58 protein-coding genes, 1 tRNA gene and 2 pseudogenes (1 of these 61 running past the window's edge) are annotated in these 55220 nt (G+C 59.9%); 47 read left to right on the top strand and 14 right to left on the bottom strand.

Features of this window, described 5'->3' with window-relative positions:
• The 8 genes from FBY02_RS17460 to araH form a co-directional block, all read left to right on the top strand.
• Positions 1–451 carry the 3' portion of a DUF4823 domain-containing protein gene (locus FBY02_RS17460; protein WP_041020461.1) on the top strand. 155 nt of this gene lie to the left of the window's left edge, so 451 of the gene's 606 nt are visible here — the last part of the coding sequence; its start codon lies beyond the left edge, outside the window; it ends in the stop codon at positions 449–451.
• A 15-nt stretch (positions 452–466) separates the two neighbouring features.
• Positions 467–1027, top strand: a complete 561-nt coding sequence (locus tag FBY02_RS17455; protein ID WP_144929512.1) for a DUF1285 domain-containing protein — start codon at positions 467–469, stop codon at positions 1025–1027.
• A 175-nt stretch (positions 1028–1202) separates the two neighbouring features.
• Positions 1203–1949 (top strand): FadR/GntR family transcriptional regulator, encoded by a 747-nt coding sequence (locus FBY02_RS17450; protein WP_144929511.1) that lies wholly within the window; start codon positions 1203–1205, stop codon positions 1947–1949.
• The gene (locus tag FBY02_RS17445; protein ID WP_144929510.1) at positions 1946–2821 is read left to right on the top strand and encodes an SMP-30/gluconolactonase/LRE family protein; all 876 of its coding nucleotides are present in this window, start codon (positions 1946–1948) and stop codon (positions 2819–2821) included. The genes FBY02_RS17450 and FBY02_RS17445 overlap by 4 nt, the downstream gene beginning before the upstream one ends.
• Positions 2822–3057: 236 nt before the next feature.
• The gene (locus tag FBY02_RS17440) at positions 3058–3876 is read left to right on the top strand and encodes an SDR family oxidoreductase (protein WP_144929509.1); all 819 of its coding nucleotides are present in this window, start codon (positions 3058–3060) and stop codon (positions 3874–3876) included.
• Positions 3877–4048: 172 nt separating this feature from the next.
• A complete protein-coding gene (locus FBY02_RS17435) occupies positions 4049–5053 on the top strand; it encodes a substrate-binding domain-containing protein (protein ID WP_144929508.1) in 1005 nt (334 codons plus the stop codon).
• A 68-nt stretch (positions 5054–5121) separates the two neighbouring features.
• A complete protein-coding gene (gene araG / locus FBY02_RS17430; RefSeq protein WP_144929507.1) occupies positions 5122–6666 on the top strand; it encodes an L-arabinose ABC transporter ATP-binding protein AraG in 1545 nt (514 codons plus the stop codon).
• A gap of 10 nt (positions 6667–6676) precedes the next feature.
• Complete coding sequence (araH, locus tag FBY02_RS17425) at positions 6677–7645, top strand: L-arabinose ABC transporter permease AraH (protein ID WP_144929506.1); 969 nt, start codon at positions 6677–6679, stop codon at positions 7643–7645.
• A gap of 102 nt (positions 7646–7747) precedes the next feature.
• Here araH and FBY02_RS17420 read toward each other — a convergent pair whose 3' ends face one another.
• Together FBY02_RS17420 and FBY02_RS17415 are read right to left on the bottom strand one after the other, a co-directional pair.
• Positions 7748–8128: a Rho termination factor N-terminal domain-containing protein gene (locus FBY02_RS17420; RefSeq protein WP_144929505.1), complete on the bottom strand. Its 381-nt coding sequence runs from the start codon at positions 8126–8128 to the stop codon at positions 7748–7750.
• Positions 8129–8160: 32 nt separating this feature from the next.
• Positions 8161–8505: a hypothetical protein gene (locus tag FBY02_RS17415; RefSeq protein ID WP_144929504.1), complete on the bottom strand. Its 345-nt coding sequence runs from the start codon at positions 8503–8505 to the stop codon at positions 8161–8163.
• Between the two features lie 176 nt (positions 8506–8681).
• Between FBY02_RS17415 and FBY02_RS17410 the strand changes: the two genes are divergently transcribed.
• Positions 8682–9164 (top strand): GNAT family N-acetyltransferase, encoded by a 483-nt coding sequence (locus tag FBY02_RS17410; RefSeq protein WP_003179435.1) that lies wholly within the window; start codon positions 8682–8684, stop codon positions 9162–9164.
• A gap of 4 nt (positions 9165–9168) precedes the next feature.
• On the opposite strand, the gene FBY02_RS17405 is transcribed toward FBY02_RS17410, so the two are convergent.
• Positions 9169–9801, bottom strand: coding sequence for a glutathione S-transferase family protein (locus tag FBY02_RS17405; RefSeq protein ID WP_144929503.1), 633 nt, complete (start codon positions 9799–9801; stop codon positions 9169–9171).
• A 188-nt stretch (positions 9802–9989) separates the two neighbouring features.
• Here FBY02_RS17405 and FBY02_RS17400 point away from each other — a divergent pair, with 188 nt between their 5' ends.
• The 5 genes from FBY02_RS17400 to FBY02_RS17380 all read left to right on the top strand — a co-directional run bounded on the left by FBY02_RS17400 (position 9990) and on the right by FBY02_RS17380 (position 15170).
• On the top strand, positions 9990–10973 hold the full coding sequence (locus tag FBY02_RS17400; RefSeq protein WP_144929502.1) for a 2-dehydro-3-deoxygalactonokinase: 984 nt from the start codon (positions 9990–9992) through the stop codon (positions 10971–10973).
• Between the two features lie 19 nt (positions 10974–10992).
• Entirely contained in the window at positions 10993–11613 is a 621-nt protein-coding gene (locus tag FBY02_RS17395) for a 2-dehydro-3-deoxy-6-phosphogalactonate aldolase (RefSeq protein WP_144929501.1), read from the top strand.
• Positions 11614–11661: 48 nt separating this feature from the next.
• Positions 11662–12810: a galactonate dehydratase gene (dgoD, locus tag FBY02_RS17390; RefSeq protein WP_041020447.1), complete on the top strand. Its 1149-nt coding sequence runs from the start codon at positions 11662–11664 to the stop codon at positions 12808–12810.
• Between the two features lie 186 nt (positions 12811–12996).
• On the top strand, positions 12997–14307 hold the full coding sequence (locus tag FBY02_RS17385; RefSeq protein ID WP_144929500.1) for an MFS transporter: 1311 nt from the start codon (positions 12997–12999) through the stop codon (positions 14305–14307).
• 59 nt (positions 14308–14366) lie between these two features.
• On the top strand, positions 14367–15170 hold the full coding sequence (locus FBY02_RS17380; RefSeq protein ID WP_144929499.1) for an IclR family transcriptional regulator: 804 nt from the start codon (positions 14367–14369) through the stop codon (positions 15168–15170).
• Positions 15171–15192: 22 nt separating this feature from the next.
• Here the strand turns inward: FBY02_RS17380 and FBY02_RS17375 are convergent, their stop codons facing one another.
• Positions 15193–16245: an NAD(P)-dependent alcohol dehydrogenase gene (locus tag FBY02_RS17375; RefSeq protein WP_144929498.1), complete on the bottom strand. Its 1053-nt coding sequence runs from the start codon at positions 16243–16245 to the stop codon at positions 15193–15195.
• Between the two features lie 179 nt (positions 16246–16424).
• Between FBY02_RS17375 and FBY02_RS17370 the strand changes: the two genes are divergently transcribed.
• Entirely contained in the window at positions 16425–17315 is an 891-nt protein-coding gene (locus FBY02_RS17370; protein ID WP_144929497.1) for an AraC family transcriptional regulator, read from the top strand.
• A gap of 179 nt (positions 17316–17494) precedes the next feature.
• On the opposite strand, the gene FBY02_RS17365 is transcribed toward FBY02_RS17370, so the two are convergent.
• On the bottom strand, positions 17495–19159 hold the full coding sequence (locus tag FBY02_RS17365; RefSeq protein WP_144929496.1) for an electron transfer flavoprotein-ubiquinone oxidoreductase: 1665 nt from the start codon (positions 19157–19159) through the stop codon (positions 17495–17497).
• 544 nt (positions 19160–19703) lie between these two features.
• On the opposite strand from FBY02_RS17365, the gene FBY02_RS17355 reads away from it, so the two are divergent.
• The 12 genes and pseudogenes from FBY02_RS17355 to FBY02_RS28440 all read left to right on the top strand — a co-directional run.
• Complete coding sequence (locus FBY02_RS17355) at positions 19704–20453, top strand: electron transfer flavoprotein subunit beta/FixA family protein (RefSeq protein WP_024776877.1); 750 nt, start codon at positions 19704–19706, stop codon at positions 20451–20453.
• Between the two features lie 2 nt (positions 20454–20455).
• Positions 20456–21385, top strand: a complete 930-nt coding sequence (locus tag FBY02_RS17350; protein WP_144929494.1) for an electron transfer flavoprotein subunit alpha/FixB family protein — start codon at positions 20456–20458, stop codon at positions 21383–21385.
• Between the two features lie 138 nt (positions 21386–21523).
• A complete protein-coding gene (locus FBY02_RS17345) occupies positions 21524–22348 on the top strand; it encodes an ABC transporter substrate-binding protein (protein ID WP_144929493.1) in 825 nt (274 codons plus the stop codon).
• Positions 22349–22357: 9 nt separating this feature from the next.
• Complete coding sequence (locus FBY02_RS17340) at positions 22358–22717, top strand: DUF4398 domain-containing protein (protein WP_144929492.1); 360 nt, start codon at positions 22358–22360, stop codon at positions 22715–22717.
• Complete coding sequence (locus FBY02_RS17335) at positions 22714–23523, top strand: OmpA family protein (protein WP_144929491.1); 810 nt, start codon at positions 22714–22716, stop codon at positions 23521–23523. Before FBY02_RS17340 ends, FBY02_RS17335 begins: the two co-directional genes overlap by 4 nt.
• A gap of 197 nt (positions 23524–23720) precedes the next feature.
• Positions 23721–25163, top strand: coding sequence for a PLP-dependent aminotransferase family protein (locus FBY02_RS17330; protein ID WP_024776873.1), 1443 nt, complete (start codon positions 23721–23723; stop codon positions 25161–25163).
• A 72-nt stretch (positions 25164–25235) separates the two neighbouring features.
• The gene (locus FBY02_RS17325; protein ID WP_144929564.1) at positions 25236–25721 is read left to right on the top strand and encodes a translation initiation factor 2; all 486 of its coding nucleotides are present in this window, start codon (positions 25236–25238) and stop codon (positions 25719–25721) included.
• 147 nt (positions 25722–25868) lie between these two features.
• Positions 25869–26123: a YkgJ family cysteine cluster protein gene (locus FBY02_RS17320; RefSeq protein ID WP_047699159.1), complete on the top strand. Its 255-nt coding sequence runs from the start codon at positions 25869–25871 to the stop codon at positions 26121–26123.
• Positions 26124–26202: 79 nt separating this feature from the next.
• Complete coding sequence (locus FBY02_RS17315; protein ID WP_144929490.1) at positions 26203–26811, top strand: START domain-containing protein; 609 nt, start codon at positions 26203–26205, stop codon at positions 26809–26811.
• Between the two features lie 147 nt (positions 26812–26958).
• Positions 26959–27195 (top strand): hypothetical protein, encoded by a 237-nt coding sequence (locus FBY02_RS17310; protein WP_144929489.1) that lies wholly within the window; start codon positions 26959–26961, stop codon positions 27193–27195.
• A 202-nt stretch (positions 27196–27397) separates the two neighbouring features.
• The gene (locus tag FBY02_RS17305; protein ID WP_053150289.1) at positions 27398–27739 is read left to right on the top strand and encodes a ribonuclease E inhibitor RraB; all 342 of its coding nucleotides are present in this window, start codon (positions 27398–27400) and stop codon (positions 27737–27739) included.
• 84 nt (positions 27740–27823) lie between these two features.
• A pseudogene (locus FBY02_RS28440) lies at positions 27824–27925 on the top strand (transglutaminase domain-containing protein); the annotation flags it as partial.
• A 6-nt stretch (positions 27926–27931) separates the two neighbouring features.
• On the opposite strand, the gene FBY02_RS17295 reads toward FBY02_RS28440, so the two are convergent.
• A complete protein-coding gene (locus tag FBY02_RS17295; protein WP_178115369.1) occupies positions 27932–28759 on the bottom strand; it encodes a cytochrome c in 828 nt (275 codons plus the stop codon).
• A gap of 609 nt (positions 28760–29368) precedes the next feature.
• Here FBY02_RS17295 and FBY02_RS17290 point away from each other — a divergent pair.
• The 3 genes from FBY02_RS17290 (at position 29369) to FBY02_RS17280 (ending at position 33531) form a co-directional block, all read left to right on the top strand.
• Positions 29369–30574 (top strand): acetyl-CoA C-acetyltransferase, encoded by a 1206-nt coding sequence (locus FBY02_RS17290; protein WP_144929487.1) that lies wholly within the window; start codon positions 29369–29371, stop codon positions 30572–30574.
• Between the two features lie 12 nt (positions 30575–30586).
• Entirely contained in the window at positions 30587–32731 is a 2145-nt protein-coding gene (locus FBY02_RS17285; RefSeq protein WP_144929486.1) for a 3-hydroxyacyl-CoA dehydrogenase NAD-binding domain-containing protein, read from the top strand.
• A gap of 83 nt (positions 32732–32814) precedes the next feature.
• Positions 32815–33531, top strand: a complete 717-nt coding sequence (locus FBY02_RS17280) for an amidotransferase (RefSeq protein WP_144929485.1) — start codon at positions 32815–32817, stop codon at positions 33529–33531.
• 55 nt (positions 33532–33586) lie between these two features.
• Here FBY02_RS17280 and FBY02_RS17275 read toward each other — a convergent pair whose 3' ends face one another.
• The 3 genes from FBY02_RS17275 to FBY02_RS17265 all read right to left on the bottom strand — a co-directional run bounded on the left by FBY02_RS17275 (position 33587) and on the right by FBY02_RS17265 (position 36297).
• On the bottom strand, positions 33587–34558 hold the full coding sequence (locus FBY02_RS17275) for a magnesium and cobalt transport protein CorA (protein ID WP_144929484.1): 972 nt from the start codon (positions 34556–34558) through the stop codon (positions 33587–33589).
• 132 nt (positions 34559–34690) lie between these two features.
• Positions 34691–35413: a 1-acylglycerol-3-phosphate O-acyltransferase gene (locus FBY02_RS17270; RefSeq protein ID WP_144929483.1), complete on the bottom strand. Its 723-nt coding sequence runs from the start codon at positions 35411–35413 to the stop codon at positions 34691–34693.
• Between the two features lie 194 nt (positions 35414–35607).
• A complete protein-coding gene (locus FBY02_RS17265; protein WP_144929482.1) occupies positions 35608–36297 on the bottom strand; it encodes a crotonase/enoyl-CoA hydratase family protein in 690 nt (229 codons plus the stop codon).
• A gap of 305 nt (positions 36298–36602) precedes the next feature.
• On the opposite strand from FBY02_RS17265, the gene FBY02_RS17260 reads away from it, so the two are divergent.
• The 4 genes from FBY02_RS17260 to FBY02_RS17245 all read left to right on the top strand — a co-directional run bounded on the left by FBY02_RS17260 (position 36603) and on the right by FBY02_RS17245 (position 38420).
• Positions 36603–36692, top strand: a tRNA-Ser gene (locus FBY02_RS17260).
• Positions 36693–36973: 281 nt separating this feature from the next.
• Positions 36974–37450 carry a hypothetical protein gene (locus FBY02_RS17255; RefSeq protein ID WP_144929481.1) on the top strand — a complete coding sequence of 159 codons (477 nt, stop codon included), beginning with the start codon at positions 36974–36976 and terminating at the stop codon, positions 37448–37450.
• A gap of 149 nt (positions 37451–37599) precedes the next feature.
• Positions 37600–38100, top strand: coding sequence for a nuclear transport factor 2 family protein (locus tag FBY02_RS17250; RefSeq protein ID WP_256662530.1), 501 nt, complete (start codon positions 37600–37602; stop codon positions 38098–38100).
• Positions 38101–38192: 92 nt separating this feature from the next.
• On the top strand, positions 38193–38420 hold the full coding sequence (locus tag FBY02_RS17245) for a hypothetical protein (RefSeq protein WP_047699184.1): 228 nt from the start codon (positions 38193–38195) through the stop codon (positions 38418–38420).
• A gap of 99 nt (positions 38421–38519) precedes the next feature.
• Here the strand turns inward: FBY02_RS17245 and FBY02_RS28805 are convergent, their stop codons facing one another.
• Positions 38520–38675 carry a cupin domain-containing protein gene (locus FBY02_RS28805; protein WP_144929480.1) on the bottom strand — a complete coding sequence of 52 codons (156 nt, stop codon included), beginning with the start codon at positions 38673–38675 and terminating at the stop codon, positions 38520–38522.
• A 26-nt stretch (positions 38676–38701) separates the two neighbouring features.
• Here FBY02_RS28805 and FBY02_RS17235 point away from each other — a divergent pair.
• Positions 38702–39025 (top strand): annotated as a pseudogene (locus tag FBY02_RS17235) (alpha/beta hydrolase); the annotation flags it as partial.
• 19 nt (positions 39026–39044) lie between these two features.
• Here FBY02_RS17235 and FBY02_RS17230 read toward each other — a convergent pair.
• On the bottom strand, positions 39045–39977 hold the full coding sequence (locus FBY02_RS17230) for an AraC family transcriptional regulator (RefSeq protein WP_144929479.1): 933 nt from the start codon (positions 39975–39977) through the stop codon (positions 39045–39047).
• A gap of 404 nt (positions 39978–40381) precedes the next feature.
• Between FBY02_RS17230 and FBY02_RS17225 the strand changes: the two genes are divergently transcribed.
• The 4 genes from FBY02_RS17225 to FBY02_RS17210 all read left to right on the top strand — a co-directional run bounded on the left by FBY02_RS17225 (position 40382) and on the right by FBY02_RS17210 (position 44308).
• Positions 40382–41734, top strand: a complete 1353-nt coding sequence (locus FBY02_RS17225) for an MFS transporter (RefSeq protein ID WP_144929478.1) — start codon at positions 40382–40384, stop codon at positions 41732–41734.
• A 92-nt stretch (positions 41735–41826) separates the two neighbouring features.
• Positions 41827–42519, top strand: coding sequence for a fumarylacetoacetate hydrolase family protein (locus FBY02_RS17220; protein ID WP_144929477.1), 693 nt, complete (start codon positions 41827–41829; stop codon positions 42517–42519).
• A 42-nt stretch (positions 42520–42561) separates the two neighbouring features.
• Positions 42562–43320: an SDR family oxidoreductase gene (locus FBY02_RS17215; protein WP_144929476.1), complete on the top strand. Its 759-nt coding sequence runs from the start codon at positions 42562–42564 to the stop codon at positions 43318–43320.
• A 31-nt stretch (positions 43321–43351) separates the two neighbouring features.
• Positions 43352–44308, top strand: a complete 957-nt coding sequence (locus FBY02_RS17210) for a 2-hydroxyacid dehydrogenase (RefSeq protein ID WP_144929475.1) — start codon at positions 43352–43354, stop codon at positions 44306–44308.
• 291 nt (positions 44309–44599) lie between these two features.
• Here FBY02_RS17210 and FBY02_RS17205 read toward each other — a convergent pair whose 3' ends face one another.
• Positions 44600–45418 carry a DUF1206 domain-containing protein gene (locus tag FBY02_RS17205; protein WP_144929474.1) on the bottom strand — a complete coding sequence of 273 codons (819 nt, stop codon included), beginning with the start codon at positions 45416–45418 and terminating at the stop codon, positions 44600–44602.
• 257 nt (positions 45419–45675) lie between these two features.
• On the opposite strand from FBY02_RS17205, the gene FBY02_RS17200 reads away from it, so the two are divergent.
• On the top strand, positions 45676–46704 hold the full coding sequence (locus FBY02_RS17200) for a sterol desaturase family protein (protein ID WP_144929473.1): 1029 nt from the start codon (positions 45676–45678) through the stop codon (positions 46702–46704).
• A gap of 159 nt (positions 46705–46863) precedes the next feature.
• Positions 46864–47037 carry a hypothetical protein gene (locus FBY02_RS28140; protein ID WP_178111924.1) on the top strand — a complete coding sequence of 58 codons (174 nt, stop codon included), beginning with the start codon at positions 46864–46866 and terminating at the stop codon, positions 47035–47037.
• A 57-nt stretch (positions 47038–47094) separates the two neighbouring features.
• Here FBY02_RS28140 and FBY02_RS17195 read toward each other — a convergent pair whose 3' ends face one another.
• Complete coding sequence (locus tag FBY02_RS17195; RefSeq protein WP_144929472.1) at positions 47095–47373, bottom strand: short-chain dehydrogenase; 279 nt, start codon at positions 47371–47373, stop codon at positions 47095–47097.
• Between the two features lie 549 nt (positions 47374–47922).
• On the opposite strand from FBY02_RS17195, the gene FBY02_RS17190 reads away from it, so the two are divergent.
• The 5 genes from FBY02_RS17190 to FBY02_RS17165 all read left to right on the top strand — a co-directional run bounded on the left by FBY02_RS17190 (position 47923) and on the right by FBY02_RS17165 (position 53174).
• Complete coding sequence (locus tag FBY02_RS17190) at positions 47923–50112, top strand: response regulator (RefSeq protein WP_144929471.1); 2190 nt, start codon at positions 47923–47925, stop codon at positions 50110–50112.
• 758 nt (positions 50113–50870) lie between these two features.
• Positions 50871–51278 carry a glycine zipper domain-containing protein gene (locus FBY02_RS17180; protein ID WP_144929469.1) on the top strand — a complete coding sequence of 136 codons (408 nt, stop codon included), beginning with the start codon at positions 50871–50873 and terminating at the stop codon, positions 51276–51278.
• 223 nt (positions 51279–51501) lie between these two features.
• Positions 51502–51801: a hypothetical protein gene (locus tag FBY02_RS28800; protein ID WP_144929468.1), complete on the top strand. Its 300-nt coding sequence runs from the start codon at positions 51502–51504 to the stop codon at positions 51799–51801.
• A gap of 86 nt (positions 51802–51887) precedes the next feature.
• Positions 51888–52244 carry a hypothetical protein gene (locus tag FBY02_RS17170; RefSeq protein WP_144929467.1) on the top strand — a complete coding sequence of 119 codons (357 nt, stop codon included), beginning with the start codon at positions 51888–51890 and terminating at the stop codon, positions 52242–52244.
• A 234-nt stretch (positions 52245–52478) separates the two neighbouring features.
• Positions 52479–53174 carry an HAD-IA family hydrolase gene (locus tag FBY02_RS17165; RefSeq protein ID WP_144929466.1) on the top strand — a complete coding sequence of 232 codons (696 nt, stop codon included), beginning with the start codon at positions 52479–52481 and terminating at the stop codon, positions 53172–53174.
• A 66-nt stretch (positions 53175–53240) separates the two neighbouring features.
• On the opposite strand, the gene FBY02_RS17160 is transcribed toward FBY02_RS17165, so the two are convergent.
• Positions 53241–53987, bottom strand: a complete 747-nt coding sequence (locus FBY02_RS17160) for a 3-oxoacyl-ACP reductase family protein (RefSeq protein ID WP_144929465.1) — start codon at positions 53985–53987, stop codon at positions 53241–53243.
• Between the two features lie 125 nt (positions 53988–54112).
• Here FBY02_RS17160 and FBY02_RS17155 point away from each other — a divergent pair, with 125 nt between their 5' ends.
• Positions 54113–55036 carry a LysR family transcriptional regulator gene (locus tag FBY02_RS17155; protein WP_144929464.1) on the top strand — a complete coding sequence of 308 codons (924 nt, stop codon included), beginning with the start codon at positions 54113–54115 and terminating at the stop codon, positions 55034–55036.
• Positions 55037–55220 lie beyond the last annotated feature (184 nt).

Genomic DNA, 55220 nt, shown 5'->3' with positions numbered 1-55220 from the left:
TTCGTTCATCTACATTGCCCAGGGCGCGTTCGCACCGCCGGGCGGCGCCTACCCGCGTCCCAATGTCGTGGCCGAAGAAGCCTTCAACGGATTCATCGAATATTTCCCGATGGTCCGTCGTGCCCGTGTTCCCGAAGGGCTGGACCAGGCCATGGGCGAAGCCCGTGCCGCGGGGGCTCATTACTTGCTGTACACCCGGTTCGCCAAGGCTGACAACCGCATCGGCAATTCTGACGAATGGCTGGACGAAGAAGCCGTGGATCGCCTGGGGGTCGATACCAGCGTCATCCAGATCATGTTGATCGAGACCAGCACCCAGTATTTGATTGATACTGCACGTATCAAGAGTCGTGGCGGTTTACTGACGTTGCACGACAAGCAGCCACAAGACCTCATCGCCACGCCGTTGCGTGAATATGCCCGCAGCCTGCTGGGGATGAGCGACGAGTAAATACAAGGAGTCACCATGAGCGGACCGCAAAAAGCCAATGACCTGCTGGGGCAGATCCCCAAGACCAAAGGCCTGCCGCCGGTCCACTTATGGAACCCCGACTTCTGCGGCAACATCGACATGCGCATCGCCCGCGATGGCACCTGGTACTACTTGGGCACGCCCATCGGACGCAAGCCGATGGTCAAGCTGTTCTCCACCATCATCCGCCGCGACGGCGATGATTATTTCCTGATTACCCCCGTGGAAAAAGTCGGCATCCAGGTCGACGATGCGCCGTTCGTGGCCGTGACCCTGGAGGTCGAGGGCCATGGCGAAGGGCAGTTATTGCGCTTCACCACTCACGTCGATGAAACCACCGAGGCCGGCCCCGACCATCCGCTACGGGTGGTGATCGATCCCCACACCCAGGAGCCGGCGCCCTACGTGCATGTGCGCAGCAACCTCGAAGCCCTGATTCACCGAAATGTGTTCTACCAGTTGGTGGAGCTGGCGGTGAGCCGTGAGATTGACGGGCAGCGGTGGCTGGGGGTGTGGAGTGGGGGCGAGTTTTTTCCGATAGGCCTGGAACCGTAAATCCTGTGGGAGAGGGCTTGCTCGCGAAGGCGGTAGATCAGCAAACATTGATTTGACTGACCCACCGTCTTCGCGAGCAAGCCCGCTCCCACATTGTTTGTGCAAGATTCCAATTGACAGCCAATCATATGATGATTAGCGTGAGCCACCAATAAGAGTGGCCCGCGGGGTTTTCATGTCCAGCAGTTTTCACGCATCGACCGTCGATTGGCTCGGCGGTTGGATCGCCGCCGGCCAGGTCAAACCTGGACAGACCATCAAGGTCGAGGCAGACCTGGGGGAGCAGTTGGGGGTCAGTCGCACGGTGATTCGCGAGGCGATCAAGACCCTGGTGGCCAAAGGCATGCTTGAGGTCGGACCGAAGGTGGGGACGCGGGTGTTGCCGGTACGGCGTTGGAATCTGTTCGACCCACAAGTGGTCGGCTGGCTGTCACGCAGCGGTTTGCCAGAGAACTTTGTCGATGACCTGTTGGACCTGCGTCGTACCATCGAGCCCATGGCGGTGCGCTGGGCCTGCGAGCGGGCGACGGTCGAGCAGGTACAGGCGATCCGCCTGGCCTACCATGCGCTGGAGCGGGCGGTGGACAGCGGCGCCGACTACAACCGGGCTGACCAGTTTTTCCACGAGTGCATCCTCGCCGCCAGCCACAATCAATTCATAGAACAAATGGTCCCGGCCCTGGGGGCGTTGCTGGCGGTGTCGTTCGAGGTATCGGCCGCCGATCCGGATGAGCTGCGCCGTACCTTGCCCATCCACAAGGACATCGCTGAAGCCATCGCGTCCCGTGACGCGACACGGGGCGTCTGGGCCTGCATGACCCTGATCGACAACGCTGACCTGGCCATCAAGCGCTTCTACCCTGACATGATGGCCGGTCGTACAGACACTGCCGGGCAAGCCGGAAACGGGAGGTTTCAATGATGTGGAAGGCGGTAACGGAGCACCGGGCGAAACTGGGTGAGGGGCCCTTCTGGGACGCGCCGACCCAAGCGCTGTATTGGGTCGACATCGCCGGCAAACAGGCCCTGCGGTTGATCGGTGCCAATGTGCAGATCTGGCAGATGCCCGAGCATGTGTCCGCCTTCATCCCGACGCAGAGGGGGGATGCGCTGGTGACACTGAGCAGCGGTGTCTACCGGCTGGATCTGGATTCGCCGGGCCTGGAGCCCCGTCTGACGCTGCTGTGCATGGCCGATCCCCAACCCGGCAACCGTGCTAACGAAGCCCGTTGCGATGGCCTGGGCCAGCTCTGGCTCGGGACCATGCAGAACAACATCGGTGAAAACGGTGAGGACCTGCCCCTGGAACACCGCTCGGGGGGGCTGTTTCGCGTGGGCGCCGATGGCCGGGTCATGCCGTTGCTGCGCGGGCGGGGCATTCCCAACACGTTGTTGTGGAGCCCTGACGGTACCACGGTGTATTTCGGTGAAAGCCTCGATGGCACGTTGTACCGGCATTTCATTCATCCCGACGGCAGCCTGGCGCCCGCCGAAGTCTGGTTCGGCCCTCATTCGCGTGGCGGGCCGGACGGATCGGCGATGGACGCCCGCGGCTATGTCTGGAACGCCCGTTGGGATGGCAGTTGCCTGCTGCGAATCAGCCCTGATGGCCAGGTCGACCGGGTGATCGAGTTGCCGGTCAGTCGCCCCACCAGTTGCGTGTTCGGGGGAGAGGATCTCAAGACCCTGTACATCACCAGTGCGGCCAGTCCGTTGGCGCATCCGCTGGATGGCGCGGTGCTGTCCATGCGGGTCGATGTGCCAGGTGTGAGCTGTACGCGGTTTGCGGGTTAAATCCCATAATATGGGATGTAAATATATATATTGAGATTGTTGGTGGGGCGGGTTTATAGTCGGCTCCATCAGCAACATGCATTCACACTAAAAAAACAAAACAGGTGAAGCGATGCAACGATCCATTCCCGTACGCCCCGGCGACGTACGTGACCCACTGTCCTCCCAGTGCCTTCGGCCGGTCATTCCTGGATGCCCGGTTTTTGTCGTGGCTCTGGGCAGGGGAGTCCTGAGCCATGGCTGAGGCGCTTTCCTTGCCGCCAGTGCCCGAGCCACCGAGGGGCGAGCGGCTGAAGAACAAAGTGGTGCTGCTGACTGGCGCCGCCCAAGGCATCGGCGAGGCCATCGTCGCCGCGTTCGCTGCACAACAGGCGCGACTGGTGATCAGCGACATCCAGGCCAGTAAGGTCGAACAGGTTGCCGCTTCCTGGCGTGAACGCGGGGTGGACGTGCAAGCGCTGCGAGCCGATGTGTCGAACCCGCAGGACCTGCAGGCCATGGCCCGCCGTGCGGTAGAATTGCACGGCCGCATCGATGTATTGGTGAACTGCGCCGGCGTCAATGTGTTTCGCGATCCCTTGGAAATGACCGAAGAAGACTGGCGCCGTTGCTTCGCCATTGATCTGGACGGTGCCTGGTACGGCTGCAAGGCTGTGCTGCCGCAGATGATCGAGCAGGGCGTGGGCAGCATCATCAACATTGCTTCGACCCATTCGTCCCACATCATTCCCGGCTGTTTCCCTTACCCGGTGGCCAAGCATGGCTTGCTTGGCCTGACTCGTGCCCTGGGCATCGAATACGCCCCCAAGGGCATACGCGTCAACGCCATCGCACCGGGCTATATCGAAACCCAACTGAACGTCGACTACTGGAACGGCTTCGCCGATCCTCATGCCGAACGCCAGCGTGCGCTGGATCTGCACCCGCCACGGCGCATCGGGCAACCGATCGAAGTGGCAATGACGGCCGTGTTCCTGGCCAGTGATGAAGCACCTTTCATCAACGCTTCATGCATCACCATTGATGGTGGACGTTCGGTCATGTACCACGACTGAACATTCCGGGATTGCAGTCTGAAACTTTGCCTGTAATTCAATCATCATACGATATGACTATTTGGATCTATGCTGTAGCAACTTGCTGTGACCGCCCAGCCTGCGCTTTGCCACCGATGGTGGAGCAGACCCTGGACGTTTGGCTTTCAATAAAAAAAACAAGGAGTCAACTATGAATCATCGTCGTGGGATCCGTTCCCTGTGCCGCGTTGCCCTGGCAGTTGCCGCGGTTGGTCTCAGCAGTACCTTGCTGGCGGCTGAAGAAGTGAAGATCGGTTTTCTGGTCAAGCAGGCCGAGGAGCCCTGGTTCCAGACCGAATGGGCGTTCGCTGAAAAAGCGGGCAAGGACAAGGGTTTCAAAGTCATCAAGATCGCCGTGCCCGATGGCGAGAAGACCCTCTCGGCTATCGATAGCCTCGCGGCCAACGGCGCCAAAGGCTTCGTGATCTGCCCGCCGGACGTGTCCCTGGGCCCTGCCATCATGGCCAAGGCCAAGCTCAACGACATGAAAGTCATCGCTGTCGATGACCGTTTCGTCGATGCCAGTGGCAAGTTCATGGAAGACGTGCCGTACCTCGGCATGGCCGCGTTCGAAGTGGGCCAGAAGCAGGGTGCCGCCATGGCCGCGGAAGCCAAGAAGCGTGGCTGGGACTGGAAAGACACCTACGCTGTGATCAACACCTTCAACGAGTTGGACACCGGCAAGAAACGCACCGACGGTTCGATGGACGCCCTGAAGAAAGCCGGTATGCCGGATGATCACATTCTCACCACGGCGCTCAAGACCCTCGACGTACCGGGGAGCATGGACTCCACCAACTCCGCCCTGGTGAAACTGCCCAGCGGCGCGAAGAACCTGATCATCGGCGGCATGAACGACAACACCGTGCTGGGTGGCGTGCGTGCGACTGAAAGCGCCGGCTTCAAGGCGGACAATGTGATCGGGATCGGCATCAACGGCACCGACGCCATCGGCGAGCTGAAGAAACCTCATAGTGGTTTCTTCGGTTCGATGCTGCCTAGCCCGCACATCGAAGGTTACAAGACTGCCGAGATGATGTTCGAGTGGGTCACCACCGGCAAGGAACCACCGAAGTACACCGCGATGGACGAAGTGACGCTGATCACTCGGGAGAACTTCAAGCAGGAGCTGGAAAAGATCGGCCTGTGGAATTGACGGCCGGTTGATTCAAAAGCGGCCCTGGTGTCTTGGGGCCGCTTGATCTCTGTGAGTTCGAGGTGGTTATGCAAGCGCAAACAGCGACACAACAACACAACACCGGCACCAGCTTGCGGTTCAACGGAATCGGCAAGGTCTTTCCTGGCGTACAGGCGTTGGCCAATATCAGTTTTGTTGCCCATCCAGGCCAGGTTCATGCCTTGATGGGGGAAAACGGCGCGGGCAAGTCCACGTTGCTGAAGATTCTGGGTGGGGCCTACATTCCGAGCAGCGGCGAGCTGCAGATCGGCGAGCAGGTGATGGCTTTCAAATGCACGGCCGACAGCATTGCCAGCGGCGTGGCGGTGATTCACCAGGAGCTGCACCTGGTGCCGGAAATGACGGTGGCTGAAAATCTGTTCCTGGGCCACCTGCCGGCCCGTTTCGGCCTGGTCAATCGTGGCGTGTTGCGCCAGCAGGCGCTGGCGCTGCTCAAGGGCCTGGCCGACGAAATCGATCCCCAGGAAAAAGTCGGTCGCTTGTCCCTCGGCCAGCGTCAACTGGTGGAAATCGCCAAGGCCTTGTCCCGAGGCGCCCATGTGATCGCTTTCGATGAACCCACCAGCAGCCTTTCTGCACGGGAAATCGATCGCTTGATGGCGATCATCGCCCGCCTGCGGGACGAGGGCAAAGTGGTGCTGTATGTGAGTCACCGTATGGAAGAGGTGTTCCGCATCTGCGACGCGGTGACGGTGTTCAAGGACGGCCGCTACGTGCGCACCTTCGAAAACATGAGCGAGTTGACCCACGATCAGTTGGTCACCTGCATGGTCGGTCGCGATATCCAGGACATCTACGATTACCGTGCCCGCGAGCGCGGTGAAGTGGCGCTTAAGGTCGATCGCCTGCTCGGCCCGGGGCTGCGTGAGCCGGTGAGTTTCCAGGTGCACAAAGGTGAAATCCTCGGGTTGTTCGGGCTGGTGGGGGCCGGACGTACCGAGTTGCTGCGATTGCTCAGCGGCCTGGAACGCCAGACCGAAGGCAGCATGGTCCTGCATGGTGAGGCGCTGAAACTGCGTTCGCCTCGGGATGCCATCGCCGCCGGTGTACTGCTTTGCCCGGAAGACCGCAAGAAAGAAGGCATCATCCCACTGGGCAGCGTCGGCGAGAACATCAACATCAGTGCCCGCAGTGCCCATTCCACCCTCGGCTGCCTGTTGCGCGGCGATTGGGAAAAAGGCAACGCCGACAAGCAGATCAAGGCGTTGAAAGTGAAGACGCCGACGGCTGGGCAGAAAATCATGTTTCTGTCCGGGGGCAACCAGCAGAAGGCGATCCTCGGTCGCTGGCTATCGATGCCGATGAAAGTCCTGTTGCTGGATGAGCCGACCCGCGGCATCGACATCGGTGCCAAGGCTGAGATCTACCAGATCATCCACAACCTGGCGGCCGAGGGCATCGCGGTGATTGTGGTGTCCAGCGACCTGATGGAAGTGATGGGCATTTCCGACCGGATCCTGGTGCTGTGCGAAGGGGCCATGCGCGGCGAGCTGCCGCGTGCCGAGGCCAACGAATCCAACCTGCTGCAACTGGCGCTGCCACGCCAACGCGTTGCCGACGCGGCGAACTGAGAGGTAAATCATGACCATTCAAAACAATGCACTGCCAACGGCACGCAAACCCCTGGACATGCGTCGATTCCTCGACGATTGGGTCATGCTGCTGGCGGCCATCGGCATCTTCGTGCTCTGCACGCTGCTGATCGATAACTTCCTCTCGCCATTGAACATGCGAGGCCTGGGCCTGGCGATTTCAACCACCGGCATCGCGGCTTGCACCATGTTGTATTGCCTGGCGTCCGGGCATTTCGACCTGTCGGTCGGCTCGGTGATCGCCTGCGCCGGCGTGGTCGCGGCGGTGGTGATGCGTGATACCAACAGCGTGTTCCTGGGTGTCAGCGCGGCGCTGGTGATGGGGCTGATCGTTGGTCTGATCAACGGCATCGTGATTGCCAAGCTGCGGGTCAATGCGTTGATCACCACGCTGGCGACCATGCAGATCGTTCGCGGCCTGGCCTACATCTTCGCCAACGGCAAGGCGGTGGGCGTGTCCCAGGAGTCGTTCTTCGTGTACGGCAACGGCCAGTTGTTCGGTGTGCCGGTGCCGATCCTGATCACTGTCGTCTGCTTTTTGTTTTTTGGTTGGTTGTTGAACTACACCACCTATGGGCGCAACACCATGGCCATCGGTGGTAACCAGGAAGCCGCGTTGCTGGCGGGGGTGAACGTCGATCGCACCAAGATCATCATCTTCGCCGTGCATGGCGTGATCGGTGCGTTGGCGGGGGTGATCCTGGCCTCGCGCATGACCTCCGGCCAACCGATGATCGGCCAGGGCTTCGAACTGACAGTGATCTCGGCCTGCGTGCTGGGTGGGGTCTCGTTGAGCGGTGGGATCGGCATGATCCGTCATGTGATTGCCGGGGTGCTGATTCTGGCGATCATCGAGAATGCGATGAACCTGAAGAACATCGACACCTTCTACCAATACGTCATCCGCGGTTCGATCCTGCTGCTGGCGGTGGTCATCGACCGGATGAAACAGCGCTGAGTTCTGCCGTGAATCAATGTGGGAGCGGGCTTGCCCGCGAAAGCGGCGGTACATTCGACATCTTTGTTGGCTGACCCACCGCTTTCGTCGGATCGCCGCCAATCAAGCTGCCTTGCGCAACGCCTCGATCAACTCCTGCTTGCGCATCTTCGAACGCCCGGGAATGTTTTTAGCCCGGGCTTCTTTCATCAGGCTGTCGACCGTCTGGGTTTCATGGGAAGCCTTGCTGCTGCGCGGATGACCTTGCCGGGTCTTGGCTGCACGGCGGGCCGATTCCTTGCGGTCGGTTTTCTTTTCCGCGGCCGGTTTATGTTTCCCCGAACCGCCGGAACGTTCGCCGCCGCCGGACTGTTTGTTCACCGTCGCCCAAGCCCGTGCTTCGGCCGTCTCCTCGGACAGGCCTTTCTTCTCGTAGCTTTTTTCGATGTGCTCGGCTTTGCGCTTTTGCTCGGCGGTGTATTTGTCTTTGCTTCCACGAGGCATGGGAAGTTCCTCCTGAAGTGTGTGAGCAGGGGCTACTGGCTGGCGCCACCTTCGGAGCCCGAACCACCGGTGGTGGTTTTCGAGCCCACGCCGGTACCGGCGTTATCGGGTGCTGTGGAGTCGGGTGTATTCATGCCACCCTGACGACCCATATCATTACCCTGCACGCGGGGATCGGTGCCAGTGGCGGGTGGCTGGCCATTGTTCAAGGCGCCGCCGCCGGTGCCGTCGGTGTTCAACTTGGGCATGCCCTGGGTAGCCGGCGAATTGGGTGCCTCCACCGGGTCGGTCGGCCCGGTACCCGAGGTGGACGCCGCGAAGGCCACGGAAGACAGCAGTGCAGCAAGTGTGAACGCAGTCAGCCTTGAAGTGATCATGGTGTCGCCTCCATTTTTCAGATGCTTGCCTGATCTTGGGCCGCGCTGGATCGGGGTTGGTGCCTTGTTTGCGACGAATGGTGCTTTCGCAGGAGCAGTCATCATGTGGATTGAAATGTGACGAGCGCCGCGTAGCGGCTTAGTATGGCGCTTTCAATTGGCTACAAGGCCCGTTCATGTCGATCGAGATCCGTCCTGCGCAACCCAGCGATGCGCCTCAAATCCTTGCCTTCATCACCGAGCTGGCCGACTACGAAAAGGCCCGTCACGAAGTCATCGCCAGTGTGGCCGACATCGAGCGCAGCCTGTTCAGCGAAGGCGCGACCGCCCATGGGCTGATCTGCCTTCGCGATGGCGTACCGATTGGTTTCGCCGTGTTTTTCTTCAGCTACTCCACTTGGTTGGGCAGCAACTGCCTGTACCTCGAAGACCTGTACATCACGCCCGAACAGCGTGGCGGCGGAGCGGGCAAGACGTTGTTGCGCCATCTGGCCAAGGTCGCCTGCGACAACGATTGCGGTCGTTTCGAATGGAGCGTCCTGGACTGGAACACGCCGGCGATCGAGTTCTACAAATCCCTCGGTGCGCAACCCCAGGAAGAATGGGTGCGCTACCGGATGGACGGCAAGGTGCTACGGGATTTCGCCCAAGGCAACTGATGGCTCAGACGTGTTCGGCGCAGGCCCATTCGGCAAATCCGGGCCGCTGTTCCAGGCGCTTGCAGTACGCCGCCACGGCTGGGTAGTCCGGCCGTTCCATGGGCGTCTGGCGCCAGCGGTGCACGGACAGGCCGATGAGCACGTCCGCCAGAGAGAAATCCGCACCCGCAACGTAGGCGCCGGTGCGATTCAATTGCAGCTCCAGCAACCCCATCTTTTCGTTCCAGCCTTTGATGCCGGCGGCGATGGATTGGGGGTCCTGCATATCCGGATTCTTGCGCACCAGCGCGTGAAACGCATAGCCCCATGACGGGTTGAGTTCTGTCGCCTGCCAATCCATCCATTGTTCGATCCGGGCCCGTGCGGCAGGTTCGACGGCAAGCAGGTCACTGCGTTCATGCTTGCCCACCAGGTAACGGCAGATGGTGTTCGACTCCCAGAGCACACCGTTCTCATCGATGATCACCGGTACCTGGGCATTGGGGTTAAGCGCCAGGAACGCTGGATCCCGGGTTGAATGGAAGCCGATGCCCCAGTCTTCGCGTTCGTAGGAAATGTCCAGTTCCCGGCAAGTCCACAGCACTTTTCTGACGTTGATCGAGGAAGTGCGGCCGAGGATTTTCAGCAGTTGTGCCATGTCGTTGTCCTTGAGAGTTAAGACGTCCGGACAGGAAACGTAGCAGGGTCGTGGGTGGATGGCGATGGTTTCGGAAGTCTTTGTAAATGTCCCAATATGTGGGAGTGATATTTATATATTGAGATTTAACTGCGCTCAGGTTTATAGTCCGTGCCACTCACTGCCAAAAAACAGAACAGGTGAAGCGGATGCAGGCGCAATTGATCGCGCTCGATTGGGGGACTACCTCACTACGGGCTTACAAACTCGCCGCGGGAGGCGAGGTGCTCGAACAGCGCTCGCTGTCGTCGGGGATCATGCAATTGCCCTCTGGGCCGCGGACCGTGGCTGGTCGGGAATGTACCGACGGCTTCGAGCTGGCGTTCGACGAGGCCTGCGGTGATTGGCTGGACGCGCAGCCGGGCCTGCCCGTCATTGCCTGCGGCATGGTCGGCAGCGCCCAGGGTTGGTGCGAAGCGCCTTACTGCGATACACCGGCGAACGTCGCCAATCTCGGACATTCCCTACAAACCGTTCGAAGCCTTCGCGGTGTCGATGTGCATATCGTGCCAGGGGTGATCCAGCGCTCGCGGTTACCCAATGTCATGCGCGGCGAAGAAACCCAGGTACTCGGCGCCTTGCACAGCTTGCCGAACGAAGCGGTGCTGATCGGCTTGCCCGGCAGTCACTCGAAGTGGGTGGAAGTGGCCGACGGCTGCATCGTGCATTTCGACACCTTCATGACCGGCGAAATCTTCGCCGTGCTCAGCGACCACAGCATTCTCGGCCGTACCCAACAGCGCGGTGCCGCGTTCGACGGCGTGGCCTTCGAACGGGGTGTGCAGGTGGCGCTGTCGACGGACGGACAGGTTGGCCCACTGTCCACCGTGTTCAGCGCTCGCAGCCTGGGGTTGACCGGTGAGCTCGGCGCCAGCGCCCAAGCCGACTATCTCTCTGGTGTGTTGATCGGCCATGAGCTGACGGCACTGGCCGCCGCACAACGGCATCGGCGCAACAGCGTGCATTTGCCGACGGTGGTGTTGATTGGCAATTCCCAGCTCTGCGCCCGTTATCAACGGGCCCTCGACGCCTGCGGCTTTGCCCGGGTGACCCTGGCCGAACAGGCCACCGAACGAGGTTTGTGGCAACTGGCCGTGGCGGCCGGGCTGCTCGAATCCAGCGCATCGCGTTAAACCTGACTGGAGGTCTGACATGCTCACACAAGCACTGGCGCACAACGGGCTGATCGCGATCCTGCGCGGTCTGCGTCCCGAAGAGGCGGCAGCCATCGGCGAAGTCCTGTATAGCGCCGGATTTCGCGTCATCGAAGTACCGCTCAATTCCCCCGAGCCGTACGAAAGTATCCGCATCCTGCGCAATACCTTGCCCGCCGACTGCCTGATCGGTGCCGGCACCGTGCTGACGCCGGAGCAGGTGGAGCAGGTGAAAGCCGCCGGCGGCCAGGTGATCGTCATGCCCCACAGCGACCCGAAGGTGTTGCGGGCGGCAAAAGCGGCGGGGCTCTACCTCTCGCCGGGCGTCGCCACGCCGACCGAAGCATTTGCCGCGCTGGCCGAAGGCGCCCATGTGTTGAAGCTGTTTCCTGCCGAGCAAATGGGCCCGGCGGTGGTCAAGGCCTGGCTTGCGGTATTGCCGGCCGGGACCGTGCTGGTGCCGGTGGGTGGGATCACCCCGGACAATATGGCGGTGTTCCTCGAGGCGGGCGTCAAGGGATTCGGCCTGGGCTCCGGCTTGTTCAAGCCGGGCCTGACGGCTGACGAAGTCGCGGTGCGCGCCAAGGCTTACGTGGCCGCATGGAATGCCTTGAACTGAAGACTTTTCCAGCGCCCGTGCGCTGCATCTGACAAGAGAGACAACAAGATGAAAATCACCAAACTGACCACCTTTATCGTTCCACCGCGCTGGTGCTTCCTCAAGGTCGAAACCGACGAGGGCGTGACCGGCTGGGGCGAGCCGGTGGTCGAGGGCCGTGCCCATACGGTGGCGGCCGCGGTCGAAGAGTTGTCCGACTACCTGATCGGCAAAGACCCACGCAACATTGAAGACATCTGGACCGTGCTGTATCGCGGCGGCTTCTATCGCGGTGGCGCCGTGCACATGAGCGCCCTGGCCGGTATCGACCAGGCGCTGTGGGACATCAAGGGCAAGGCCTTGGGCGTGTCGGTCAGCGACCTGCTAGGCGGCCAGGTGCGCGACAAGATTCGTGTCTACTCCTGGATCGGCGGCGACCGGCCGGCGGACACCGCTCGCGCAGCGAAAGAAGCCGTAGGACGGGGCTTCACGGCAGTGAAAATGAACGGCACTGAAGAGCTGCAATTTCTCGACACCTTCGAAAAAGTCGACCTGGCCCTCGCCAATGTGGCAGCGGTGCGGGACGCGGTAGGGCCGAACGTCGGCATCGGCGTGGACTTTCATGGTCGGGTTCACAAACCGATGGCCAAGGTGCTGATGAAGGAACTCGACCCGTACAAACTGATGTTCATCGAAGAGCCGGTGCTCAGCGAAAACTACGAAGCCCTCAAGGAGTTGGCACCGCTGACCAGCACGCCGATTGCCCTGGGCGAGCGTCTGTTTTCCCGCTGGGATTTCAAGCGTGTGCTCAGCGAAGGCTATGTGGACATCATCCAGCCGGATGCGTCCCACGCCGGTGGCATCACTGAAACCCGCAAGATCGCGAACATGGCCGAGGCCTATGATGTGGCGCTGGCGCTGCACTGCCCGCTGGGCCCGATCGCCCTGGCGGCGTGCCTGCAACTGGATGCGGCTTGCTACAACGCGTTCATCCAGGAGCAGAGCCTGGGCATCCATTACAACGAGAGCAACGACCTGCTGGATTACGTCAAGGATGCGCGGGTGTTCGACTACGACCAAGGCTTCGTGAAGATCCCCAACGGCCCGGGCCTGGGCATCGAGATCAACGAGGAGTACGTCATCGAACGCGCCGCCGTCGGCCACCGCTGGCGCAATCCGATCTGGCGCCATGCCGATGGCAGTTTTGCCGAGTGGTAACTGCCTGACACTCCGCTAATCCCTGTGGGAGCGGGCTTGCTCGCGAAGAGGGAGTGTCAGCTGATGAATGTGTGGCTGACACACCGCCTTCGCGAGCAAGCCCGCTCCCACAGCTTGATCTTCGTAGGTCAGGAGATCTTGATCACGCGTCAGTTTCCTCCATAAACATAAGAAGAGGCACCGCACATGCAAGCGCACACCCTGAGCGCGCAAGCGTCGTTGGTGACGCCCAGCCGCAAGCGTTTTTTCATCATGATCCTGCTGTTCATCACCGTGGTGATCAACTACCTGGACCGTAGCAACCTGTCGATTGCCGCGCCCGCGCTGACCAGTGAATTGGGCATCGACCCCATCCATGTCGGGCTGATCTTCTCGGCGTTCGGCTGGACCTATGCGGCCATGCAGATTCCCGGCGGCTGGCTGGTGGACCGCGTGCCGCCACGGATTCTGTACAGTGTCGCGTTGCTGTTGTGGTCGGCGGCCACGGTGATGCTCGGTTTCGCCGCCAGCTTCATCGCCTTGTTCGTGCTGCGCATGGCGGTCGGGACCCTGGAAGCGCCGGCCTATCCTATCAACAGCCGCGTGGTCACTACTTGGTTCCCCGAGCGTGAGCGGGCCACGGCCATTGGTTTCTACACCTCCGGGCAGTTCGTTGGCCTGGCTTTCCTGACGCCGGTGCTGGCCTGGTTGCAGCACAGGTTCGGCTGGCACATGGTGTTCGTAGTGACGGGTGCGGTTGGCATCATTTGGGCGGGGATCTGGTACGCGGTGTATCGCGAGCCGCGGGATTTCAAAGGCGCCAACGCCGCTGAAATCGATCTGATTCGCGAGGGCGGCGGTTTGGTGGATATCCAGGCCGAGGCGGCCAAGGCCAAGGCAAAGTTCAGCTGGACCGACCTGGGGATCGTCCTGACCCGGCGCAAGCTGTGGGGCATCTACCTGGGCCAGTTCTGCCTGAACTCCACGCTGTGGTTTTTCCTGACCTGGTTCCCGACCTATCTGGTGAAATATCGCGGCATGGACTTCATCAAGTCCGGACTGCTGGCGTCGTTGCCGTTTCTCGCGGCGTTCGTCGGCGTGTTGTGTTCCGGTTTCTTTTCCGACTGGCTGATCCGTCGCGGCGCCACGGTCGGGTTCGCCCGAAAGCTGCCGATCATTGGCGGGTTGCTGATCTCGACCTCGATCATTGGCGCCAACTTCGTTGAATCGACGCCACTGGTGATCGCGTTCCTGGCGCTGGCGTTCTTCGGCAATGGCCTGGCGTCGATCACCTGGTCGCTGGTGTCGACCCTGGCGCCGGCGCGGTTGCTCGGGCTGACGGGTGGGGTGTTCAACTTCATCGGCAATCTGGCGGCCATCGCCACGCCGATTGTCATTGGTTTCCTCGCCAGCGGCGATTCGTTTGCCCCGGCCATCACCTATATCGCCGTGCTGGCACTGGTGGGCGCGCTGTCCTACATCCTGCTGGTCGGGAAGGTCGAGCGCATCGAGTTGTAGTCCGACGGGGCGGGCGACCATAATGCCGCCCGTTCTCCGCTCACTGTTAAAGGCCGGCTATGCAGCAAGACGATCCAAAAAACACCAAGGACGCAGCGCCTACAGGCACCCAGACGTTGCTGCGCGGCCTGGGTGTAGTGCAGGCGGTTGCCAGCGGCGCCCGTGACCTGAAGGAAATCGCCCGGCTGATCGGCACGACCCGTAGCACCACGCATCGCCTGGCCAGTTGCCTGGTGGACGAGCGTTATCTGCGCGTGGTGCCACAGGTGGGCTATCTGCTGGGGCCGAAGTTGATCGAACTGGGTTTCCAGGCCCGGGAAGAACTGCCACTGGTGAGCCTGGCGGGGCCCTATCTGGATGAGCTGTCGGCACTGACCGGCGACACGGTGCACCTGGCGATTCGTGAGGGCGACGAGGTTCTGTACCTGCTGAAGAATCCGGGGCGCAATGGCCCGGAAATGCGCTCGCGGGTGGGCCATCGCATGCCATTGGCGCGTACCGGTATCGGCAAGGCGCTGATGCTCGATGATCCCGAGGAAAATTGGCGGCGGTTGTACGAAATCAGTCTGCCGGCCGCTGGGAAGAATCAATTCTGGCCCCAGCACCAGGAGCAATCCTGGGAACAGTTCCAGCAGCGGATGGTGGAGTATGTGGCGGGAGGCTATGCCTTCGACCTGGAGGACAACGAACCGTCGATCCGTTGCGTGGCGGCGCCGATCCGCGATGCGGGCAAACGCATCGTTGCCGGCATCAGCATCGCCAGCACCGTGCCGTACATGCCGCTGGAAAAAATGGCCGAGCTGATTCCCCTGGTTAAAGGGGTCACAGCCCGGCTGTCGGCGGAGTTGGGCGCCAAGGTCTGATTAGTGGCCTGTGTGGCTGGCGTCAGGCCTTGAGGGTCGCCATGTCGATGACGAAGCGGTACTTGACGTCGCCGGCGATCATGCGGCTGTAGGCCTCGTTGATCTGGCGGATGTCGAGCATTTCAATGTCGCAGTTGATGTTGTGCTCGGCGCAGAAATCCAGCACCTCCTGGGTTTCGGCGATCCCGCCAATCAACGAGCCAGCCAGGACCCGACGGCCCATGATCAAATTGGCCGCGTGGACCGGTGGATCGATCGGCTCGACCAGGCCCACCAGAATGTGCACACCGTCGAACCGCAGGGTGCTGAGGTATGGGTTCAGGTCGTGCTGCACTGGAATGGTGTCCAGCAGGAAGTGGAAGCGTCCGGCCGCGGCGGCCATCTGCTCGGGGTCGGTGGACACGATCACGTGGTCGGCGCCCTGGCGACGGGCCTCTTCAGCCTTGCTGGCCGAACGGGTGAACAGCGTGACTTCCGCGCCCATGGCCTTGGCGAACTTGATGCCCATGTGGCCGAGGCCGCCCATGCCGAGCACGCCGACGTTGTCACCGGCCTTCACGCCATAATGCTTGAGGGGCGAGTAGGTGGTGATGCCGGCGCAGAGAATCGGTGCGGCGCTGGCCGGGTCGAGTGCGGCGGGGATGCGCAGCACGAAATGTTCGTTGACCACGATGCTGTCGGAGTAGCCACCCATGGTATGGCCGCCGCTGATACGATCGGGGCTGGCATAGGTCTGGGTCATGCCCTGGTAGCAGTATTGCTCCAGGTCGGCATGGCAGGCTTCGCACTCACGGCAGGAGTCGACCATGCAGCCAACGCCTACCAGGTCACCGATCTTATAGCGGGTGACATTTGCACCGACGGCGGTAACCTTGCCTACGATCTCGTGGCCGGGCATCAGCGGGTAGACGGCGATGCCCCATTCGTTGCGAGCCTGGTGGATATCGGAGTGGCAGACGCCACAGTAAAGAATGTCGATTGCCACGTCGTCGGCCTGTGGGCTGCGCCGCTCGAACTTCATGGGGGCGAGGGGCGCGGTGGGCGATTGAGCAGCGTATCCGATGGCAGTGTACATAGAGAACCTCGCTAAGCAATGAACAGTCAGGCGATCTATTCTGGGAGCCATGGCCGCATCCCGCGATGGCGATTCCTACGGGTGTCATGCCTAATCCTCCGACCTTGGCCGTAGATTGATCCTATGGAACGCCAGACCTGCGATGATGTTTCCATCCCTTTTTCCGTGAAGTTTTCCCCATGTTGCTGACCCGCTATCTCGATGCCAACGCGGCGCTGGTTTCGCTGATTGAACCCCTGGCGACCCGTGACGGCTTTATTCCTACACAGCTGCCTGGCGTGCAAGTGCTGCGATGCAGCCAGGACATCGCCCGTGGCCCGCAGCTCTACGAGCCAAGCCTGGTGATCATTGCCCAGGGCAGCAAACTGGCTTACCTGGGACCGCGCACGCTGGAGTACGGCGCCGGGCATTACCTGATCCAGGCGCTGCCGGTGCCGTTCGAATGCGAAACCTACGCCATGCCCGATGCTCCGCTGCTCGGGATTTCCGTGGCGATCGATCGGGCGCTGCTGGGTGAGTTGGTGCTGGCCATGGGATTGACGCCGGGACGGAACCTGCCGCCGCAGACACCGGAATCCATGACCAGCGCGGTGCTCGATGACGCCATGCGAGGGTGTGTCGAACGGTTACTGCACTGCCTGCACGATCCACTGGAATGCCAGGTGATGGGCCAGGCGCGGTTGCGGGAATTGCTCTTCGCGGCGTTGCGCGGGCCCCAGGCCGATGTGTTGCGGGCGTTGGTGGAGCAGCATGGGCAGTTCGCCCGGATCGCTGCCGCGTTGTGTCATTTGCACGCGCACTTCACCGAACCGCTGAACGTCGAGACGCTGGCCAACTGCGCGAACATGAGTGCCTCGACCTTTCATGAACATTTCAAGCGCAGCACCTTGCTATCGCCGGTTCAATATCTCAAGCGATTGCGCCTGCTCAAGGCGCAGCGGCTGTTGCTCAGCGAGGGCATGGGTGTGGCCCAGGTCGCACATCAGGTGGGTTACCAGAGCTCGTCGCAGTTCAGCCGGGAGTACAAGCGCTACTTCGAGCGCAACCCAGGGGAGGAGCGCGCCGCCTGATCCAGCGCCAATCCCTGTGGGAGCGAGCCTGCTCGCGATAGCGGTATGTCAGCCGACGTAGATGTTGAATGATCAAACGCTATCGCGAGCAGGCTCCCACATCGGTTTTAGGTGGTTGTTAGAACCGCACGCAACAAAAAGGCCCCCATTGCGGGGGCCTTGATGTTCAGCGAATCGGCTTACATGTTCGGGTAAGTCGGCCCACCGGCGCCCTCCGGCGAGACCCAGGTGATGTTCTGGGCCGGGTCCTTGATATCGCAGGTCTTGCAGTGGACGCAGTTCTGGGCGTTGATCTGAAAGCGCTTCTCGCCGTCTTCCTTGGTCACCACCTCATACACGCCGGCCGGGCAGTAGCGCTGGGCCGGTTCGTCGTACAAGGGCAGGTTCTTGCCGAGGGGGATGCTCGGGTCGGTCAGCTTCAGGTGGCAGGGTTGTTCTTCTTCATGGTTGGTACCGGAGATGAACACCGAGCTGAGTTTGTCGAAGCTGATCTTGCCGTCCGGTTTCGGGTAGTCGATCTTCTTGCAATCGGCCGCCAGCTTCAGGCAAGCGTAGTCGGGCTTGTTGTCATGCAGGGTGAACGGCAGCTTGCCGCCGAAGATGTTCTGGTCGAGCCAGTTGAAACCGCCACCGACGATAGCGCCGTACTTGTGGATCGCTGCGCCGAAGTTGCGGCTGGCGAACAGCTCTTCGTACAGCCAGCTGTTCTTGAAGCTGTCGACATAAGCGGTCAGTTCATCACCGCCTTCGGACTCGGCGAACAGGCGATCAGCCACGGCATCGGCGGCGAGCATGCCGGATTTCATGGCGGTGTGACTGCCTTTGATCTTGGCGAAGTTCAGCGTGCCGAGGTCGCAACCGATCAGCGCACCGCCCTTGAAAACCATTTTCGGCAGGGAGTTCAGGCCGCCCTTGCAGATGGCGCGGGCGCCGTAGCTGACGCGCTTGCCACCTTCCAGGTACTGCTTGAGCACCGGGTGATGCTTGAGGCGCTGGAATTCGTCGAATGGCGACAGGTAGGTGTTGCTGTAGGACAGGTCGACGATCAGACCTACGACCACTTGGTTGTTTTCCAGGTGATAGAGGAAGGAACCGCCGGTGTTCTCGGTACCCATGATGTCCAGCGGCCAACCGGCGGTGTGCACCACCAGGCCAGGTTGATGCTTGGCCGGGTCGATTTCCCAGATTTCCTTCAGGCCGATGCCGTAGTGCTGGGCGTCGGCATCGCTGTCCAGGTTGAAACGCTTGATCAACTGCTTGCCGATGTGACCACGGCAGCCTTCGGCGAACAGCGTGTACTTGCCGCGCAGTTCCATGCCAGGCGTGTAGAGGCCTTCCTTCGGGTGGCCTTCACGGTCGACACCCAGGTCGCCGGTGATGATCCCGCGAACCACGCCGTTTTCGTCGAACAGCGCTTCCTGGGCGGCGAAACCCGGGTAGATTTCCACGCCCAGGTTCTCGGCCTGCTGGGCCAGCCAACGGCAAAGATTGCCGAGGGAAATAATATAGTTGCCTTCGTTGTGCATGGTCTTGGGCACGAAGAAGTCAGGGATTTTGTTCGCAGTGTCGGCATTCCTCAGGACATAAATGTCATCGCGCTTGACTGGCGTGTTCAACGGTGCGCCGAGTTCTTTCCAGTCCGGGAACAGTTCATTCAGGGCGCGGGGTTCGAACACCGCGCCGGAAAGGATGTGTGCACCGACTTCGGAGCCTTTTTCCACCACGCAGACGCTGATTTCCTTACCGGCTTCGGCGGCCTTCTGCTTCAGGCGGCAGGCGGCAGACAGGCCAGCGGGGCCGGCACCGACGATGACCACGTCGAATTCCATGTATTCGCGTTCCACAGGCTATCTCCTACTCTCAAGGCTCACGGTTTTTCTAATTGGAGGTTGGGCGTTGCATCCATTGTTTCCTTCGGGAAAACGACGAAAGCGACAATGGATGACCCACGCTTCTCTCTTGGGGGCGCATTATATCTACACCACTCTCAGGGTCCAATACAAACGTTTGTTTGAAATAGCCGCAGCCCAGATAAATCACCGACGTGCGGCTTATGACTGGCCATTTTGCCGTATTGACCGGAATAGGCGTTCCGGTCAAGATACGGGCGGTTTTGCGCTCGCCGTAGGCTGACTGTTGGTTTCAAGAGCACCTCTAAAGACAGGGCGAAGGCAGCACAAAGTGACGTACTGCGTGTTAGGACGCGCAGTTTACACGCCGCGATAATGAATGACTCATCGGTCCCCATCGACGAAAGGTCTTCACTCCGTGAGCAAGAGTCATGTGTGGTTCATGCCGGCGTTTTTAGAGGTGCCCTTGCGCCCATGAGCATCAACCGCCAGGTTCGCCTAGGCGACTTTCTTTTCACCGGAGAGTAACGAGGAATCCATGAAGGTTCTTGTAGCTGTCAAACGAGTGGTCGACTATAACGTCAAGGTTCGCGTCAAGGCGGACAACTCCGGCGTCGACCTCGCCAACGTCAAGATGTCGATGAACCCTTTCTGCGAAATCGCCGTGGAAGAAGCCGTACGCCTGAAAGAAAAAGGCGTGGCGACTGAAATCGTCGTCGTCTCCATCGGCCCGACCACCGCCCAGGAGCAACTGCGCACGGCGCTGGCGCTGGGTGCCGATCGCGCCATCCTCGTCGAATCCGCCGAAGAGCTGACTTCCCTGGCCGTGGCCAAGCTGCTCAAGGCCGTTGTCGACAAGGAACAGCCACAGCTGGTGATCCTCGGCAAACAAGCCATCGACAGCGATAACAACCAGACCGGCCAGATGCTCGCAGCATTGAGCGGCTACGGTCAGGGCACCTTTGCGTCGAAAGTCGAAGTGTCCGGCGACAGCGTTGCCGTGACCCGCGAAATCGACGGCGGCGCGCAGACCGTTTCCCTGAAACTGCCGGCCATCGTCACCACCGACCTGCGTTTGAACGAGCCGCGCTACGCGTCCCTGCCAAACATCATGAAAGCCAAGAAGAAGCCGCTTGAAGTGCTGACTCCTGACGCTTTGGGCGTTTCCACCGCCTCCACCAACAAGACCCTGAAAGTCGAAGCGCCGGCTGCACGCAGCGCGGGCATCAAGGTCAAGTCGGTGGCTGAACTGGTCGAGAAACTGAAAAACGAAGCGAAGGTAATCTAACTATGACTATCTTGGTAATCGCTGAACACGACAACAATGCGCTGGCCCCGGCCACGCTGAACACCGTTGCTGCTGCTGCCAAAATCGGCGGCGACATCCACGTTCTGGTAGCCGGGCAGGGCGCTGGCGCCGTTGCCGAAGCCGCCGCGAAAATCGCCGGCGTGGCAAAAGTGCTGTCGGCCGATAACGCCGCCTATGCGCACCAGTTGCCGGAAAACGTTGCGCCATTGGTAGCCGAGCTGGGCAAGGGCTACAGCCACATCCTGGCTGCCGCTACTTCCAACGGCAAGAACATCCTGCCGCGCGTTGCCGCGGCCCTGGACGTCGATCAAATCTCCGAGATCATCTCGGTGGAAAGCGCCGACACCTTCCAGCGTCCGATCTATGCCGGTAACGCCATTGCCACGGTGCAGTCGACCGCTGCGATCAAGGTCATCACCGTCCGCGCCACCGGTTTCGACCCGGTTGCTGCCGAAGGTGGTTCCGCCGCTGTCGAAGCCGTCAGCGCGGCCCACGACGCCGGCATTTCCAGCTTCGTCAACGAAGAACTGGCCAAGTCCGATCGTCCTGAGCTGACCGCTGCCAAGATCGTCGTTTCCGGCGGCCGCGGCATGCAGAACGGCGACAACTTCAAGCACCTGTACGCCCTGGCCGACAAGCTGGGCGCTGCCGTCGGCGCTTCTCGCGCTGCGGTCGACGCAGGTTTCGTACCCAACGACATGCAGGTCGGCCAGACCGGCAAGATCGTTGCGCCGCAGCTGTACATCGCCGTCGGTATCTCCGGGGCGATCCAGCATCTGGCCGGTATGAAGGACTCCAAGGTGATCGTCGCGATCAACAAGGACGAAGAAGCACCGATCTTCCAGGTGGCCGATTACGGCCTGGTAGCGGACCTGTTCGAAGCAGTCCCTGAGTTGGAGAAGCTGGTCTAATCCGGCCTCTTCACTTATAAAGAGCCCGGCTTTGACCGTAGTGCCGTTCATTCAAGGTGCCCCTGAATCCTTGAATGACCGCAATACGGTTCAGGCCGGGCTTTTTATTGTCTGCATTTTCAAGGGGGGCGTAACGCCATGGATCTTCGCCGTTTGGCTGGCTGGTCATTGCTGTGGGCGTTGGCGGGTGTCCCGGGCCTGTCTGTCGCCGCCGGCAAGTGTGAACGGCTGATTGCCACCGGCAGCCCTGATGCGCCGCCTTACCTCTGGCAAGACCCCCAGGATCCCAAGCACTTGATCGGTGCCAGTGCCGACCTGCTGGTCCAAGTGGCGGGAGAGTTGGGCATCAAGGTCGACGTGCTCTATGCCGGCAAGCGCGCCCAGGCGCTGGAGGAAGTGCGCAGCGGGCGCATTGACCTGCTCGCCGATGCTTCGCTGACGCCCACCTGGCTCGATTTCCTGGATTATGTTCATCCTCCGGTGCTGGAGAACGATTACCTGGTCTGGACCCGCAAGGATTCTCCACTGGTCATCAATCGGCCCGAGGACCTGCACGATCATCCCGGTGCCTTGTCGGAAAAGGCTCGTATGACCCAGGAATTCGGTCTTTTTGCCGAGCAGAAATTGACCCTGGTCCGCACCTCCAACCTGACCCAGGCCTTTCAGAAATTGCTGCTGGGGGACGTGGAATATGTTCTCGCCGGGCGCTACTCGGGCTTGGCAATGGCGCAGACGCTGGGCATGGCGAACGACCTGCAAGCGGCTCCGCAACCGGTGGATAAACCGGGGCTGTACGTCGCGGTTTCCCATGACTCCGCCTGCAACGACCCATGGTTGCGCGGACAGCTGGCGCAAAAGATGACAGAATTGGCCGCGTCCGGCCTGACGGAGGCTGTGTTGCAGCGCAATCTCGAGCGTTGGAACACACAGTTGCAGCCACCTGTCGGCGCCCCAAAACAGTAGGGAATATTAGTGACTATTCGACCTCTTTTCGCTGCCCTGGCCGTTCTGGCTCTGGCGGGCTGCGCAGCCGATCCGGCGCCGAATGAACAGATCCGCCTGACTGAACAGGCCTTGGAACAAGCCCGGGCCGTGGGCGCCAACGCCGACGAAGTACCTGAATTGAAGCTGGCGGAAGAAAAGTTCGCCCGCGCAAAATCCAATCTGATCGATGAGTCGTACAAAAAGGCACGCATGCGTGCCGAGCAGGCCGAGCTGGACGCACGTCTGGCCGAGGCGAAGGTGCTGACCCTCAAGAGCCAGGAGCAACTGAACGTGCTCGACACCCGCATCAAGCGCTTGCGTAAACAACTGAGGGAGGATGCCCAATGAAGCCCTCCCATGTGTTTGGCGGTTTGATCCTGGCGGGCCTGGCCAGCTTGTACGGCTGCGCGGGTCAGCGCAGTGAAGCGGCACTGGAAAAAGCCAGTACCGATTTCCAGAAAGTGAAGGAAGACGCCAACGTCCTGCGCGCAGCGCCCAGGGATGTGATTCGCGCTGGCGAGTCGCTGGCCCGGGCCGATCGCCTGTCCAGCTACTGGGGCAGCGGCGAGGATGTATTGCATTACGCCTACCTCAGCCAGCGCTACAGTGAAATCGCCCGGGAGCACAGTAACCAGGTGCTTAACGAAGAGCGTGCGGCGAAGCTCGAACTGGAGCGCCAGCGCCTGCAACTGGCGTTGCGCGAATCCAAGTTGCTCAGTGTTCAGCAACAGGGCAAATGGCTGGAAGAGCAGATCATGGAGATGACCACCACCCAGACCGATCGCGGCCTGGTAATGACCCTCGGTGATGTGCTGTTCGACACCGGCGAGGCTGAATTGAAGAACTCGGCCAACCGGGTCGTGCTCAAGATCGTGCAGTTCCTGCAACTCAACCCCAAGCGGGTGGTGCGCATCGAAGGCTATACCGATAGCACTGGCGGCAAGCAGGAGAACCTCAAGCTGTCCCGGGACCGCGCGCAGGCGGTGGCGGATGTGCTGATAGATCTGGGGATCGATGACAAGCGCATCCAGGTCGAAGGCTACGGCGACGAGTTCCCGGTGGACGTCAACGCCACCGAGCGTGGCAGGGCGCAGAACCGTCGGGTTGAAATTGTGTTCTCCGATGAGAAGGGCCAGCTCGGCGCTGCTCGCTAAGGGCTGCGTCACTGGAAAACCCGGCCTCTGAGGAGCGCCGGGTTTTTTTGTGCTCGTGGCTCATACACTCGCGCACAGTTGGGGCTGTCACCGCACTGTACGGTCGAGTAATCTGGCAACTGTCCCCGTACACTTCTAAACTGTTCCGGTATCGTTTCCTACAAGAACAACATGCCCGCGAAATCGAGTGCTGCGTCATGACCAACCTCTTGCTCTACCAACGTATTGCTCAGCAACTGGCCGAAGACATCCGTCGGGGTGTGTATCAGCCCGGCGAACGTGTGCCGTCGGTGCGCAAGATGAGTTCGCAGCTCAACGTCAGCCATGCGACGGTGCTACAGGCCTACGCCAACCTTGAGGATCAGGGGCTGATTCGTGCCCGGCCGCAATCGGGGTATTACGTGCACCAGACGCCGGCGCTGACGGCGCCGACACCGGATATCGCCCGGGTAGAGCGTCCGGGGTTGGTCACGCGCAGCAGTATCATCCAGCAGGTACTGGTCGAGTCCCGTCGCGAAGGGGTATTTCCATTGGGCGCGGCGGTGCCGAGTGTGGATTACCTGCCTGTACGGGCACTGCATCAGCAATTGGCCAAGGTCACGCGCTTCCACAGTCCGCGGGCGTTCAGCTATATGTTCAGCCCGGGTTTCGAACCGTTGCGTCGCCAGGTGGCGATTCGCATGCGTGATGCCGGTGTCGTGGTGGACCCTTCCGAGGTGGTGATTACCCACGGTTGCGTGGATGCGCTGCAAATGTCCCTGCGGGTACTGACCCGGCCTGGGGATCTGATCGCCGCCGAATCGCCGACTTACTACGGTTTGCTGCAACTGGCGGATCTGTTGGGTCTCAAAGTCATCGAGATCCCCAGCGACCCGGTGACCGGCATGAGCCTGGAGGCCCTGCAACTGGCGGCCAACCAATGGTCGATCAAGGCGCTGGTGCTGACTACGCGGCTGAGCAACCCCCTGGGCGGCACCATGCCCGAGGAGCGGCAGAAGCAACTGTTGCGCCTGGCTTCGGATTTCGACATTCAGATTGTCGAGGATGACATCTACGGCGAGCTGATGTTCGAGCAGGGCCGCACCAAAGCACTCAAGGCTTATGATCGGCTGGACCGGGTCATTTATTGTTCGAGTTTTTCCAAGACATTGTCGCCAGGTGTACGCATCGGCTGGATGATCGCCGGCAAGTTTCAGCAGGAGATCCAGCGGCTGCAGACGTTCAGTACCCATTCAGCGTGCAGCGTCACGCAGATGGGCATTGCGGCCTATCTGGAAAATGGCGGCTACGACCGCCATCTGCGCTATATCCGTCAGGAATACCGCAAGAATCTCAGTGCTTTCCAGTTGGCGGTGCAGCAGTACTTTCCCGAAGGCACGCAGATGAGTCGCCCCACCGGCGGCTTCATCCTGTGGGTCAGCCTGCCGGGGCGGGTCAATACCCAGGAGTTGCACGTGCGGGCGTTGCAACAGGGAATCAGTATCGCGCCAGGGTTGATCTTCAGTAACACCGAGCAGTTCAACCACTGCATTCGCCTGAACTGCGGAATCCCTTGGAACCGCGAGGCGGAACGGGCCTTGATGACGTTGGGGCTGTTGGCCACGCAATTGTGCCAAGAGACCGCCAGCGGTTTTCTGTAGGAATCGACGGGCTTGTCAGCATCGGATTATCAGGCCAGCATGTACTTCTCTGCCGTAAGTGCTGTCGTATCTATGAAAGCCATTGCTCCTGCCACCTGGGTTTTGATCGGCCTGCTGACTGCCTTCCATGCCGCAGGTGTTGTAGCGGCTTCGGTGCAAGAAAAACCGGCCGCCAGCGCCACGAAAAAACCATCGAAAAGCGTGTCCCAGAAGCCACCTGCAGCGAAGAAGGCGCCAGCCGGGAAAATGGCTTCCTCGCAGAAGAAACGCGCGCCCATTGCTTCCAAGAGCAAATCTGCCCATGAAGTTGCCAAGACTCCACTCCCGCCAGCCAACCTGGATCTGAGTCTGCCCCATGACATGGTTCAGAAACTGCAACCACCCGGAACGGTACCGCTACCCAAGCGTGAGCCGTTGTTACCGTCCATGTTCGGGCAGAAGCCGGACCCGTTCCAGCTCAATGGCCGTTTGCTGAATAACGAAATGCAGCTGCCGCTGCGTAATTCGGAGCGCCGGGAAGTGGAGGGGGCGGCCCTGGATTTTGAATTCAAGCGATAAGTCTTCGAGCGTGAAGGCAATTCGTCGCTGACTGTTCGGTCATCTCCCATTGGGCGAAAAAACACGCAGACGGTAATTTCAAACGAGTGTTTAAGCCGTTACTCTGTGTTCCGTTATTGGGCCGTTACCCATGAGGATGTTGTCGTCATGAAATGCCGTGAAGGCTGTGGTGCCTGCTGCATTGCTCCCTCCATCAGCTCGTCGATCCCGGGTATGCCCCATGGCAAGCCGGCGGGAGAACGTTGTGTGCAATTGTCGGTCGATAACTTGTGCCGGATCTTCGGCCTGCCGGAACGTCCGGCGGTGTGCTCGGGGTTCGCCGCCGACATCGAGGTCTGCGGCAACAGCAGCGAGGAAGCCATCCGGTTGATCGGGTGGTGGGAGCAGGCCACGGCGGTGTAATGGGTCAATGGACAGGGCTGAATGCGAAGCCCAATGACGAAATTCAAATGACCGGACTTCGACAATAAGGAAAAAAACTATGGGTTCGCTGCATCGTATGGCTGTGTTGTGTGGCTTGACCGCTTTTCTGGCAACCGCAACTGCTCAGGCGCAAGACTGGCAGGTCGCCAAGGAGCAGGACGGTATCAAGGTTTCCCTCAGTGAAGTGGCCGGCTCCAAGTACAAGGCCTATCGCGGCGTGACCGTCATGAAGACCACCATGACGAAGTTGCGGGCCTTGCAGGAAGATGTCTCGGGTGCCTGCGCCTGGATCCATGAGTGCAAGACCCAGAAGCTGCTCAAGCACGAAGGCAACCAGAGCTGGACCTACACCCAGTTCAATACACCGTGGCCGGTCACGTCCCGGGATTCGGTGCTGAAAGTCACCACCGTCGAAGGCGCCGATGGCAGCCTGACTCGCAACCTCAAGGGCGTGCCGACCTACCTCCCGCAAGAGCAGGGGTTTGTGCGAGTAATCCAGGTCGACGGTTTCTGGAAATTCACACCGAAGGGCGCGGACCAGATCGAAGTGACCTATCAGGTCCACACTGAGCCCGGTGGTGATGTACCGTCCTGGCTGGCCAACAAATTCGTGGTGGATGCGCCGTTCAACACCTTGAAAGCCTTGAGGGAGCGTGCCGAGAAGTAATCGGCAGGCCTGATGGATGTCTATCCCGGGACCGCCCTTGAGGCGGTCTTTTCACGGGTGCCATTCAGGTATTCGGTGGAACGATTATTCCCCCCGAAATGTCGAGATAGAGGTAAGCCCGGCCATGATTTGATCGAGGAGACAGCAATGCAAAAGTGGGAAATCACGTTCGTTGATGACCACGGCGAAGCGATCGCCGAGCAGTTCGACTATGACCAGGAGCCCACTATGGAACAGGCCGCACAGTTGATTCGCGAAAGGTTGCTTCCGGTGCCCGCCCAGTTGGACCTCAACGACCTGGAAGGGCGGACGGCCGAGCCGACGGTCAAGAATCTCAAATCCCAGCACAGCATCGAAATCATCAACATTAAGCCGATTTCATGAAGTTCATGGCCTGGTCCCGCTTGGCAGTGGCCATCACTTGCAGCTACTCTGCAATTGAGATCAGCGAAAGGATCGCCAAGGTCCGGTCTTGTCAGCTACATGCTTGTGTCCCGACGGTCATTTGATGCCGTATCGCTTGCAATCCACGGGTTGCCGCACGGGAAGACGGAAAGTCTATCCATCGATCTGAGGAGGACGTTTCATGAGCACAGCCTATCAAGAAGACATCAGCACCCGTGTGCTGCGCCGCATGAAAGAAGGCGGGTTCGACTTCTCACAATTCCATCCAATCGAGTTCTATGCCATTTTCCCGGACGAGGAGCGGGCGCGCAGGGCAGCGGGTCATTTTCGGGGTGAGTCGTTGAATGCACAGATCAGCGCACGGGACGACGGTGCCTGGTCATTGGAACTGAGCCGGGTGATGTATGCCACTTACGATGACATTGGAGATTTCGAGCAAGACTTCGAAGCGGTGGTGGAACCTTTGGGCGGCGTCATCGAAGGTTGGGGGGTGAAGCAGGAAATCCGGCGTCTCCAGGCCTGATGTCCATACCCTGCCACAACACAACGGCTGACCTTAGGGTTGGCCGTTTTCATGTATGTAGCCTGTAGCCGAGCACAGGCAGGTAATACCCATGTATTCCTGGCCTGCGCCCGCAGCCTGGGCGTGCCGGCACGCTATGTATCGGGCAACGTGTACAGCGGGAGCAAGCTCCCTCGCCACACATGGATGGTCTTATTGGCTCAACGGCTGTTTACGCCCAGCCATATGCTTCAGATACCCCACCAACAGATCCAGCTCTGAGTCCGGCAGCACGGCCGCTGAAAATGCCGGCATCTTGCCTTGGGGCCAGTGACGCAGCCCCTGGGGATCACGGATATAGCGCTTGAGGAAATCCCCCGAGAAATATTCGGTGGGGTTGAAGGGAATATTCAGGTCCGGGCCAAACTGTGCATCGCCTGCGCCATTGAGCCGATGGCATGCCAGGCAATTCTTCTGGAACACCGCGAAGCCCTTGTTGATCGGATCATCCTTGGCCAGGCTGGGCGCCGGCAGCAGGGCGGGGAAGCGCTCGGCCACGGCTGACATGCGCTTGATGCTCGCTACCGCATATGGCCATTGTTCCGGGCTGATATGACCCGCTTGAGGATCGGTCCAGACTAGGTAGAACGGTCCTGCACTGGGCTTGCCCTCTCCCAGGGATGGCCAAGGGGCGGCTGGATTTTCGATGGCCAGCCAGGCGCGTGCGCCATTCTTGTTGAGTAATGGCGCCGCGGACATCTCGGCGGCGAAACCGTCCAGGGCCACGGCTTGCAGGTGATCATCCGGCTGGACACCGGTCAGCAGCGCCGTCAGTGGCACGGCGCGATAGCTCATCGGTTTCTTGTAGGAAACGTCGTCGGGTATCTGGATCGTTTGCGCTTCAGGATGCTTGAGCAGTTCTTCGGTTTGCAAGGTACGCGCAGTCGCGCCCAGCTCCAGTACCAGTTGGGCGGCATACAGGGGCGTGCTGAGCAACAACGCCCCGAGCAGGATGAGAGCTTTCAATGGATCGCTTTCCATGTCGAGAGAGTGGCGCAAAGGTTGGCACAGCCAACGCCGCTCGAACAACGAGCCCGTCACATTTTTTAGTGACACGATCGATAGCGATACCGCTCACGGTTGATGCAGGCACCCGCACGCAATACTCAGCCGATCACCTTGGGAATATTCGGCAGAATCAATAGCAGCGTGGTGGCGAAGAGAATGAGTCCGGCTTGACGAACTTTCGAGTGTTTGAACATGGCTGCCCCGCCTTTTTTGTTATTTCCTGAGGCCAGCCTTCATAACTCCGTGGCGGCTGGCAGTGCACTTCCTGTCTGACAAGCGCCTCGGCAAAACCCGACGACTCTCTTGTACAAGGATTACATTAGGGGCCGCAGCCGCGTTGGCTTAGATCCAATTCGTATCAGTTTCAAAGAAGTCGTTATAAAAAAGCTATGAGGCCTATTGCCACCTTCTTGCCGGTCCTTTAGCTAGACAGCTTGCGTTCCTGAATCGGTTAACCCGATAGCAGGCTACCGTTCGTCTGACTGTGGTCGTCAATGCCCTTGAGCGCTCGGGTCATTGAATCCGGGGCCGCTGGGCTTATGGTAGGAGCATCGCGTTATCTGTCGTGGTTTCGAGGATGTCATGACCCAAGCTTTGATTTTCGATGCCTTGCGCACCCCCCGTGGCAAGGGCAAGGCCGATGGCGCCCTGCACAGTGTCAAGCCGGTGAACCTGGTGGGAGGGTTGCTTCAAGCCTTGCAGCAGCGCATGGACCTGGACACCAGTCAGGTCGATGACGTCGTGCTCGGTTGCGTGACGCCGGTAGGCGAACAGGGGGCCGACATCGCCAAGACCGCCGCCCTGATAGCCGGCTGGGATGTCAGCGTTCCAGGTGTCCAGCTCAATCGGTTCTGTGCTTCGGGCCTCGAAGCGGTGAACCTGGCCGCCATGAAAGTGCGCTCCGGGTTCGAGGACCTGGTGGTGGCCGGTGGTGTCGAGTCGATGTCTCGGGTGCCGATGGGCAGCGACGGCGGCGCCTGGGCGCTGGATCCGCAATCCAACCTGCAAGGGCACTTCGTTCCCCAAGGCATCGGTGCCGACCTGATCGCCACACTGGAAGGCTTCAGTCGCGAAGATGTTGATACTTACGCACTGAACTCCCAGAAAAAAGCCGGGCGGGCTCGGGCCGACGGCTCTTTCAACAGGTCTCTGGTAGCGGTTCGAGATCAGAACGGCATCGTGCTGCTGGACCACGACGAATTCATCCGTGTCGACACCACTCTCGAAGGCCTGGGCAGGCTCAAGCCGAGTTTCGAAACCATGGGCCAGCTGGGCTTCGATGCCACGGCGCTGCGGGTCTATAGCCATGTCGAGCGGATCCACCATGTGCATACGCCCGGCAACAGTTCCGGGATCGTCGATGGCGCGGCGCTGATGCTGATCGGCTCTGAAGCCAAGGGACGCGCCTTGGGCCTGCAGCCTCGGGCGCGGATCATCGCCACGGCCGTCACCAGCACCGATCCGACCATCATGCTCACCGGTCCGGCGCCGGCCACCCGCAAAGTCTTGGCCAAGGCCGGGTTGCGGGTGGAGGACATCGACCTGTTCGAGGTCAACGAAGCCTTCGCCTCGGTGGTGCTCAAGTTCATCAGGGACATGGCCATCGACCCTGCCAGGGTCAACGTCAACGGTGGCTCCATCGCCATGGGGCACCCCTTGGGGGCAACGGGGTGCGCCATTCTCGGTACCCTGCTCGATGAGCTGGAGGTGCGTCGCCTGCGCTACGGCCTGGCGACGTTGTGTGTGGGTGGCGGGATGGGCATTGCCACTGTGATCGAACGCCTCTGAAGGACTTGCTCAATGACCGCTGCCATTCGTTACGAAACCGGCCAGGACCGAATCGTCGTCCTGACAATGGACCTGCCTGGCCAGAGCGCCAATACCATGAATGCTGTGTACCGTGAGGCCATGGCCGCCTGTGTTGCCCGTCTGGTTGCCGAAAGAGACTCGATCGCTGGCGTGATCATCACCTCGGCCAAAAAGACGTTCTTCGCCGGCGGCGATCTCAATGAGCTGGTCGCGGTCGGCAAGTCCGAGGCCAAGGCTTTCTACGCGATGATCCTGGGGCTCAAGGCGCAGTTGCGCGTCCTTGAGACACTGGGCAAGCCAGTGGTCGCCGCCATCAACGGTGCGGCGCTCGGAGGCGGCTGGGAGATCTGCCTGGCTTGCCATCATCGAGTGGCGCTGGATCATCCGTCGGTGCAGATCGGGCTGCCGGAAGTCACCCTGGGCCTGTTGCCGGGCGGCGGCGCAGTGGTGCGGATGGTGCGCCTGCTAGGTCTGGAAAAGGCCTTGCCGTATCTGCTCGAAGGCAAGCGGTTTGGCCCTCGACAAGCGCTGCAGGCCGGGTTGATCGATGAGCTGGCGGTTGATCGTGATGAACTGCTGGCCAAGGCGCGGGCCTGGATCCTCGCCAACCCGGACGCGGTCCAGCCTTGGGACGTAAAGGGCTATCGGATTCCCGGGGGGACGCCGTCCGATCCGAGTGTCATGCAGACGCTGGCGATTGCCCCTTCGATCCTGCGCAACCGGACCCAGGGCTGCTTGCCGGCGCCGGAGAAAATCCTCTGTGCCGCGGTGGAAGGTGCCCAGGTGGGTTATGACGCGGCGCACCTGATCGAGACCCGCTATTTCACTGAATTGACCACGGGGCAGATCGCCAAGAACCTGATCGGCACCTTCTGGTTCCAGCTCAACGAGATCAAGGCCGGAGGTTCGCGCCCGCACGGGTATGCGCCTTATCTGACAAAAAAAGTCGCTGTGCTCGGGGCTGGCATGATGGGGGCCGGCATTGCCTGTGTCTGCGCCCTGGCCGAGATCGAGGTGGTCCTCAAGGATATCGATCTGTCCGCCGCGGAGCAGGGCAAGGCCCGTTTGGCCGCGCTGCTGGACAAGCAAGTCGCCCGCGGGCAGATCACCGTGCAGCAACGTGAAATCACGCTGGCGCGGGTTCATACCACTGACAACGATGCGCAGCTGTCCGGTTGCGATCTGATTATCGAGGCGGTGTTCGAGGATCGTGACCTGAAAGCCAGGGTGTCGGCGGCCGCCCATGCGGTAGCGGGGCCGGATGCGGTGATGGCCTCCAATACCTCAACGTTGCCTATCACCGGCCTGGCTGCTGCGATTGCCGACCCGGCGAAGTTCATCGGCCTGCATTTCTTCAGTCCGGTGGAAAAAATGCCCCTGGTGGAAATTGTCAGGGGCGTTCACACCAGCGATGCAACCTTGGCTCGTGGTTTCGATTTCGTCCTGCAGCTCAACAAGACGCCGATTGTGGTCAATGACGGCCGCGGTTTCTTCACGTCGCGTGTCTTCGGCACCTTTATCCATGAGGGCATCGCCATGCTCGGTGAAGGGGTGAGTGCGCCGATGATCGAAACCGAGGCCCGCAAGGCCGGGATGCCGGCCGGGCCTCTGGCGGTTTCCGACGAAGTTTCCCTCAACCTGATCAGTCATATTCGTGCCGAAACCGCCAAGGACCTTCAAGCAGAAGGGAGAACGCCGATTGAGCATCCGGCGTTCGCCGTGATTGACGTGTTGCTCAAGGAGTACCAGCGGCCGGGCAAAGCTGCCGGGGCCGGTTTCTATGAATACCCGGTCGGTGGACAAAAACATCTGTGGCCGCAGCTCAAACGCCTTTTCGAGGATGTCGACAGGCAGATTCCGCCCCAGGACATCCGTGATCGCTTGCTGTTTATCCAGGCCCTGGAAACCGTGCGTTGCGTGGAGGAGGGCGTGCTCAGGTCGACGGCCGATGCCAACGTTGGCTCGATCTTCGGGATCGGCTTCGCGACCTGGACCGGCGGTGCGTTGCAATTCATCAACCAGTACGGCCTGCAGGACTTTATCGCCCGGGCCCAGTACCTGGCCGAGCAATATGGCGAACGTTTCTCGCCCCCGGCCCTGTTGCTGGAAAAAGCCGCCAGGCAGTCATTGTTCTGACAGCGGGGGGGCTTGCCTTGCGGGGTGTTTCAAGGCAGGCTCTGGGGTGTGCAATATTCCCATCACCGTGTCAGGTATTTTTTATGTCCCTACGCATCTGCATCCTCGAAACCGATATCCTGCGCCCGGAGCTGGTCGATCAATATCAGGGTTACGGGCAGATGTTCCAGCGGCTGTTCTCACAACAGCCGGTCGCGGCCGATTTCGTCGTGTACAACGTCGTGGAAGGGCAGTACCCGAGCGATGATGAGGTGTTCGACGCCTACCTGGTAACCGGTAGCAAGGCCGATTCCTTTGGTACCGATCCCTGGATTCAAACCCTCAAGAAGTATCTGCTGGAGCGCTACCAACGTGGCGACAAGCTGTTGGGTATTTGCTTCGGCCACCAGTTGCTGGCGCTGTTGCTGGGCGGCAAGACCGAACGCGCGACCCAGGGCTGGGGCGTCGGCACGCATCGCTACAAGCTCGCAGCCAAGGCTCCATGGATGAGCCCGGTAATGGAGGAACTGACTCTGCTGATCAGCCATCAGGACCAGGTCACTCAGCTACCCGAAAACGCTACGGTCATCGCCTCCAGCGACTTCTGCCCGTATGCCGCCTACCACATCAATGATCAGGTGCTGTGCTTCCAGGGCCATCCCGAATTCATCCACGATTACTCCCGGGCGCTGCTTGACCTGCGCCAGCAACACCTTGGCGAGCAGGTCTACAGCCAGGGCGTGGCGAGCCTGGAACAGGAGCATCACGGCACGACCGTGGCAGAGTGGATGATGCGTTTCGTCGCTCACAAGCCGCTGTAAGCGGCAAGTTGCAAGCTTCAAGCGGCAAGTTGTGCAATCCTCAGCTTGCAGTTGCTTACAACCACCCCGACCGCTTGAAGCTGGCCCACAGCGCGGTGCATCCCACGGTAATTACTCCCAGCACCGTGAAATAGCCGTAGTGCCAACTCAGCTCCGGCATGTCCTGGAAGTTCATCCCGTAGATCCCGGCTACCGCCGTCGGAAACGCCAGGATCGCCGCCCATGCCGCGAACTTGCGCTGCACCACGCTCTGGCGTGATGCTTCGAGCAGCACGCCGACTTCGATGGTCTGGCTGGCAATGTCCGCCAAGGTCGTCAGGTCTTCCATCTGTCGTGTGACGTGGATCTGCACATCGCGGAAGTACGGGCGCATGTTCTTGTCGATGAAAGGAAAGTTCAGCTTCTGCAATTCCTCGCTGATTTCCACCATCGGCGCTGCGTAGCGGCGCAGGCGCAGCACGTCCCGACGCAAGCTGTGCAGTTTCTGGATGTCCCGTTCGTTCAAGGCACTGCACAGCACGTGGTGCTCGAGCTCATCGATCTCGTTATGAATGGCTTCACCCATCGGCTGATAGTTTTCAATCACGAAATCGAGGATGGCATAGAGTACGAAATCTTCCCCATGCTCCAGCAGGAGTGGTCGAGCCTCACAGCGTTGTCGGACATAAGCGTAGGAAGCCGAGTGTCCATTACGGGCAGTGATGATGTAGCCCTTGCCGGCGAAAATATGGGTTTCGATGAACTGCAGCTTGCCGTCCTTGCGTATCGGTGAATACGTGACAATGAACAGCGCATCGCCGAAGGTCTCGAGCTTGGGGCGGCTATGCTTCTCCATGGCATCTTCTATCGCCAGTTCGTGCAGGTTGAACTGACGCTGCAGATTGGTCAGCTCCTGGACACTGGGCTCTTCCAGGCCGATCCACACAAAGTGCCCTGGTTTTGCAGCCCAGGCGCTGCCCTCGTCGAGGGTGATATTGGTGATTTTCTTACCGGCGCTGTAGACCGCAGCAGCAACGACTCTACCCATGATGGTGGTTCACTTCTTATTGGAAAATGGCAGTGGCAGGCACCGTGCAGCTTAGCGCGCCTTGTTGCTTGAGAGTCAGCAAAATCCGCTGAGTTCTCCCGTAGAAGGGCTCGTCGTGGGGAGAGGCTGTGCTCAGCCCGCCTGCACTTGACTGTCCATCGCCGCGATGCTCGCCTGCATTTGCTCTCGGCACTGGGCTATAAGGCGGGGCATGTCGTCCAGGGTCAGCCCTTGCGTAGGAATCGCCGGCAGTGACCGTATGAGAATGTCACCGCTGTGCCAACGGTTCAGGTGCATGTGCTTGATGTAGCGGCTGACGCACACCGGAACAATCGGCACCCCGGCGTCGATCGCCATCTGAAAGGCGCCTTTCTTGAACGGCAGCAAATCCCCACCGAGATTCCGGGTGCCTTCCGGGAATACCCAGATGGAGGTTTGTTCATGCTGCAGAGTATGGGTCGTGGTCTGTATGGCGCGGCGCGCCTTGATCGCATTGCTCCGGTCGATCAACACGTTACCCGCCAGCCAGAACAACTGCCCGAACAGCGGTACCCACTTCAGGCTCTTCTTGCCGATGCACACGGTGCGGTGGGGCACCACGTTGCCGAACACGAACAGGTCATAATTGGATTGGTGGTTGGCGATTATCACGCAACTCTGGGGTTTATCCCGCAGCGTATCGACATCGGCCATGACCCGTAGACCCAGAATCCACATGGCGGGCCGCGCATACAACCTTGCGCATAAACGGCTGTTGTCCGGGTTGAAGGGGCGGCACACCCCGAGGATCATACCCAGCACCCCTGCTACGAGAAAGTGCAGAGCCATCAACGACATACGCAGTACGAACAACATCCACAGGCCCGCCGGAACAAAAGGTGGGGCAGTGTACGAATGTGCACTGTTTTCGGCAATTGTCCCTATAGAGGGAGGAGATGGGCGATCTTCGAGCGCATGTGTTCAACGGAGGAGAGCCGCAGGCTAGAGCGGCCTCAGCTTTTGTGGGAGCGAGCAGATTCGCTCCCACAAGAGTGCAGGATAAACAGGGGCTAGCCCTGGTATTCCTGATCCAGCAGGATCGCCGTGTCCAGCGCTTCCAGCAGTGCCTTGCGCACTTTCAGCTTGGTATTTTTATGCGCTTTCATGTTGATTTTCTGCAGTTGGCGCGCCGCTTCCAGCGCCGCATTCTGCAACTCTTGCGCCGACACCACCTTATCGAGGAAGCCCGCGTCTACGGCGCTCTGTGGGTTGAACATCTCGCCATTGATGACCGAGCGATGAAACGCGGATTTGCGCAAGCGATCACGGGCCAGCTCGATGCCGGCGTGATGCATGGTCATGCCGATCTGCACTTCATTCAGGCCAATGCTGAATGGCCCGTCCACGCCGATTCGGTAGTCTGCCGAGAGCAGCAGGAATGCGCCTTTCGCCACGGCGTGGCCTGGGCAAGCGACAACGACGGGGAAGGGGTGTGACAACAGGCGACGGGCGAGGGTCGAACCGGCAGTGACCAGGCCTACCGCCTCTTTGGGCCCGGCCGTCATCACTTTCAAATCATAACCACCCGACAAGATCCCCGGTTGCCCGGTGATGATCACGATCGCCCGATCCTCCGTCGCCTGATCCAATGCAGCGTTGAACGCGGCAATGACGTCCGGTGAGATGGCATTGACCTTGCCGTTGTTCAAGGTCAGGGTCGCGATACCGTCTTCGAGATGGTAGGCAATCAGGTCGCTCATGACGCATTCCTTGTAGAAGAATTGCCGCAAACGTTACCCACCGTTGCGGATCAGGTAAAGCGCCGTGACTGACTCACCGGTCAGCTCCGGGCCGTATAAACAGTCTGTCCTGCCCGGGCGGCCGTGTCTGCATCCTTCAGGCGGCATAGATGTCGACCGGAGATTGGCCGGTTTGCCCTGTTCCGTCGCGTTTGAAATCCCGAAACACCTTAACCGCATGAAAATTCTGAAAAAAAGCTTTGCCATCGGAAAGGCTTTCGACTACATTAGCGCGCCTCGACAGACTGAACAGTTTGCCGAGACACGGTGAAGTGTCCGAGTGGCTTAAGGAGCACGCCTGGAAAGTGTGTATACAGGAAACTGTATCGAGAGTTCGAATCTCTCCTTCACCGCCACATTCATACGAAAAAGCCCTGATTATTCAGGGCTTTTTCGTATCTGCGTTTCAGGAAAAATCCCTCCCGTTCGAACGCTTCCAAGTCGGCGAGCCAGAATCCAGACGTGCCAATCCACGCCCTCATTCGATGCAGGCAAGGCCCATGATTTTTCAATAAAATCAGGGGCCTTTTGCTATCTACTGGGATAAGAAAACCGACCGTACGGCGATTCCGCGGTGGCATGGCGTGAGGGATGAAACTACTCTGAAACCCATTGCTCGCCGATTGGAGATGGCAACATGAAAAGGATTTCGTCGACAGTTGTCGCATTGATACTACTCTTCGCGTGTTCGACTACTGTGCACGCTAATGCAGCTTCGCTTGACGAGGCGCGTACACTCGTTGCCCAAACTGGGCTGGGCAAGAAACTCCCCTCCCTTGCACTGTTGACAGCAAAGAGCACGACAACCTACGTGACGATCGCCGATAAGCTCGGTAATGCCAGTGCGAACAGTGCGTTATCCGACGAAATCAATGCGCTGCTGCCGCGATACCAGCCCAAGTGGGATGAGAGCCTTGCCAGAGCCTATGAGAAATCTTTCTCCGAGGAAGAGTTGGCATCGCTCGTTTCGCAAGGTCGCGCTTCACAGTACGCGCCGGAAGTGAAAAAACGGCAAGCCGGAATAGGTCGCTACATGCAGGCCAATGCTCAGCCGATTCTGGTTGCGCTCGTCTCTGATGCGCTCAAGGCAACTTTGTCCAAATATGTTCAGTAATAGGTCGCGAAACGAAACTCGGCCCGGACATGCCCATCTCTGCGAGTTTGCCAGACAGCATCAGGCAAGTTAGCAGCAGCTTCGAGCAAAAGCTTCCGGGCGCGTACCGGTAAGGTTCTCCTGAGATCCGTCCACTGCAGGAGAACATCATGGGCCCATGGATGAGTTTGACGCTGCGTCTTCAGGCTGTTGCACTGTGCCTGCTGCTTTCGATAGGTACAGTTTCGGCTGCGCAAACATCGACCCAACGCACCAATACGCATTTGGTACGCGAGGCATTCACGAACTGGCAGCAAGGTAAAGGCACGGTGTTCGATCTGCTGGCGCCTGATGCCAGATGGATCGTCGCCGGATCCAGTCCGGTTTCAGCGGTGTACAACAGCAAGACGGAGTTGATGGAGCAGGCCGTACGCCCTATCAGTGCTCGGTTGGCGACACCCATTTCTCCCCGTGTCCAGAGCATTATTGCCGAGGGCGATGTGGTGGTTGTTCTCTGGAAAGGGGAGGCCACCGCTCGAGATCGCAAACCCTATAACAATACTTACCTATGGCACATGACGTTCAAGGAGGGGGAGGTTATTGAGGTCAAAGCGTTCCTGGATACCTATACGCTGAACGATCTCATGTTGCGTGTGCAGCCTGCCCATTAGCATTGCTCCAATCGGCTAAGTTCGATTCAGAACAAAGTAACTGCTGAATGGTCTGTTGAGTGGCCGAAGTCCAACTCACCTGAGGTAGCGCAATGAGCCTGATCGATTGTCCTGAATGCTCTTCCCGTATTTCCGACAAGGCATACGCTTGCCCTCAATGCGGGAACCCCTTTCGTGAGCCGAGTTTTCGCCTGACGGAAAAAAACGTCGGGCAGATTGCCGGGGTGACTGGGGTCTGGCTGACTGCGCCGTGGATAGCACGCATGGTGTTCGGTGTGGTGCTGGTGATAGCAGTGGCGGCGGTGTTGATTCTGCGCTGATGCAGGTGGAATGCAGTCTGGGGACACTCATGAAAACGGCTCGTTGAATAACGAGCCGTTGCAAGACCAAATGGGGTTATCACTCAACGCTGCCGCTGGTCACCACCGTAAACTTGCGGCTGAACTCCAACACTTCACACACACACCGGTGTGACCTGCTGGAACAGACACGGCATCACCGGCCTTCATCTCGAAGCGTTCGCCGGTGTCTAGGGTAATGGCGATGCGGCCTTCGATCAGCACGAAGGCTTTCATCGTTGTCGAAGCGCCAGTTGGACCGGGTCTACAAGGACTGGCGGCGCTGGTGTGTCTATCCCCATTACTTCTTCGATGATCCTTCCATGACGGATGTCGCCGTGCTTTACGCACAGGTACGCACGCCCTGCGTATTCGCCAATGCGGTGGATGATCCTTGGGCGCCGCCTGTCTCGCGGGACGCGTTTATCAAGGGTTATCGCAACGTTCCGTTTCGGGTACGGGACCTCCATCCCGAGACGAAAAAGCAGCCAATCGGCCACATGGGGTATTTCCGGCCGTCGGCAGAACCTCTCTGGGATGAAATGCTCAAGTGGCTCGTGACCCAGAAGCAGCGGGCCGTGGGCTGAATCGATGCCCTCGGCAAGGTCACGTATTCAACGCCAACTGCGGTCTGTCCGGATCCAGCTGCATCCGCCTGAACTGCCCCGGCGGCAGCCCATGGATCTGGCGGAAGCGCCGTGAAAAATAAGCCTCGTCGGCGAATCCGCACAACCGCGCCACTTCACCCACGGGGCGGGTGCCATTGAGCAGGTAGTTGCGCGCCGCGTGCATTCTGCGCTCGAGCACCAGCTCGGTGAACGTCTTGCCGATTTCCTTGCGCAGCCAGTGGGTCAGGTAGGTCGGCGACAGGTAGGTTGCGGCGGCGACCTTGATCAGGTTGAGGTCGGGGTCGGCAATGTTCCTGCGCAGGTATTCGGACATTCTGCCCAATGCATCGCGTCGGCTGATCTCGGCCGCGTTCTCTTCGGCCAACTGCTTGAGCGGCTCGGCATACAAAGCACAGACGCTGCCGATCAGTTGCAGCAACAACCCCTTGAGGATCTCCCGGGTGCCGAACTGGCGGTTCCTGTCCAGGACACGCATCTGCTCGATCAGTCCACAGACTTTGGCGAAATCCTCCTGTCCCAGAATGAAATCCAGGTGCTCCTGGAAACGGAACGGCGATAACTCGGGTGCCAGCAGGATCGAGACTTCTTCCAGGTCCATCGGGTCGCACTGCAGATGGGGCAGCAGGAACGTCTGGGAGAAGTTGATCACTATGAAATTGCTCTCCGCCGGGTGCGGAATGACGTGCACGCGATGGGGCAGGATGAACGCCAGGGTGTTGCGTGGGAACGGGCGTTCGACATGGCCGATGTGCTGCACGGTGTCGCCGCCCAGGTTGATCTGGATCTGGAAGTACTCGTGGCGATGGGGGCTGGTTTCGGCGCGCCGACCCTTCTTGTCGCGGATGTAGAAGTCCGTCAGTTCGCTGCGTTGCTGCATGAAGTAGGTGGGGACTTGGCTCGGTGATGACATCGCCTGGGGATCCTCGACAGCGGCTTGGGCGACGTGATTGTGAGGGTGTACCCAGCTGAATTTCAACATGTCATACGATGACGTCTGCTTGGAGCTGAGTTTTATCTGAGCAAAGGGAGGGGGGACTTGTCCAAAAAGCGTTATCTACGGGTTATGGATATTTTTCTTTTAAAACATGTAGTTATTTAAGTTTAAAGAAAGCATTCGCAAAAATTACAGCGCTGTTTTTTTTGGACAGCCTCATCGGCCGCTGCTCATCAGGAAAAAAACGATCTAACGCCTCAATTGATTTTGCATGGTTGTACGACCACATTGGCGGCCATGCAGCCGCTGCCTATCAAGGCCGATCAAGGCGTGCTGCTGGCACGTATTTCGATTCGTCTAACAATAATGAAGGGTCATCCATGTCGAATTCCCACACCTCCCAGACCACCGCGCCGCCGCTGGCACCCAGCGTCGTGGATGCCGCCGCGTCTGCCCGGCTGCCGTCCCGCCGGCGTTGGTTCATGCTGTCGTTGCTGTTGATTGCGACGATCATCAACTACATCGATCGGGTGAACATCTCGATTGCGGCGCCTTTCCTGGCCAAGGACCTGGGCCTGGACAAGATCGAAATGGGCCTGATCTTTTCCGCCTTTGCCTGGACCTATGCCATCGCATTGGTGCCCGCCGGCTTCATCGCCGACCGCTTCGGTTCGCGGTTCACTTACGGGGTGTCGTTGATCAGCTGGTCGACAGTCACCGTCTGCCAGGGGCTTGCCACGGGATTCGCTTCGCTGTTTGGCCTGCGCCTTGCCGTCGGTGCGATGGAAGCGCCGGCATTTCCGGCCAACAGCCGGGCGGTCACGGTGTGGTTTCCGGCGCGGGAGCGGGGGCTGGCGAGCAGCATCTACGTCTGCGGCCAATACCTGGGGACGGCGTTGTTTACCGGTGCGCTGCTATGGCTGGCAACCACCTACGACTGGCGGCATGTGTTCTACAGTACCGGTGCATTGGGCATCGTATTCGGTGTGCTCTGGCTGTACCTGTACCGCGACCCGATGAACTGCAAGAAAGTCAGCAAGGAAGAGCTGAAATACATCGAGGCCGGGGGAGGGCTGGTCAAGAGCAGTCAGGAGCGCACCCGCTTCAACTGGCGGCAGATCGCCGAGCTGTTCAGCTATCGGCAGGTCTGGGCGATCTGCATCGGCAAGTTCGCCAGCACCTCGGCGCTGTACTTCTTTCTCACCTGGTTCCCGACCTACCTGATCGAAGAGCGTCAACTGACCATGATCAAGGCCGGGATCTTTGCCGTGCTGCCGTTCGTGGGCGCGACGGTGGGTATTCTGCTTGCCGGGATCATTTCCGACCTGCTGATCCGCCGTGGCTATTCCTTGTCCTTCGCCCGCAAGTTGCCGCTGGTGGTGGGCTCGATGCTGGGCATGTCCATCGTCCTGGTGAACTTTACCGACTCGAATGCCATCTGCATCGCCATCCTGACCATCGCCTTCTTCGCCCAGGGCATTGCTTCGTCCTCCTGGGCCGCGGTGTCGGAAGTAGCACCCAAGGAACTCATCGGGCTCACCGGTGGGATTACCAGCCTGGCCGCCAACATCGGTGGCATCGTCACCCCTATCGTGATCGGCGCGATTGTCCACAAGACCGGCTCGTTTGCCTTGGCCTTCTGGTTTATTGGCGGCGTGGCGCTGGTGGGTACGTTGTCCTATTCGTTTCTGCTGGGGCGGCTGTATCGCATAGAACTCAAGACCCGGGCCTGAAACCTGTTTTTCTCCAAGACGAGGCGGCTTTTATCCAACTTTGCCAAGGATTGCCGCCGTACGCTGACGCCTCTACCAGGACTTTTATCAGGATGAACATGACCGAGTATGTCTTTACTCCAGACCTGCCAGTGACTCTGCCGGTCGTCGGTATGCCACAGCGTTTTCCCGTCGGCCGGGTGTTTTGTGTCGGCCGCAATTATCCATGGCCTGATGCCCAGGGGCAGAACCGCCTGCCGCCGGTGTTCTTCATGAAACCGGCCAGCTGTGTGATGGATGCGGTCGGTGAAGTGCCGTTCCCGTCGGTGACTGAAGAGTTCGTCCATGAAATCGAATTGGTCGTGGCCATCGGTGAGGGCGGCGCGAATATTCCCGAAGAGCAGGCGCTGGCTTATGTATGGGGCTATGCCGTGGGGCTTGACCTGACGCGCCGTGATGTCCAGCGCCTGGCCAAGCGCAACGGTTTGCCGTGGGAGGGCGCCAAGGTGTTCGACGGCGCCGCGCCGATGACCGCCATCGTACCGGTCTCCAAGGCGGGTCATCCCGAAGGTGACTTGTGGTTGAACGTGAACGGCCAGGAGCGCCAGCGCGACAGCCTCGACAGCCAGATCTGGTCGGTCAGTGAAGTGGTCAGCCGGATCTCGCAATCGGTGGCGCTCAGGGCGGGGGACCTGATCATGACTGGCAGCCCGGCAGGCGTCGACGAACTGCGGCCCGGCGACATCATCAACGCCGGCATCGACGGTGTCGGCCAACTGGAAATGCGGGTCGGCCAACGGCCTTGAGCGCGACACTTGTCCTACTGATTCGAGAAAGGAAATGACAGCATGTCCAACCCATTGAAAGTGGCTCTGGTCACCGGCGCTGGCAGCGGCATCGGCCGCGCCGTGGCCCTGGGCCTGATGGCAGACGGGTACACGTTGGTCTTGGCCGGACGCCGTCCCGAGCCTTTGCAGGCATTGGTCGAGCTGGCCGCCAGCGAGGGGCGGGAAGCGCTGGCGGTGCCTACCGATGTGCGCGATCAGGCGAGTGTCGACGCGCTATTTGCAACCATCACCGTGACGTTCGGACGCCTGGACGTGGTGTTCAACAACGCCGGGGTCAACACTGCGGCCGTACCGTTGGATGAGTTGACGTTCGAGCAATGGCGCAACGTGATCGACACCAACCTCAACGGGGTTTTTCTTTGTGCCCGCGGAGCTTTCGGATTGATGCGCCGGCAACAGCCGCAGGGCGGGCGCATCATCAATAACGGTTCGATCTCCGCCCATACCCCGCGGCCGTTCAGCAGCGCCTACACCGCCAGCAAGCATGCGGTGTTGGGGCTAACCAAATCCCTGGCCCTGGACGGTCGGGCATTCAACATCGCCTGCAGCCAGCTTGACATCGGCAATGCCCTGACCGAAATGTCGGTGCGCATGACCCAGGGCGTGCGTCAAGCCAATGGCACCATCGCGGTAGAGCCGATGGTGGACGTCAAGCATGTGGCCGACGCCGTGCGCTACATGGCCGGCCTGCCGCTGTCGGCCAATGTCCTGAATATGACGGTCATGGCCACGGCCATGCCTTTTGCCGGTCGCGGTTGAGCCGGTTTTCTATTCGTTTGACGAGGTCCTCATGAAACCAGAAGTCTTGCAACTCAGTCCGATCCTGATTCCTGAAATCAACACCCGGCTCAATGAGTTGTTTACAGTCAGGCGCTATTTTGAACAGACGGACAAACCGGCTTTTCTGCAAGAGCACGGCGCCCATATTCGTGGTGTGATCACCGGCGGGCATACCGGCATCAGCCAAGCGCTCATGGCTCAGTTACCCAACCTCGAAGTGGTGGCGGTCAACGGTGTGGGCACCGATGCGGTGGACCTGGCCTATGCGCGGGATCGCGGGATCCGCGTGACCGCCACCATCGGTGCGCTGACCGAAGACGTTGCCGATCTGGCCGTCGGCCTATTGATTGCGGTGTGCCGTGGCCTGTGCACCGGCGATCGCTACGTGCGCTCGGGCCAATGGCCTCATAGCGCGACACCGTTGGCGCCGTTGCCGCTGGCACGCCGGGTGTCCGCCATGCGTGTCGGCATCGTCGGCATGGGGCGCGTCGGTCGGGCCGTGGCAATGCGACTCGCCGCGTTCGGCTGCACGATCAGCTACACAGACCTGCAACCCATGAGCGATGTGGCTCACACTTTCATTGCCGATCTCAAGCAACTGGCCAGCGCCAGTGATGCCTTGATCCTGGCGGCCGCCGCCGACCAGGCCGAAGCCATCATCGATGCCCAGGTACTGAACGCCCTGGGCAAGGGTGGTTACCTGATCAACGTGGCCCGGGGCAAACTGGTCAACGAAGCCGACCTGGTGGCGGCGCTGGCCGCCGGCGACATTGCAGGGGCGGGACTGGATGTGTTCGTCGATGAGCCGAATGTTCCCGAGGCCTTGTTTGGCAACGAGCAGGTGGTACTGCAACCCCATCGCGCCAGCGCAACCCTGCAGACCCGCACACGAATGGGGGAAATGGTGGTGGCGAGCCTGGTGGACAGTTTTGCCGGGAAAGTGCCACACGGATGTGTGACGGGGTAAGGCTGTCACGCAGATTTGAACGTGCCACCGCCTTCGCGGGCAAGCCCGCTCCCACAGGCCCGGTGGCGTACGCAAATGCCTCGTACACCTCGAATCCAATGTGGGAGCTAGCCTGCTCGCGATAGCGGTGGGTCAGCTTGCGGTGATGTTGGCCGTGCCGACGCCATCGCGGGCAAGCCCGGCTCCCACGGTGTTTCTGCGACACCGCGCAATCCTGCTGGTCAGGTCCAGCAGAGTGCCGGGAAGGTGGCGTTGTGGGGATGAGGTTCATCGGCTCTTGACTGCACAGATCTACTGGACAGTGACAACGCCAGGCACCTCCATGTTTATCCGGCGCCAGAACGCTTCGGCAAAGCTGTAGACCGAGAAGGCGATCAGTCCCAGGGCCATCAGCATCAGAACGATACCGCCGGCGGGCAGGTCCTGGAGGGCATCGAGCGCTTCCCTCATTCCCGGTGGATCCATGGCCTGGTAACTCGAACCACTGATCATCAGCAGGAAGGCGATTTCTATGAAGACCACGCCACGGGCGATGAGACCGAATCGCGACACTGGACGGACGTAGCGCATCACGTCTTCGTCCGCTTCGAAGTACTTCTCGAACGAAGCCTTCCAGCCCTTGATGATATGAGCGAGGCCGGTGCCCAGCGGGACCAGTGCAACCAGATAGATCAATACATTGGAGTGTTCCCAGGACAGCAGATGGGCCAGCAAGTCCCGGGTTTGTCCACCGCCTGAGCCGCTGGAGCTTCTAAGGCCGCTGATAAGCAGGCCCAACGCAAAAAAGGCCAGCGCACCGTTGACTGCACCTCCCGCCAGCAGACCTGCACGTATCACCAGGCCTTTCAGGTCTTTGCCATGATGGTCCACGTCTCGTGTCGCTTGCAGGATGCGCCAGCCGGCGAAGGCGAGCAGGCCTGCCACCACCAGCCCGACCAATACGTGCCCGAATGGCTGGCTCAGCAATGCCTCCAGGCTTTTGTGGCTGTCCTTGGGTTTGCTCGAATCCTGAGCCGCCAGCAAAGCGAAAATGCCGATGATCAAGTAGATAATGCCTCGGGCGGCGTAACCGCCCCGAGCGAGTACAACAAGGCCCTTTTGTGCGGACATGGTCTGATTCCGGAGATGTGATAAGGAGAAGACCCGTCGAGGTGGGAGGCGTTCGATCGAAGTGAAAGGCTGCGTAGCGGTGGCATGGGAGGATGGCTGCGGGAGCCCGTTACAGAGTTTTGTGGCTTGCGGGTTCGTTTCGCCTCATCAGTCGGTGTGTCGACGCTTCGAGGCCCGAACAGCCTTGTCGGTTCTGGAACGCCATCCCCCAATCGACTGATCTACAATGGCCTCTCTTCAGCAGAGGCCGGTCTCTCGTGGATGTGTTTTCCCTGATCTACAAACGGCTGATCGAGTGGGTCATCACACCCATTACCGAACAGTTCTACAGCATTTTCAGCTTCAATGGCCGTCTCGGGGTTTTGTTCCTCTGCGCCTCCTATGGCGTGGCTTATGGCTTGTTCCGCTTCAGGAAGCACCACGGGCTGACCGTCGCTCATTCGTTCTGGCAGTTCATCGGTGGCAGTCAGGTGTATTTTCATCGCTCTGCGTGGCTGGATTGCCGGTACTACCTACTGCGCAAGATCCTCAAGCTCGCACTGGTATTGCCCATCGTTCATCTGGTCGATCCGTACATCCTGCGATCCGGAGACTACCTGGCATTCTTCAACAACCTCTGGGGCGCGCGGCCGCGTCTGGGGGACGGGTTATCGCTGGCCTTGCTCTATGGGCTGGGGGTGTTCCTGGTGAAAGACTTCGCCCACTACTGGGTGCACCGGGCGTTTCACTCGCGCTGGTTGTGGGCTTTTCACAAAGTCCATCATTCAGCACCGGTGCTGGTACCGGTGACGGCGAGCCGGATTCATTTTGTGGAGAGGATTGTCGGAACCCTGAGCATTACCGCCTGCCTTGGCCTCTACGTCGGTACTTTCTGGTACCTGAGCGGCGGTGAGATCAGCCACTATAGGCTGTTCGGTGTGACCTACGTGGTGTTCATCTTCAATAGCCTGGCGGCCAATCTGCGCCATACCCACGTCTGGCTGTCATTCGGCCCGGTGCTCGAACATGTGCTGAACAGCCCCGCCCAGCACCAGATCCACCACAGCGATGCGCCACGTCACTTCAACCGTAACTTCGGCACGAACCTGTCGCTCTGGGACTGGATGTTCGGCACGCTCTATGTCACCAGCGCCCGGCCCGAACCTCTGCGCTTTGGCACTGGGGAACAGGATCACCAGCGATACCTGACGGTGTACAGCCTGATCGTCACGCCCTTTGTCGACATTGCCGGCAAGTTGCCGGGGAAACGCTTGCGAGGCATCAAGACGCAGACGCCATATTCATAGCGCCTGTCGTTGCAGCCTCAGCGGATACAAGAAAACAAGAAACCTCCTACTTCCCATACAGAAACGTCCAAAGCCAAGAAGAGTTATCGTGCAATCTCAACGTTTAAGGCCTTGAAATGAGGTCGCATCCTTGGGAGGTTGGGAATGGAGTCGCGTGTCGTGAAGCTTGAGACCCATGTCGAATATATCCGGCATGAACTGAACGGGATGGGCGTGGACCTGCGGGAACATCGCACTGAAACCAGGCTGGACTTCAGGGTTCTGTTCGCGGCCTTGATCGTGGCCTCACTGGGACTGGCCGGGATGATGGCCAAGGGGTTTGGCTGGTTATAAGTGAAAGCCCCTGATTCGAGCCGAGTCGGGGGCTTCGGTTTCCAGCATGTCCACGCCTTACAGAGCGGAGCCGGCGGGTGCTGCATCCAGGCGTCGTGCAATCACGTCCATCACATCACAGCCATCGCGCAGGGAGATGCAGCAAAGCTGCGCCAGGTCCTGAAGTGTCGAGGGATCGATAGGGCGTTCGTCACGCATCGCGATATTTTCCAGGAACTGGGTGACGGCGCGGATTCGGTAGCCTGCTGCGTCAAGGAGTACGTGGAGCGGGGCGGTGGTGTCGACGTATAAGGGTTGGTCGTCGGCGTTGCTGGTAAGGCTCATGTAGCAGTTCATATCAATTCCTTGTGTCATGAATGAACTGTCACGCTTCGTCGCCAAACGAAGGGTGACAGCTGTACGCAGGTTGGCGAACCGGAGACACAAGGAGCCGGCAGACCCTAAGGCCTCCCGCGCACAGCTGCCATAAAGACAGTTCTGTGAGCACAAGGGTGCTGCTGCCATAGCAGAAAGCACCGTTGCACTTGTGTCAATCGGGTCGCCAAACCCGGTCGCCATCTGGACGACGCCAAAACTATAGTCGCCGCGGCAAAAATGACACAAGGGTTTGATTAGGCAGACGATTCCCAATGTTATGTAGGAAGTTGCCAATAGCTGGTGCGAAGCTTTTTGTCGGCTGTTCACGATGCGCCAACCCGATTTTCCCAAGGTATGTAGGACATCGCCGTAGGTTAATCAGCCATCTCTGCAACCCTCCCACGATTTAATACGCTCCATCCTTCAGAATCCGTCGCACATTCCCACACTCAGCGGGATAATACGCACCGGTCTGAAGCCGGAGCGCTTCGTACCTCGATTGAATGGGCGGCAGAAGGATCTAACGCAATGACAGACTGGCTGCAAAGCTATGGGGAAATGGCCGAACGGGTGCGGCGCCATGATTGGGCGAGCACGCCCCTTGGGTTGCCGGCCCAGTGGCCCGATGTATTGAAGACCACCGTGGCCCTCAGTCTCGCCTCCCATTTCCCCCAGGCCATTGTGTGGGGGCCGGATCTGATCATGCTGTACAACGATGCTTTCGTGCCCATTCTCGCTAATAAACCCGATGCACTGGGGCGGCGGTTCGATGAAGTCTGGCGGGAAGCCTGGAGCGAGATCGGGCCGATCGTGCAGGCGGCCTTCGACGGACAAGCGACCTATATCGAGAATTTCCCCCTCGTCATCGAGCGTGGCGACGGTCCCGAGCAAGCCTATTTCACGTTCTGCTACAGCCCCATCCGTGACCAGTTCGGCAAGGTCGTGGGCATGCTGGATACTGTCACCGAGACCACCTCGACGGTGTTCATGAACCAGCGCCTGGCGGTGTTGGATGCCATCGGTACCGCTGTGGCGAATGTCACCGATCCGCAGGACATCATGGCGGCCACTACGCGAATCCTGGCGGCGCACCTGAACCTGTCCAATTGCGCATATGCCGACATGGATGAGGACGAAGACGGCTTCACGATTCGCGGCGACTGGGCCAGGGCGGGCTCGCCCAGTATTGTCGGGCATTACCGGTTGGCCGATTTCGGTCGACTGGCGGTCACCCACCTGAGGGCCGGCAAGGCACTGGTGGTCAACGACAATCTGTCGGAGCTGGCGCCAGAGGAGGCGGCGACGTTCCAATCCCTCGGCATTGCGGCGACCATTTGCGTTCCGCTGATCAAGTGCGGACGGCTGACAGCGCTGATGGCGATCCATGACAAAACGCCCCGATGCTGGTCTTCCTACGATCTGGCGCTGCTCAAGGAAGTCACCGAGCGATCCTGGGCCCATATCGAGCGCGCCCGTGCGGACGCCGCCGTGCGTGAGGGGCTGGCGGCCCTGGCCGAGTTGAATGCAACGCTTGAGCAGCGGGTCGAGGAACGCAGTGCGCGCCTGAAACAGACGGAAGCGGCGTTGCGTCAGTCGCAAAAACTCGAGGCCATTGGCCAGCTCACCGGTGGCGTGGCCCATGATTTCAATAACCTGCTGACGATCATCCGTTCTTCCGTCGACTTCCTGCGCATGACCGATCTGTCCAATGAACGTCGCCAGCGCTACATGACGGCGGTTTCCGAAACAGTGGACCGTGCCGCCAAGCTGACCAGCCAGCTACTGGCCTTTGCCCGACGTCAGCCGTTGAAACCGGAAGTCATCGATGTCGGCAAGCAGGTGCAGAACCTGGGGGACATGCTGGAGACCATTACCGGGGCGCGGATGCAGGTCAAGGTCGAGTTGTGTGACCGGCCCTGTTACATCCGCGCGGACCTGAGTCAGTTTGAAACAGCCTTGATCAACATGGCCTTGAATGCCCGGGATGCCATGAGCGGCCAGGGCACATTGTGGCTTCGGCTCAAATGCGGCGAAGGCATGCCGCCGATTCGCGGCCATGGGGCGGCCGGACAACCCTTTGTCGCCGTGGCCCTGGCGGATACAGGGACGGGCATTGCCTCGGAAGACCTCGAACACATTTTCGAGCCCTTCTTCACCACCAAGGAGGTGGGCAAGGGAACGGGATTGGGGTTGTCCCAGGTGTTCGGCTTTGCCAAGCAGTCCGGTGGCAACGTCGATGTTTCGACCGTTGTCGGGGACGGCACTGTGTTTACCTTGTACCTCCCGGAAGTCGAAGCCGAAAAACTGCATGAACCCACCCGGGAAGAAAACACGCACCTGATACTAGAAAAGGGCAGGCGCCGAGTGTTGATCGTGGAGGACAACCTGGAGGTTGGGCGCTTCGCCAATCAGATCCTGCAGGACCTGGGGTACGAGACCGCCTGGGCGACCAACGCCGAGGACGCGCTGGAAATGGCCGGTCCGGATGCCGCTGCGTTCGATGCGATATTTTCCGATGTGGTCATGCCGGGCATCGGTGGCATCGCGCTGGCCCGGGAGCTGCGCCAGCGCCGCAAGGATTTGCCGGTGGTCCTTACGTCCGGCTACAGCGAGGAGCTGGTCCATAGCGGTCATGAAGGCTTTGAGTTCTTGTCCAAGCCTTACTCGGCTGACCAGGTTTCGCGCATTCTAAGCCGGACGATGCGCGCCGCAGATTGAGTGTTTCCCTTTTGAAACAGTGGGTTCCATTCGTCGGTCGGTGCTCTCATGATCGTGCGGTCTGTTGATGACCGGCTAGTCTCAAATCCGGGAAGATCGATATTGTCCAGGTAATCGGTTGATACCGGTATCGATCTCGATGAAAAGGGGAATGGCGATGGGAGCACTGTACAGCGAGGAAAACGCAGCCGCATATCCGATCAATGAAGGGCTGCAATGTGGTCAATCGGCCTATCGGTCGGACTTTGGCGACGAACCGATCAAGTCCATCCGGACGAAGGTTGCAAAAGTGCAGCGAGGGGAAAAGGCCAAGTTCCTGCCCCGGGTACCTGCCCGAAAATAACTCAAGCACAGCCTCGCCACTGAAGGCACATACCGTTCATTCAAACTGGAATGAGTCTGTGGTGAGGGAGCTTGCCCGCGATTGAATGCAGGCAATCCCAAGCAAGAGGATTGCCTGGCAGCCTGGTGGATACGAGCTCCCTCGCGTCAGACTATTCCTGCCTTCGATGTCAATATTTCTACTCTTTTTCCTACGAGCGATTTCTTTCACGTTTCTTTCACACTCGGGAACGTAGGCTGAACTCATCCGTTAGAAAGCAGTACCTGCCCGTTTCCCCAGCGGGCTTTTTTTTGCCTGTCACAAAAACTCCCTTTACGTTGGTTGTCCAAGCAGCATGGTTGATGCCGTTTGGCGTAAACTCGCGCCCGCGCGCACCGGCCATCTTTCCCGATGCGGCATTCTTGAGGTTTTTATCATGCGTTTGACTTTGTCCACCCTGGTGCTTGGGATGGTGGTTGCCCAAGGCGCGATGGCGGCTGGCGATGGTACCGCGGCAATCGGCGGTGGCCTTGGCGGTGTATTGGGTAATGTGGTCGGCCAGCAGATGGGCGGCAGCACGGGCGCTGCGATTGGTGCCGGTGTCGGCGGCGCGGCTGGCAGTGCGGTGGGGGCTCGCAAGGGCAGCCGTACCGAAGCCGCCATTGGCGGCGGCCTGGGTTCGGCCGGTGGTTCGATTGTCGGTAATCGCCTGGGCGGTTCTACCGGTTCGACCATCGGCGCGGGCATTGGCGGCGCGGCGGGTGGTGCGTTGGGCAGCAACCTGTCCAACGACAACGATGGGCATTCCGGCAAGAAACACAAGCATAAAAGAAAGCATCGTTGAGTCGATGTTTGACTGAGACAACCAATCATCACGAGAAACAGAGCCGTACATAGCTGTGGCGAGGGGGATAATCCCCTCGCCACAGAGTGCTGTACTGCGCCCCAATGCATCAACGACCGGCATGAGCTCTTGTGCCGGTTTTTCTGTCCAGAGCATTTGCCTGGAACGTTTATTCTCCCTCCGCCTCGAATTGATACATCCATCTATAAATGCGAGGTGTGCCATGACGCCGGAAACCGAAGACAAGGAAGAAAAAGGACCGTCGGGTTTGCCTTTCGTCAATGATCCGGGCAATGAAGACCCCGGTTCGCTGATGGATGATGCCCTGGTTCCCTTGATCGAGGCCGAGGACGAAACCCCGGAATACCCGTTGCCCTCGCCAACCAATTCCCTGGACCGCGACCAACGACCGCCGGATGATGAGACCGGCGCAGAGCCGGTGCCCAGCGAGGACGATGATATCGAGGCGAGCCCGGATGACCCGGACATCGCCGGTGATGATGCTTCCGGCAAGCCGAGCTGACGGTTCGGGCCGCCTGTCGATTTCCCGGCACCATCTGCACGCCCCGGTTGCCACATCAGGTAGGTACTTCGAAAAGGAGACTCACCATGATGAAGTCAAACATGACGGCACTGACCCTTGCCGGAATTCTTGCAGCCAGTTCACTGGGGGCTGTCGCCCAGTCTTCGGGAGACAATGCTCCGGTGGATAAAGGCGGTATGCCACCTTCCACTCAAATGGATGCCGGCCGCACCTCCGACGCCAACGGCAACGCGCTGCCTCCCGGTTCCGTGAGCGGCGGTAACGGTGGCGACGCCAACGGTAGCAGTACGAGCCCTGGCACTGGCAGTGGTTCCACCAGCGGTGGCAGCACTATGGGCGGCGATTCCTCCAGCAGCGGAACCGGGGCTGGTAGCAGCAACAGCGGTGGCACCTCAGGCGGCTCCAGCGGTTCGAGTCAATAGCGCCCAGTAACGACTCGCCTCTCTTCTGATCTGAAGGCGTTTCCCCGTGGCGAGCGAGCTTGCTCGCGTTCGAGTGCATAGCGCTCGCCCCGGGACTTACCACAGAATGCAGTTTTCCCCGTTGCCTCCTCCTGGCCCCCCTCGCTATTCTGCTGAATCCTTTAAGGCAAACACGTTGCTCCGGTCGTGCCTGAGCCATCCCTGGAATGTTGTGTTGATAACGGATCAGATGCGATGAATGCACCGCTGAAAGAGTTTGGCCCGATCAAAGCCGTGATTTTCGACATGGATGGGCTGTTGCTGGACACCGAGGGCATCTACACCGAGGTCACCTCCATCATCGCCGAGCGTTATGGGCGCACGTTCGACTGGAGCGTCAAGCAGAATATCATCGGCCGGGGGGCCGGGGATCTGGCCCGCTATGTGGTCCAGGCGCTGGAGTTACCAATCACCCCGGAGGAGTTCCTGGTGATCCGCGAGCCGCTGATGCGCGAGCGTTTTCCCCATGCCCTGGCGATGCCGGGTGCCGAGGAATTGGTGCGTCATCTCAAGGCCAGCGGCGTGCCCATCGCGGTGGGCACCAGTTCATCGCGCCACACCTTCGCCTTGAAAACCACTCTGCACCGGGATTGGTTCGCGTTGTTCGACTTCATCGTCACGGCGGACGATCCGGAAGTGGGCGCGGCCAAACCGGCACCGGATATCTTCCTTGTGGCGGCCCGTCGTCTGGGCATCGACCCTCGTAATTGCCTGGTGTTCGAGGATTCACCGTTCGGCGTCACCGCCGCGAAGGCGGCGGGCATGACGGCCATCGCTATCCCGGATCCGGCCATGGCTGATGAAAAATATACCCACGCCGACGGAATCATCCGTTCGCTGAAAATGTTCCAGCCAGGGCTCTGTGGCCTGCCGGAGCTGGAGCGGGCCTGAACCCACGGCGACACAACGAAACGCCGGTCATGGTTGAAGCCATGACCGGCGTTTTTCATGTCCGGATCAGGCGCCGAAACCACCGTCGATGGTCAGGCTGGCCCCGGTGATATACGCCGCTTCCGGACCCGCCAGGTAGGCGACGAAAGCGGCGATTTCGTCCGCTTTGCCGTAGCGCCCGATGGCCATCAGTTGCATCAGGCTGGAGGCGAAGTCGCTGTCGGCCGGGTTCATGTCGGTGTCGACCGGGCCTGGCTGTACGTTGTTGACCGTGATCCCCCGCGGGCCAAGGTCGCGGGCCAGGCCTTTGGTCAGGCCCACCAGTGCGGCTTTGCTCATGGCGTAAGGAGCTGCGCCGGCAAAGGGCACGCGGTCGGCATTGGTGCTGCCGATGTTGATCACCCGACCGCCCTCGCTCATGTGGCGTGCGGCAGCCTGGGTGGCGATGAACACGCTGCGCACGTTGACGGCCAGCGTCTGGTCGAAGTCTTCGAGCTTGAACTCGTCCAGCGGTGCCATCGCCAGCACGCCGGCATTGTTGACCAGGATGTCCAGCCCGCCGAAGGCCTCGGCAGTCGCTTCGACGGCATTGCGGATGGCGTCGGCGTCAGCGCTGTCGGCCTTGATCGCCAGGGCCTTGCCGCCCGCTGCCGTGATGCTGTTCTGCAGTTCTTCAGCCTTGGCGGCCGAGCTGACGTAGGTGAAGGCTACGGCAGCGCCTTCCGCGGCCAGGCGCTTGACGATGGCGGCGCCGATGCCGCGGGAACCGCCCTGAATCAAGGCGACTTTACCGTTCAGTGTTTGAGTGCTCATGATGTTCTCCAAAATGTACCGGGGCGAGATGCCGCGGCGATGGGGTGAGTATCCGGATGCGACTCCAGCTTGTGTAGACGGACTTTGCTACAGTCTGTATCAACCAAAAGTTTAGAGTGGCGCTAATGGAGACTTTCAGCAGTATCGAATGCTTTGTGCGCAGCGCCGAAGTGGGCAGCTTTGCCGAAGCCGCACGACGCCTGAGTGTGACCCCGGCGGCAGTGGGTAAAAGCGTCGCCAAGCTTGAGGCGCGTCTGGGGGTACGACTGTTCCAGCGTAGCACCCGTAGCCTGACATTGACCGAAGCGGGCCAATTGTTCCTGGGGGAAGTGAGCAGCAGCCTCAATACCATCCAGAACGCTGTCGCCAACCTCGCCAGCGCCGGTGGACAACCGGCAGGCACCCTGAAGGTGAGCATGGGCACCGCGTTCGGTCGATTGTATGTGGTGCCATTGTTGGGGGATTTTCTGCGGCGGTATCCGGCGATCAATCCGGACTGGCATTTCGATAACCGCCAGGTCGACTTGATCGGCCAAGGCTTCGATGCGGCCATTGGCGGTGGGTTTGAATTGCCCCCAGGAGTGGTGGCACGCAAGCTGACGGTGGCTCACAGAGTGTTGGTCGCCGCGCCGTCCTATTTGCAACAACAGGCTCCGGTGGTAGAACCGGAAGACCTGGCGCAGCACCAGGGCATCTTGATCCGTTCACCGCAAACCGGACGCATCCGTTCTTGGCAACTGACCAGCCGGAGCCGGCAACACAGCCCGTTGATACTGAAAGCTCGCATGACCATGAGTGATTCGGAAGCTGCCTGCGCCACCGCAAGCCAAGGGCTGGGGATTGCCCTGGTAAGCATGCCGTTCGCCGTGCCCTATCTGGAAAACGGCGCGTTGCAGCGGGTCCTGCCCGATTGGTACGTCGATGACGGCAACATTTCCATCTATTACGCCGAGCACAAACTGCTGCCGGGCAAGACCCGGGCATTTGTGGACTTCATCATCGAGCAGTTCGCCGCGCAGGGGTTGGGGGAGCGGTTCAGTGCGGTTTGAGTCTGGCTTGGGACCGCGTTGCCCCCATCGCGAGCAAGCTCGCTCCCACAATGGATTTGCGGTGATCAGAAGATTTTCTAACACCACAACCCTGTGGGAGATTCTATGGTGCAGGGCTAGCCCCTAAATGCCTTTTGGTAAATATTCGCTCTGGTTCTTCAACAGAGCGAATACCACTCGGGCA

Source organism: Pseudomonas sp. SJZ078, from assembly GCF_007828255.1.
Lineage (GTDB): Bacteria > Pseudomonadota > Gammaproteobacteria > Pseudomonadales > Pseudomonadaceae > Aquipseudomonas.
This window is presented reverse-complemented; position numbering and strand designations above follow the sequence as displayed.

Coding starts and splice junctions, on each gene's coding strand:
- FBY02_RS17455 (WP_144929512.1), top strand. CDS start 467: ATGAGCGGACCGCAAAAAGCCAATGACCTGCTGGGGCAGATCCCCAAG.
- FBY02_RS17450 (WP_144929511.1), top strand. CDS start 1,203: ATGTCCAGCAGTTTTCACGCATCGACCGTCGATTGGCTCGGCGGTTGG.
- FBY02_RS17445 (WP_144929510.1), top strand. CDS start 1,946: ATGATGTGGAAGGCGGTAACGGAGCACCGGGCGAAACTGGGTGAGGGG.
- FBY02_RS17440 (WP_144929509.1), top strand. CDS start 3,058: ATGGCTGAGGCGCTTTCCTTGCCGCCAGTGCCCGAGCCACCGAGGGGC.
- FBY02_RS17435 (WP_144929508.1), top strand. CDS start 4,049: ATGAATCATCGTCGTGGGATCCGTTCCCTGTGCCGCGTTGCCCTGGCA.
- araG (WP_144929507.1), top strand. CDS start 5,122: ATGCAAGCGCAAACAGCGACACAACAACACAACACCGGCACCAGCTTG.
- araH (WP_144929506.1), top strand. CDS start 6,677: ATGACCATTCAAAACAATGCACTGCCAACGGCACGCAAACCCCTGGAC.
- FBY02_RS17420 (WP_144929505.1), bottom strand. CDS start 8,128: ATGCCTCGTGGAAGCAAAGACAAATACACCGCCGAGCAAAAGCGCAAA.
- FBY02_RS17415 (WP_144929504.1), bottom strand. CDS start 8,505: ATGATCACTTCAAGGCTGACTGCGTTCACACTTGCTGCACTGCTGTCT.
- FBY02_RS17410 (WP_003179435.1), top strand. CDS start 8,682: ATGTCGATCGAGATCCGTCCTGCGCAACCCAGCGATGCGCCTCAAATC.
- FBY02_RS17405 (WP_144929503.1), bottom strand. CDS start 9,801: ATGGCACAACTGCTGAAAATCCTCGGCCGCACTTCCTCGATCAACGTC.
- FBY02_RS17400 (WP_144929502.1), top strand. CDS start 9,990: ATGCAGGCGCAATTGATCGCGCTCGATTGGGGGACTACCTCACTACGG.
- FBY02_RS17395 (WP_144929501.1), top strand. CDS start 10,993: ATGCTCACACAAGCACTGGCGCACAACGGGCTGATCGCGATCCTGCGC.
- dgoD (WP_041020447.1), top strand. CDS start 11,662: ATGAAAATCACCAAACTGACCACCTTTATCGTTCCACCGCGCTGGTGC.
- FBY02_RS17385 (WP_144929500.1), top strand. CDS start 12,997: ATGCAAGCGCACACCCTGAGCGCGCAAGCGTCGTTGGTGACGCCCAGC.
- FBY02_RS17380 (WP_144929499.1), top strand. CDS start 14,367: ATGCAGCAAGACGATCCAAAAAACACCAAGGACGCAGCGCCTACAGGC.
- FBY02_RS17375 (WP_144929498.1), bottom strand. CDS start 16,245: ATGTACACTGCCATCGGATACGCTGCTCAATCGCCCACCGCGCCCCTC.
- FBY02_RS17370 (WP_144929497.1), top strand. CDS start 16,425: ATGTTGCTGACCCGCTATCTCGATGCCAACGCGGCGCTGGTTTCGCTG.
- FBY02_RS17355 (WP_024776877.1), top strand. CDS start 19,704: ATGAAGGTTCTTGTAGCTGTCAAACGAGTGGTCGACTATAACGTCAAG.
- FBY02_RS17350 (WP_144929494.1), top strand. CDS start 20,456: ATGACTATCTTGGTAATCGCTGAACACGACAACAATGCGCTGGCCCCG.
- FBY02_RS17345 (WP_144929493.1), top strand. CDS start 21,524: ATGGATCTTCGCCGTTTGGCTGGCTGGTCATTGCTGTGGGCGTTGGCG.
- FBY02_RS17335 (WP_144929491.1), top strand. CDS start 22,714: ATGAAGCCCTCCCATGTGTTTGGCGGTTTGATCCTGGCGGGCCTGGCC.
- FBY02_RS17330 (WP_024776873.1), top strand. CDS start 23,721: ATGACCAACCTCTTGCTCTACCAACGTATTGCTCAGCAACTGGCCGAA.
- FBY02_RS17325 (WP_144929564.1), top strand. CDS start 25,236: ATGAAAGCCATTGCTCCTGCCACCTGGGTTTTGATCGGCCTGCTGACT.
- FBY02_RS17320 (WP_047699159.1), top strand. CDS start 25,869: ATGAAATGCCGTGAAGGCTGTGGTGCCTGCTGCATTGCTCCCTCCATC.
- FBY02_RS17315 (WP_144929490.1), top strand. CDS start 26,203: ATGGGTTCGCTGCATCGTATGGCTGTGTTGTGTGGCTTGACCGCTTTT.
- FBY02_RS17310 (WP_144929489.1), top strand. CDS start 26,959: ATGCAAAAGTGGGAAATCACGTTCGTTGATGACCACGGCGAAGCGATC.
- FBY02_RS17305 (WP_053150289.1), top strand. CDS start 27,398: ATGAGCACAGCCTATCAAGAAGACATCAGCACCCGTGTGCTGCGCCGC.
- FBY02_RS17295 (WP_178115369.1), bottom strand. CDS start 28,759: ATGGAAAGCGATCCATTGAAAGCTCTCATCCTGCTCGGGGCGTTGTTG.
- FBY02_RS17290 (WP_144929487.1), top strand. CDS start 29,369: ATGACCCAAGCTTTGATTTTCGATGCCTTGCGCACCCCCCGTGGCAAG.
- FBY02_RS17285 (WP_144929486.1), top strand. CDS start 30,587: ATGACCGCTGCCATTCGTTACGAAACCGGCCAGGACCGAATCGTCGTC.
- FBY02_RS17280 (WP_144929485.1), top strand. CDS start 32,815: ATGTCCCTACGCATCTGCATCCTCGAAACCGATATCCTGCGCCCGGAG.
- FBY02_RS17275 (WP_144929484.1), bottom strand. CDS start 34,558: ATGGGTAGAGTCGTTGCTGCTGCGGTCTACAGCGCCGGTAAGAAAATC.
- FBY02_RS17270 (WP_144929483.1), bottom strand. CDS start 35,413: ATGTTGTTCGTACTGCGTATGTCGTTGATGGCTCTGCACTTTCTCGTA.
- FBY02_RS17265 (WP_144929482.1), bottom strand. CDS start 36,297: ATGAGCGACCTGATTGCCTACCATCTCGAAGACGGTATCGCGACCCTG.
- FBY02_RS17255 (WP_144929481.1), top strand. CDS start 36,974: ATGAAAAGGATTTCGTCGACAGTTGTCGCATTGATACTACTCTTCGCG.
- FBY02_RS17250 (WP_256662530.1), top strand. CDS start 37,600: ATGGGCCCATGGATGAGTTTGACGCTGCGTCTTCAGGCTGTTGCACTG.
- FBY02_RS17245 (WP_047699184.1), top strand. CDS start 38,193: ATGAGCCTGATCGATTGTCCTGAATGCTCTTCCCGTATTTCCGACAAG.
- FBY02_RS28805 (WP_144929480.1), bottom strand. CDS start 38,675: ATGAAAGCCTTCGTGCTGATCGAAGGCCGCATCGCCATTACCCTAGAC.
- FBY02_RS17230 (WP_144929479.1), bottom strand. CDS start 39,977: ATGTCATCACCGAGCCAAGTCCCCACCTACTTCATGCAGCAACGCAGC.
- FBY02_RS17225 (WP_144929478.1), top strand. CDS start 40,382: ATGTCGAATTCCCACACCTCCCAGACCACCGCGCCGCCGCTGGCACCC.
- FBY02_RS17220 (WP_144929477.1), top strand. CDS start 41,827: ATGAACATGACCGAGTATGTCTTTACTCCAGACCTGCCAGTGACTCTG.
- FBY02_RS17215 (WP_144929476.1), top strand. CDS start 42,562: ATGTCCAACCCATTGAAAGTGGCTCTGGTCACCGGCGCTGGCAGCGGC.
- FBY02_RS17210 (WP_144929475.1), top strand. CDS start 43,352: ATGAAACCAGAAGTCTTGCAACTCAGTCCGATCCTGATTCCTGAAATC.
- FBY02_RS17205 (WP_144929474.1), bottom strand. CDS start 45,418: ATGTCCGCACAAAAGGGCCTTGTTGTACTCGCTCGGGGCGGTTACGCC.
- FBY02_RS17195 (WP_144929472.1), bottom strand. CDS start 47,373: ATGAACTGCTACATGAGCCTTACCAGCAACGCCGACGACCAACCCTTA.
- FBY02_RS17190 (WP_144929471.1), top strand. CDS start 47,923: ATGACAGACTGGCTGCAAAGCTATGGGGAAATGGCCGAACGGGTGCGG.
- FBY02_RS17180 (WP_144929469.1), top strand. CDS start 50,871: ATGCGTTTGACTTTGTCCACCCTGGTGCTTGGGATGGTGGTTGCCCAA.
- FBY02_RS28800 (WP_144929468.1), top strand. CDS start 51,502: ATGACGCCGGAAACCGAAGACAAGGAAGAAAAAGGACCGTCGGGTTTG.
- FBY02_RS17170 (WP_144929467.1), top strand. CDS start 51,888: ATGATGAAGTCAAACATGACGGCACTGACCCTTGCCGGAATTCTTGCA.
- FBY02_RS17165 (WP_144929466.1), top strand. CDS start 52,479: ATGAATGCACCGCTGAAAGAGTTTGGCCCGATCAAAGCCGTGATTTTC.
- FBY02_RS17160 (WP_144929465.1), bottom strand. CDS start 53,987: ATGAGCACTCAAACACTGAACGGTAAAGTCGCCTTGATTCAGGGCGGT.
- FBY02_RS17155 (WP_144929464.1), top strand. CDS start 54,113: ATGGAGACTTTCAGCAGTATCGAATGCTTTGTGCGCAGCGCCGAAGTG.